This is a genomic window from Saccharopolyspora thermophila, from assembly GCF_014646075.1.
GTDB classification, from domain to species: domain Bacteria; phylum Actinomycetota; class Actinomycetes; order Mycobacteriales; family Pseudonocardiaceae; genus Saccharopolyspora; species Saccharopolyspora thermophila.
Map to the genome: position 1 here is coordinate 1 of NZ_BMMT01000011.1, position 54,365 is coordinate 54,365.

Here is a 54,365-nt window from a genome sequence, read left to right on the forward strand (position 1 = left end):
GCTTGAACAGGGTGAACAGGCCCCGGATGCACAGGATCAGGCCAAGGCCGATACCGATGGCCCATCCGGGGTTGACCAGCAGCCACACCAACGCCAAGGCGGCTGTGGTGGCCACCAGGATGAGCAGCAGGGTGAGGATCGTTCTGCCGGTGATCTCGAAGTGGAAGTGCTGCACTGTGTCGGTTTCCTTTCTCTAGAGCGGGTATCCGCGTCTGCGCATGGCCTCGTTCCTGATCGCGTCGATCTCGGCGAGGATGCGGGGGCCGTCGGTGATCAGGCGCTCGAACTGCTCGCGGGTCAGCGTCATCGAGTAGGTGGTCTCGCCGTGCGGTCTGGGCACGGTGACGGTCAGCTCCGCTCCCCACCGCCGCGGGGTGACGTCGAGCAGTTCGCATCCCTAGCCGCTGTAGAAGTAGTGCGTGTCGTCCATGAGGGGGTCCCTTTCAAGCCGTGACGGCCGTGCGGGTGGTGTGTTGGCGGGTGGCGTGCTTGTCGGCGTACATGCGGTCATCGGCCGAGGCCAGCAGGGCGGACAGCTGGGCCTTGGCGGCTGGAGCGGTCATCACGCCCAGCGAGATCCCCACGTCGACCGGCTGCCCATCGACCTCGGTGATCGCGGCGACGGCGGCTTGGAACTCCCGCACACGGTGTTCGGCCTGCTCCGGGGTGCTGATGCTGGGCAAGAGCACGGCGAACTCATCACCGTGCAACCGGACCGGGAGCTCACCGCGCTGGGCGGTGTCTCGCAGCACACGGGCAACCGTGATGAGGACCTGGTCGCCGAAGCGGTGCCCGTGGGTGTCGTTGATCGCCTTGAAGCCGTTCATGTCGCCGATCGCGATACCGACCCGTCCGCGGCCCCGGCGCATCGCCCGGTGGAACGCCGCCGCGAGTGCCGCCCGGTTGCCGAGTCCGGTCAAAGAGTCGGTGCGGGTCTGCCGGACCAGCCGGTAGGCGTACGTTGCGGCCGCGACACTCGTGGCACTGGTGACACCCAGCGCGATCTTTGCCAACATGGGTCGTGCCTCCTTGTCGAGGTAAGGCCCGCCCGGGATGCTCTTGCCGGAGTCCGGGCGGGCCGCTTTGATCAGGGAAAACAGGGGATCAAGCGATCTCTTCGTCGTCCTCGTCGCCCTCGAAGTGCTCGATCACGTCGACCTCGTCGGTCTGGTCCTGGTCGGTGTCGTAGTCATCGACCTCGAGCGCTTCGAAATCAATGGCGTAGACGTCGGCCGGCTCCTCCCGCTCCTGCCCCTCGGCCGGGGCGGTGACGTCGCGGCGCAGCTCGGTGACCGTGCCCACCGAGGTGCAGAACTCCACCAACTCGGCGATGTCCTCATCACGGCTGTAGGGGGCACGCACCCGCAGCGGCTCGCGGCGGCCGTCACGCTTGGCGTAGGCGACACCGGCCAGGATCTCCGGGATCTTGTCGGCCAGCGCGCCCATGTCCCGCATGCCCTCGCCCAGGCACATGTCCACATACGACGCCGAGTCCAGCCGCAGCGCGATCTTGGTCGGGAACAGCCCCCGCATCGGCACGTTGTCCTTGGTCGGCTCCTGCGTGGCGGCGATGATGCGCCCGCCGACCGAGCGGTACTGCGTCAACGCCTTGGACATCAGCGGCGCGAACGCGACCGTGATCCACCGTGAGGCGAAGGCCGTCATCGCCGCCAGCTCATCGCAGATCAGCAGCTCCAACGGCGTCTCGCGCGACGGGGTGAACGTGCGCACCCCAGCCCGGCCTAGCTCCAACTTCCGCTCGTCCAGCGTCTTGACGTAGGTCTGCATCAGCGCCAGGCCGTCGGCGTCGGTGTCGGCGAAGGCGTGATACATCGCCCGGCCCATGCCGAACTCCTGGCCGCCCTTGGGGTCGATCACCCACAGCCGCACCAGCCCGGCACGGATCAACGGAGCCAGCGACCGCAGCAACGCCCACATGTAGGAGCCCTTGCCCGCGCCGGTCGCGCCACCCAGCAGCACGTGCAGGTCCCGCTGCAACAAGTTCAGGGTGAAGTCCCGGCCGTACTCGTCCATGCCCACGGGCAGCCGTCGCAGGTCCACCGCACTGGTCGACTCCGCCAGCGGCGGAAGCGGGATGATCATCTCGTCGAACGGCTCGCGCCGCTGGAAGTCCAGCGCGAGCTTGCCCGGCTTGACCAGCCGCACGTTGGTCGAGCGAGCCCGGAACGCGTTCGCCAGCCGCTCGATGGCCTGCTCGAAATCCTCCGGTGCCTGGCCCTTGGCCATCCGCACCGACACCGTGTCCCACGACCACGTGCACCTCACCCCGGTCACCCGCGGCACCAAGGTCTCGCCCTTGTGATCGGTGGTGGTCAGGTTGCAGGCGGTCATGATCCGCAGCCACGGCCGCTGGTAGGTCCACCAGCGTCTCCACCACGCCCGCAACAGGCGACCGGCGAACCGGTCGAAGGTCGGCTTGTCCAGCAGCCGCCACGACACCCCGGCCAGCACCGCGATCCCCACCGCCCACAGCATCGTGTGCAGACCGAACCAGAACACCGCCGCCGACCCCACCAGCGCCGAGCTTGAGGTCCGGGGATGGCCGGCCACCTGCCGCAGCCCCCACCGGATCGGGGACGTGTTCTCCGCGCCCACCACCGTGGTTCGCATTGCCGTTCACCTCTCCTACGAGCACAACGAAACCGGGGCACCCAACCCCGCTTTCCCGCAGGAATTGAGTGCCCCGGCCGAGCCGTTGCCGGAAATCAGCTCCGGCGCTGCGTCATCGTCAACTTCGCGACCACGTCGCCCACCGCATTGCGCACCCGGTTCAACGGAGCCCCCAGTCCCTTGGGGACCCCGAACCTCTTCAGATCCTCGGCCAACGCCAGCATCGCCGCGTCAATCTTGCGGGCACGGTTGTGCACGTCATCGTCGAACGCCATCACTACCTCACGTATCCCTTCGCCACGTTCGGACCGCCCTTCGCCGCAATCCCGTCCCGGACACCGGTCAAGGCATTGCAGGCCGCGTCCGCCAGCTCCGTGATCTCCCGAAAATCGCTGTCCTGCACCACCTTGCTCTCCAAGGAGTGCACCCCCAGCAGCTCGACGTACAACGCGTCGAGGTGCTGACCGATCCGCTTCAACCGCGCCACAGCAGGGGTGTTCCTGCGCACCCCCACCGGCAACCTCACCTCAGCCACACCAGATCTCCCTTCCCGTACTTCTCCGCCGACCTCAGCCGAACGTCACCGCGCTGTCGAAGAAATCGGTGTCGATCCGGATGCACCCCGAACCGTGGAAACCGCAATCCATCACCGATCACCAGCCTCTCCAGAAGCACCGAAATCGCAGTACATGTCCTGCGAATGCCTGTACCGCCGCGGCCCCTTGATGTGGCACGCCGGGCAGTACCGCAGACCCACAGACACCATTCGCAAAACCGTCCTTCCTCGTTGAAGACCATCAAGACCCCCGGCACACGCCGGAATTCGCAGTCCGGGGGTCAACATGGCCTCCCCGACGCGTTCTCAACGCGCCGAAAAAGGCATAGCTCGGCCCACTATGGAATAGTCAAAGAACACGCGGCCTAAATACGACCAGAAAAGGAATCAGTCAGAGAAGGAAAGGGCGGATCAGGCCAGCTTGACGCCGGTCGCCTTCCACGCCAGGCCCGACATCGTGCGGCCGTTCAGCTCCGTCTCCCAGTGCGAGACACGCGGGTTGATCAGCTCCACGATCGAGCCGTCAGAGATCTCCTCGGTCGGCTCGGTCTCCAGCGTCACCTTGATCTCCGCACCCTTGCCCGCCGGACGACCGTCCGCGGTCTTGCGGGGCTTGGCGTGCACCGAGATCACGTACTGCGGCGCACCCTGCCAGTCGGTCACCGTCTCGACCTCACCCGTCGCGTCGTTGCGGCGCGTCTTCAGCTCAGGCTCCTCCAACACCATCAGTCGGTAGCCCTCCAGCAGCACCGGGATGTTCCGCAGCATCGTCGCCTCCGTAGGTCGGTTTTCCAGATGGCCAGCTTGGCTAGCCATGCTCAGATTAGATCAGCTTGGCTAGTCATGTCAACAGGTTGGCCAACATGGCTAGCCAGATTGCCTATTGGTGCGTTAACCTGGGCAAATGACGGAACTGGACCCCGATGACCCGCGCCCCCCGTACCAGCAGGTGGCCAACTCTCTCCGTGCGTCGATCCTCACGAAGAAGCTCATGCCGGGCGACAAGCTCGCATCTCAGGCCGAGCTCGCGAAGCGCTACGGGGTCGCTCGCATGACCATCCAGCAGGCGTTGCGCATCCTCCGCGACGAAGGCCTGATTGTCTCCCGCCAGGGCAGTGGCGTGTTCGTACGCGAGCGGACGGAACGCCCTGTTGGTTTGCGGCCTCACCTCGAGCGTGCGTTCGAGCAGGCCGAAGTGACGATCGACTTCGCGGGTTTCTCCGGCGAGACCCTCCACGGCGCATTGACCGAACCGCTCGACAAGATCCGCAGCGGACACGCGCGTCCCGACTCGATCCGGGTACGCCTACTCGTGCCTGACACTGAGATGCCATGGACCCTGCCGGCGCGTGTTGAGGACATGCAGGACAGCCCAGCCTTCCGGAAGCGGGCGAGTGGGATCATGCAGCGCCACACGCTCGCGATCGTGGATGCCGTCAACGAGCTGGGACGCCTCGGCCTTGTGCCTGACTCCAAGGCTGAACTTCGCGTATGTCCTGCGGTTCCGCTGTTCAAGCTGTACCTGATCAACAGGTCTGAAGCGTTCTTCGGGTACTACCCGGTGCGCGAGCACGTTGTGCAGCTCGACGGGGAAGACACGCCCATCTGGGACCTCATGGGCAAGGACGCGACCTTGTTCCACCACGCTGCTGAGCCTCACGACGAGTCGTTGAGTGCCTTGTTCATCGAGCAATCGCAGATGTGGTTCGACAGCATCTGGACGACCGTTGCCAGGGAAGTGCGTCGATGACGACGCCACGGCAGATCGTCGCCAGCAGTAGCGCTGTGCTGCTGGACTTCGACGGGCCTGTGTGCGCTGTCTTCGGTGGTTTCCCGGACCACCAGGTCGCTGCAGAACTCCGGACGATGCTCGACGGAGTGTTGCCGGAGGCGATCGATCGGAGTCGTGACCCGTTCGACGTCCTGAAGTACGCAGTCACCACGGGCAGTCAACCGAACGCGGTCGAGCGGCGGCTCACGGAACTGGAGACTCGGGCTGTGACCCTGGCACCCGCGACAACAGGTGCCGCCGAAGTCCTCGACGTCCTCGCTCGCCAGGGGATCCCGGTTGTCATCGTGTCGAACAACTCCGTGGCTGCCGTTGAGGCATACCTCCGAGAGAACGGTTTGGCGGACAAGGTCGCGGGAGTGTCTGCGCGCGAAAGCGCCGACGTGGAAAGGCTCAAGCCACAGCCCTACCTCCTGTTGCAGGCGGCCGAGTTCCTTGGAGTCCCGCCAGGAGAGTGCGTGATGATCGGCGACTCCGTCACTGACATCGATGCTGCGCGACAGGCCGGCGCCAAGGGCATCGGCTACGCGAACAAGCAGGGGAAACGAGTGCGGCTGATGAGGCACCAGCCAGCAGCGATCATCGAACGGATGTCTGAGTTGGTCTGACCGCCTCGAGATTTCTGAGCGGTGCTACGGGGCTCATGCGCCGAGCGCCGCTCTTCTTCGATCTTGATGATGGACAAGCTCCGCTGCTGTGTGGCGGAGTCATAGGTGTTCCAGCATGAGACGGCGCTGCCAATCACACCGGCAGCGCCGTCCCGCGTTAGGCCTCACTCCGAGACGTCGATGACCACCTTGTCCGGACCTGCACGAAGAGCAGAAGCCAGAGCGACCAGTTGCTCGGCCAACTGCCTGCGCTGCTCCGCGGAGTAGCGACCGCCTCCCAGCTCGAACGCAGCTTCATCCAGCGCCCATTGCACCGCGCGTGCCTGCGCAGCAAGCCCGCTCGTTGCATCGGCCGACCCGATCGAGCACAAGGTATCGACCGCCTGAGCCGCCAGCTCGGCATCGGTCGCCATCCCTCTCCCTTCAACAAGGTAATCGAGGTAATCAGGGTATTTCCGCTCGTTCCAGGTAAGCAAGGCGGCACCATCCGATCGAGGCACCGACGATGAGCGCGTGACCGACGAGGACTCGCCGCTGATCTCCAGCACTGAGCTGGCCAAGAAGCTGGGCTTGGCAAGGCGGACGATCTCGCACTACGCGAAGCAAGGGCTGATCACCCCCGCCTTGATCACGCCTGGTGGGCAGTACCGGTGGCGGTACGAGGACGTCGTTGCTGAGATGCGGGCGCTGGCCGAGAAGCGTCGCCAAGAAGAGCAGTCCTGATCCGATTTCGGCCGGTCGTGGCCTTAGCCCGCGTGTGTCTAAAGTTTCTCTACTTCATTAAAGTTTCTCTACTTCATCAAGGGCGGCCCCTTCGGGGCCGCCTGCCTGCTGTATGCGAGCCCAGCTGACGGCCGCCGCCCCGCGGTATGCGAGCCCGGTCCAGCCGACCGCGAGCCGGGCTGCGGCTGGCGCCGGTCCCGGCCGACGGTCGGCGGACCGGCCGCGAGCGGTGGGGCGGCGGCCGCAGCCGGGCGCAAGCGGAAGGCAGGCGGCCCCTTCGGGGCCGCACGTGGAGACGTGGAGTTCGAACGTCCCGCTGCACACGTGGTCGCCTGGGCGAGCCGTTCAAGGACGGTGCTGGGCACGCTGGCAGGGTGGTCGCCTTGCCGCTCCAGCCGGGTACCGAACCTCCCGTTCCGGACGTGGACGCCTGGCCGTGGTCCCGTTCCCCGCTTTACCCCCACAAAACGACGGCGAATGACCGCAAGAAACGAAGCTCGCTCGACGTTTGCGATCGGAATCCTTGCAGGTAGTCGCAGATGTCGTGCTGTGACGGCAGGCGATCACAAGCGTGGTCCCAGAATCCGCGGGTTCAGGGTTCGATCCCCTGGCGCCCCACCAAAACCCCAGGTCAGACGGCCTGGGGTTTTTGTCGCGAGGACCTGGTTGCCACAAAGTTGCCAACTTCTGCCCCACTCGTCGCAAGCCACGAACTCCAGGGCCTCCGGGGCCCCGGCCGAAAGCGGCGGTCGGCGGCGCCGCGTACTGGATCAGGACCGCAGCGAGGCAGAATGCAGCCGGACGTGTTCGACGCGACGGGAAGGGTTGCCGATGCCCAGCGGTGACGACATGGACCGGGCAATCCGAGCGCTGGAGACCGGTGCCGCGCTGCCAGCGGACTCCGCCGGCCTGCTGGCCGACCTCCTGGAGGCCCACACCACCGTCGAAGTCGGCTCGAACCCGCCGAAGGGCTGGCTGATCACCGACATGGCCAGCCTCGACGTCGCCCGCTGCATCCTCGGCGAATCCGGCTCAGCCCTCGAAGACCTGAAGAAGGCCGTCGCCGCCCTGCGGGAGGGCCAGGCGTTCCCGCAGGAGTCCTCACCGGTGCTGGCGGCCCTGCTTAACAAGCACCGCCAGTTGGAGTGGCCCGCCGAGCCCTCCGAGGGCTGGCTCGCGGTCCGGGACGCCGCACACGCGGTAGCCGCCGCCGTCGTGCGCGGCATGATGTAGCCGCCTGGCCGGCGCCGACCGCGACAGGGGCGCCCGGACCGGCTGTCTCACGAGGTGCCAAGGGCGAGGACGGCGCTGAGGGCTGCGGCACCGTCCAGGAGGGCTCTGGAGCGGGCCGTGATGGTGGCGTCTCTGGCGGCCAGGGCGGAGGTGACGTCGTCCAGGCGGCCGGCGCGGCGCAGCTCCGGCATGAGGGCGCGGAGGGGCTCGATGCGGTAACCGGCCTTGCGCAGTTGGTGGACGATTCGTGCGTCGCGGACCTGGTCCGGTGTGTACCGCCGCGTTCCCCGGGCGGGGTCGCGGTCGGGGACGACAAGCTCCTCGGCATCCCAGTGCCGCAACGTCGATGGGCGCACACCGAGGGCTGCGGCGAGCTCCGAGACGCTCATCGCGTCCGATGCGCGCACGTCCTCGATCGGTTCGGCGGAGATCGCGTGGGCGGCCTCCTTGGCCCGCGCCAGTTCCGCGCGCTCTGCGTCGAGGCAGGCGTGCGCCGCGTCCAGGAGGGCCAGCACCTTCGAGATGGGGCACTCGTGGGCCGCTCGAACGATCTTCTTGGCCTCCGCCGGGCCCACGCCTGCCGCGAGGGCCCGGTATGCCAGAGCAGACTTCAGGTGGATCTCGCCGTAGACCCGGTAGCCCGCCGCCGTGCGCGCCGCCGGTGGCAGCACACCCTCGCGCTCGAGGTTGCGCACCTGCTGGACGGAGTACCCGGCACGCCGCGCGACATCGACCGTGCGCATGTCCTGCGATTCGCGACCTGGCACACCGAAACCCCTCGTCCTCGGGATCGAAGTCTTCACACGCACTTTAATGTGACGCTGCACCCATGACCATGGACGAGATCATCAACTTCGTGGCCGGGCTCGACGGCGTCCGCACCCTCCGGCCGGAACCCGGCGACGGCACACCGGAGATCAGCTGGGGGGACGCGTTCTTCTACTACTCGCCGGACGGCGTCGTTGCGACCAACACCCAGCCCTTCGCGACGATCGTGACCAAGAACTATCCCGGCGACGAGGCATCGCGCCTGGACCGGCCGGGCACCTTCCGCGTGAACATCGCCGCCGGAAAGGACGAGTTCATCCGGTGGACCGGTCACGCGCCGCGCGAACCAGCCACTGCCGAGATCGACCCCGGCACCCCCGACACCGTGATCGCACACCCCGTCTACGGCACCCTCGGCTGGCTCGCGGTGGTGAACCCGGGCCCGCGGACCGCAGCCGCGGTCCGGGAGTTGCTGAGCACCGCCCACCGCCTCGCGCGCTCCCGCCGCGAGCGACGCGCCGAACGAGGACGCTGACCGCCCGGAGATCCCTTCCTCAGCTGGTCGCCCTGGATTGGCGGTCAGCCGGGACCGGACTCCCGGGCCGAATGCGACATCATCTCGGGAATAGTGCGCTGCGGTTCCTTATACCCGTCATTTGATGAACGCAATTTCTCGCCGTCGAAAGCACTCCGCAGGTTGGACCGCTTGATACCTTCGACGTAAAACCGTGACCACAATTTTACCGATGGGTTCCGGCTTTCTACGCTGGAGTGCGTCGCCGTGATTTCTCCGCGTCGGTGACCCGAATTCGTTTTCGAACATCCGGCGGTGTGCCCACCGCGTCGGAAAGGGGAAGCCAATGACCGCGACCGTCGACAAGACGAAGCGCATTCCGGCCCAGCAGCGGGCCGGCGACTCGGCCAGCGACGTCATCGCGCTGTACCAGAAGTGGTACAACGCGCTGACCAGCCAGCTCAACCTCGATCCGCGCCGGTTCGTGCTGATGCAGCCGGGGGTCGCGCTGCCGAGCACGAGCGCTGAGTTGTGGCAGTACTTCAACGTCATCCCGCCCGCGTCCGTGGTCGAGGAAAGCCCCGGGCACATGAGCATGTCTGGCTACAACCAGTTCCTGGACAACTACCGGCAGGTGGTGAACGCCCTGCTCCCGCAGGCGAACATCAATCTGCAGGAGGTCCTGGGCGACTGGTACTCGGGCTGGATGGACTACAAAGCGGCCAATCCCAAACCCGCGAACGTGGCGTGGGCCGACTACTTCTACGAATGGGCGATCGGAAATGCGCCCAACGTCGCCGCCCGCGGGCGCAGTGCCTTCCTCCGGCTGCAGAACGACATGGTGGTCAAAGCCCAGGGTGACGCTTTCGACGCGTCATTCCTCACCCACGGCGTCCCCCAGTTCAGCCTCACCATCGACGCCGTCAAGTCGCAGATCCGCGGCGGGCAGTCGGCCGCCGTCGTGTTCGACAGCGACAAGGTGCAGCGCGAGAACGCGCAGAACTGGGCCGAGATGCGGGTCCAGACCGAAGCGCTGTGGTTCTTCGAGGCGGCCAGGGCCGACGCCTCCTGGCAGCAGTTGAGCGCGAAGGCCAGCTCGGCGGGCATCAGCGTCGACATCAAGTTCGCCAACGTGATCACCGCCCCGGCGATGCCGGGCGGCTGGTACCACTCCTCGGTGCTGGGCCTGGCCTTCACTCACCCGAAGGACAACCGGGTCTGGGACAGCAACGGTGAGGTGAGCTGGGACAGCACCTTCGGCGAAACCGGCAACATGCAGCGGTTCCTCGCCTCGGTTGTGGTGGTGGACGGCATCCAGATGACCGTTCGGACCAAGGCGACGTTCTCCACGGAGGAACAGCAGAAGATGCGCGCCGAGTTCCACGGCGGGATCTGGCCCTTCGTCGGGATCGACGCCGCCGCGGGGCACAACGGCGACATCAAGTTCGACGACGACGGCAGCCTCGTCGTGACCTCCGCCCAGAACGTCGGCAATCCGCAGATCCTCGGCGGCAACATCGTCTCCGCCGAGGAGATGCTCGCCAGGTGACCGCAGCACCATCGTCCGGGCACGCCTGGTGCCTCTCCTGTTGGGGACGCGCCGGGCGGGCCCGCGTTCGGGGCGGGCCGTGCCGGAATCCGTCGAGGCGTGGCAGGCCGTCGCGGACGTCGTGATCCCGGGGATGCTGGAGCGCTCAGGCGCTCGCGCGGACCCGGACCATGGGCAGGCGCTCGGCGACGTCCTCACCCAGCGGCTCCGCGGACGCCAGTTCCGGGATGTCCAGGATCCTGCCGAGGGCTGCGGCGGCTCTCGGGCGCTCCCCGCGGTATGCCTCCAGGCGGGCCCGGGTCTCCGCGGCCGACAGCACCTCGGCGCGCGCCGGGGCGGCGCGGACGTGCCCCGTCCAGACACGCACCGACGGGTTCGCGCGGATGTTACGGAACCACTCGGAACGCGGGCCATAGCCGGACACCAGCAGCAGCGCGCCCGGTTCGCGGTCCAGCACCTCGAGCGCCGCGTACCGGCGTTTCCCGGTCTTCCTGCCGCGGTGCTCCAGCACCATGATCCGGGAACCAACCAGCCAGCCGAAACCGTGCCGGTACAGCGGGATCGGGGCGCGGGCTAGCCAGCGCGGGATGTGTCGCACCATGACCACTTCCCTCCTGGTCCCTTCCTACCACCGACCGATGGGGCGCTCCCTCAGTGGCCTTGTTCCACATCGAAAAAGACAATACTGACCGCCCGGTAATGTCGATCCGGTGAAGGTGTCCAGGCGGGATCTGCTGTGGTGGCTGCTGCTGTCCCTCCCGGTGCTGGCGGCAAACCAGGTGTCGGCGACCACGCCGTTGCGCACCTGGGAGATCGTGCTCGGCGTCGCCGTGGTCGCGGCCACCGCGGTGCTGCGGCGCCGGCGCCCGCTCGTCACCGTCATCGTCGCGCTCGGCGTCTGGGACCTGGCGCTCATCACCCGACCCGACGCGACGTCCGTCGGCGCGGTCGCCTTCGTCGCACTCCTCGCCGCCACCGGCTACAACGCGGGATTCCGGATCCACCGCCAGCGTGACGCGCTGTTCCGGTTCGCGCTGGCCAGCGCGCTGCTGTCGCTGCTCGTGCTGCTGTTCGCCCACGACGTCGGCGCGTGGCTGGTGTCGGTGATCGGCGCGGTGCTGTTCACCCTGTGCCCGTGGGTGCTGGGCCGCCACCACCAGAAGTACCGGGCGCTGGTGCGCGCCGGCTGGGAGCGCGCGGAACAGCTGGAACGGCAGCAGCAGCTCATCGACGAGCAAGCGCGTCTGCAGGAACGCACCCGCATCGCCCGGGACATGCACGACCTCCTCGGGCACCAGCTCAGCCTGGTGGCACTGCGGATCGGCGCGCTGGAAGTCGCGCCCTCGCTCGACGCCGCGCACCGCGAGGCAGCCGGTCAGGCACGCGCCTCGGTGACTGCCGCCGCGGAGCGGCTGCGCGAGGTCATCGAGGTGCTGCGCGACGACAGCGCCATCGCGCCCGGCAGCGTCGCGGAGCTCGTGCGGAACGCCCGCCGCTCCGGAATGCCGGTGGCACTGGCCGAAACCGGCGAGGTCGCGGAGTCGTCGATGCGTTCGCGCGCGGTGTGCCGGATCGTGCAGGAAGCGCTCACCAACGCGGCGAAGCACGCCCCGGGCACCGCCGTCACCGTCGAGGTCGACCATCGTGAGGACGAGAGCGCGGTCCGCGTGGCCAATGCCCTGCCCGATGAGCCGCCGAACGCGCCCGGCAACGGCTCCGGGCTCGTCGCGCTGGCCGAGCGGGTGCGACTCGCGGGCGGCACGTTCCAGGCCGGACCGGAGGGCGGCCGGTTCGTCGTCGACGCGCGGATTCCGCAGGTCGCGCAGGCCATCCCGGCGGTGTCGGAGTCGGCCGCGCACCTCGCCAGGGCCGAGCAGCAGGTCCGCGGCAGCCGCAACATCGCCATCGCGGTGGCCGCCGCGAGCGCCGTCGGCCTGGGACTGCTGTCGGCGTCGATCATCGTCTTCGACACCATCACGTCCGTGATCACGCCGGCTGACTACGAGCGCATCCAGGTGGGGCGACCGCGCTCGGCGATCGAACCGCACCTGCCGTCCCGCACACGCATGGACGACCCGCCCGAGGACGACCTGACCAGGCCCGCCGACGCGAGGTGCGAGTACTACAGCACGCACCACAACCCCTTCGGGGAGCGGCGCGGCGACCTGTACCGGCTGTGTTTCCGGCAGAACGTGCTGGTGAGCAAGGACTATCTGCGACGGTGGTAGGTGTGGACGTGCGCGTGGTGCTGGCCGACGACGAACCGGTGATCCGGGCGGGGGTGCGGGCCATCCTGGCCGCCGATCGCGGCATCGAGGTCGTCGGGGAGGCCGCCGACGGGCGCGCCGCGGTGGAGCTGGTACGCCGGCACCGGCCCGCGGTGGCACTGCTGGACATCCGCATGCCCGGCCTGGACGGGCTGGGCGCCGCGGACGAAATCCGCCGCGTGGCACCGGGAACCGCCGTGCTCATCATGACGACGTTCGACGAGGACGCCTACGTCACGCGCGCCCTGCACGGCGGGGCCAGCGGATTCCTGCTCAAGACCGGGGACCCGCGCGAACTGATCCTCGGTGTCCGCGCGGCGGCCGATGGCGGGGCGTACCTCTCGCCGCCGGTGGCGCAGCGCGTGCTCAAGCAGCTCGGCGGGCAGCGCCGCCAGATCGCGGCGCAGCAGCGGATCGAGGTGCTCAGCGACCGGGAACGCGAGGTGCTCGCGCTGGTGGGTGCCGGGATGTCCAACGCGGAGATCGCCCGCACCCTGCACGTCGTCGAGGGCACGGTGAAGGCGTATGTGAGCGCGATCCTGAACCGCCTCGGCGTGAAGAACCGGGTGCAGGCGGCGATCCTCGCCCACGAAGCGGGCCTCGTCACCCGCTGACCGTCTGCGAGACCGCGGTTCCCGGCCGGGGCGTCAGGCGTGCTGGGCCGCTGCGGGAGCTTTCGCCCTGACCAGGGCAGCTGCGAACACCATGCCCACCGCTGCCGTCACGGAGCCCAGGAGGAGGCCCGTGATGACGTCGTGCGGGTAGTGCACGCCCAGGAAAACCCGCAGGAACGCCTCCAGCGGGGCCAGCACGAGCACCACCACCGCGAGCCGCCGCCAGGCCACGGCGAGCGCGACCGCGACGGCCGCCGCGATGGTCGAGTGGTTGCTGGGGAACGACCAGTCGCCCGGCTCCGGGCATTCGGCGACGGAGGCTGCGGCACCGCGCACCGCGCGGCAGGGACGTTCCTGCTCGACCAGCGACTTCGTGGTTTCGCTGAGCACGTAGGCCACCACGGTGACCACCGGGGCCGCCCACGCCAGGACCCGCGCCCGCAGGTCGGCCCGCCGGATCCGCCACAGGTTCGCCACCACGAGCGCGCCGAGCACCAGCAGGACCGCGTCGGTGGCGACCACCGCAACCGCCTGCACCCATTCGGGTGACTCCGCGGCGAGTCCGGTCACCGCCCGGTACCAGTCGATGCTGACGTCCGGCACGTCCTCGATCTCGTTGCTGGTCAAGGACAAACTCATTCGCTCCTCCGTCTCCCGGCATCAGGTGCGGTCGACGGTAGGAGACCGAAGATCACCCAGCAGTGGTCTTTCGCCAGCAGCCGTCCTTACTTTCGTCGGATTCCGGGCACATCACCCGGCGGGTCTTTCAGGCGAACTTGGCTGACCGGCCTCGCACAGCGTCGGGTGCCCTCGGCGGTCAGCGTTGGGGGAGGCGGTACGCCCAGTTCCACACCGTTTCCAGCGGCCCGCGTTCGAAGCGGCGCAGCCACCACGTGGACAGCGTCATGAACGTCGCGCAGATCGCCGCCCAGGCCGTCAGCACCCACCACGGCCTGGCCCAGTCGAAGCGGGTCGCCAGGCCGAATCCCCAGCCATAGCACAGGATCGTGGCCATCAGGTTCTGAAACACGTAGCATGACAGGGCCGTCCGCCCCACCGATGTCAGGCCACGCTGCAGGAGACCGGGGGTGCCGCGCATCGAGCGGAGCACCGTCGGGATCAGCCCGAGCAGACCGAGCGCGATGAACGGCGGCAGGATGTAGCGGTCGACCATGAACCAGGCGGGACCCGCGTAGGCGGTGCACAGGTTCAGCGGCACGCCGATGCCGAACCCGAAGGCCATCAGCCAGTTCCGCAGCCGCTGGCCCTCGGGCGCGAACACGCCCGCCCGCTGCAGGCGCGCACCGATCAGAAACAGCGCGATCGACATCGGAATGATGTAGATCGCTTCTGCCCGGTAGTCCTCCCAGTGCGCCAGGCGCTCCGCGACCTGCTCCAGCCAGGTGCCGCTGGCGAACACGTCCGTCGGCGTGCCGTTCAGCGACCACTGCCCGGCCAGCAGCCCCAACGTGGCGAAGCTGATGAAGGAGACGTGCAGCGTGACCATCGCGATGATCCAGATCCTGATGGTCCGCTGGCTGCGGCCGATCAGGTACGCCACCAGCATCGAGGTGACCGCGTAGCTCATGAGCACGTCGAACTCGAAGATCAGCACGTAGTGCAGCAGCCCCTCGACGAACAGCAGCGCGGCCCGCCACAGGTACCAGCCGGGCCAGCGGCCGCCGCGGCGGAGCGCGGACCGGTACTGCAGCTCGAGCCCGATGCCGAACAGCAGCGTGAGCAGCGCCAGGAACTTGCCGTTGGCCAGAAACCGCAGACCGGCCTCCACGGTGGCGGCGAGCGTCCCGGTCTGCACGGCGCTCAGCAGTCCGGCTGGTCCCTGCGGATCGGTGAAGATCCAGATGTTGGTGCCCAGCGTGCCTAGGATGGCGACGCCGCGGACCACGTCGATCGCGGTGATGCGACTGGAGGTGGGCGCCTGTTGTAGGTCGGTCATGGAGTTCCCAGGTGTAAAACGTGCCTCCGCGAACACGGAGGGTTACGATGCAAGTGCATGGTAAACCGCTCGCGAACCGGTTCGCAATGCAGTTGCATTGGAAAGGTGGACGGGTGCCGAAGCAGGTCGATCACGAAGCCCGGCGCAACCAGATCGCCGAGGCCCTGATGCGACTGGCCAGCAAGGGTGGCCTGGAGGCGGTGAACCTCCGCGACGTGGCGGCGGAGGCGGGCGTGTCGATGGGCGCGGTCCAGCACTACTTCAGGTCGAAGGACCAGATGCTCACCTACGCCATGGAGCACGCGAACAACCGGGCGGCGGCCCGCATCCGGCAGCGCCTGCAGAGCGAACCGGACCGGCCGAGCGTCCGCGTGATCCTCAGAACGCTGATGGTGGAAATGCTGGCGCTGTCGGACGACAGCCGCACGGAGTTCCTGACGGCGGTGGCGTTCTTCTTGCGAGCCCTCAACTCACCGGACCTGGCAGCCGACTACCGCAAGTCCTGGCCGCAGCTGGAGCAGTGGGTGGCCGACGAGCTCCGCAGGGCCCAGGAGTCCGGGGACCTCCCCCCGGACCGGGACGTCGAGAAGGAAGCAGCAGCCCTCCTCCTCATCCCGGACGGCCTCTCGGTGGGTCTCCTCCTGGGGCACCGAACCGGAGAACAAGCCCTGGAGGCGATCGACTATCACCTCGACCGCCTCTTCGGAAAGTCCACGAAGGACTGAAGACGCACGAGCCCCGGCCTTTGGACGCTCACCAGGCCGGGTATCGGCGGAGCCACTCCTGGTCGGTCGGTTCGGTGGTGCGCTCAACGAGTACGTCCCGGACGAGGACGTCGATGGTCTCGGTGAACGGGACTGCGGCTTGCAGGTCGGGCGGGATTGTCCGCACGCCGCATTCCGCGCCGATCAGCATGCCGGTGATCGCCCCCACGGCGGGCCTGTGCGCGGAGTAGTTCATGGCCAGTAGGAGGGCTTCGCGCACGTAGTCACTGGCCATGGCGCAGTAAAGGGCGAGTCCCAGGGCCTCGGCACCGTCGTCGCCGCCGTTGCCGAAGGGCGGTCGGATGCGTTCGCGGTCGGTGGGTGTCCAGTGGTTTCGGATCATGGCCAGGGCCAGCTCGATCTTGCGGAGCATCCGCTTGTTCCCGCGCCAGCCCTCCAGCTGTTCGCGGGCGGCGGTCAGGCAGTCGTAGAACGGCACATCACGAATCTGTTGGTGCAGGATCACCGCGAGCGTGCCCGCGGCCAGATAGTCGTCCGCGCTGCTGTGGGTCAGGACCGCGGTCATTACCGCGGCTTCGAACGCCGCGGCGGGTTCTGCGACGGATATGGCCACCGCAGCGGCTCGAGCCACCACGTCACTGCCGCGGGCGCGGCCGCACATGTCGTTGAGCGAGGCTCGTCGGCCGGTGCGTGCGAACTCCTCCAGCGTGGCGACCGTGCCTGGGTTCGGTGCGCCGTCGCGGTACAGGCCCTCGATGCCGACCAGCCATCCATCCGGTTCGGGCCCGGACGCGTAAGGCCCGCCGCAGTCCTGCCAGCGGCGCCGCTGCCCGTCGCTGGCGGGCTGCGTGTACAGCCACCGCTGGTAGGCGTGCTGCATCGCCGAGGGCGCGGTGCCGAATTCCTTTTTCGTACGGAAGGCGAGGTATGACCGGATCACCCCTTCGAGGGTGAACGCCAACTGCTGGCCCACGGCGGACGGCCCGAACGTCGAGCCCTCGGGCAGCACGTACTCGGTGAGCGCCTTGTCACCGCGCAGGTTCAGGTCAGGCGACCAGGGCAGTTCCACGGTCGCCCCGGAGTCGACGGCGCGGCCGAACGCGTCACCGATCACCGCCCCGAACAACGCGCCCTGGGTTCGTTCGAATGTATCGGGTTCGGGCAGGTGACGACCGCGATCGGGGTCGCGCCCGTCAATCTCCCGGACGCGGCGGTCGAAATCCATGATCGCGCCCAACGGCGCCTCGATGTCGACGTGGTGCAGGTTGTAGTCACTGCCCGCGCGCCGCCCCTGCGACCGGAATTTCGCCAGCTTCTTGCTGCGGTCGACCCAGTCATCGTGCCACCGCCCGACCTTGCCGCTGCGCCGGGAACGCTGGTCCTTCGGCCAGCCCTTCGGCGCGACCCGCTCATCCCTCATAGCCTCTTGACTCCGTTCCATCTAACGGTCGTGCCGGTCCGTTCATCCGTACCGAGGAGGACGTTCTTGCCGAGCCACTGGAGGTCACGAGATTCCCTTGACTCCAGGTCTTTCGGCCGGCCCAGTTCGCTGATCTCCCGCGGAGTGGGGAACCGATCGCTGCCTTCGAAAAACCGAGCCTCGACGTCGCGAGCATCCTTCAGCGTCTGCTCCCAGGTGATGATCTCCCGTCGAAGTGTGTCGGCATCGACACCGGGCTGGTGGAGACCTTGCCGGAGACCGTTCAACTCGTCTTCGGCGCGGGCGATTTCGTTCCGCAGCCGCGGCAGGATGTCCGAGACGGCCTCCGACTGGCTCGCGAACTCGTAGCCCTGCCGTGCCCAGGCATAACTACCGACGTCGATGTTGGCCAGAAGTTTGATCTCATTGACGCCGGATGCTCGATACCAGTTTTCCAGGGTTCCGTTGAACTCCTTCGCGAAGCCAGCGCCCTGGAACTCCGGATTCAGCTCCAGGCGGTTGTGATGTGCCGTGATCCCGTCGTCGTGCCGTTCGAAGATGCGGTGAATCTCGCCGATATTCCTACCGCTGCTGTCGGTGATGTCGGCGAACACCTGGTACTTGTTGTCGAAGCCGAAGATGTCCTTCACCGAGACGTTGAGGTTGAGATCGCCGTATTGGCCGTCGAGGGCGTCCCTGAACGCCGCCAGCGCCCGGTCGGCGTCGAAGTGGCCGCCCGGTTCGGGGAAGAGTTCGTCCAGCCTCGGCCGGTCATCATCACCGGGGCTGGATGGCTCCGCATCGCGTTCGTCAGGATTTTTCGGGTCCTCGTCGTGGTCGGGCTCGGACGGAGCGTCCTGGTCGGGGCGCGGCGTGTCGTGCTCGTCGTCATGGTGTCCCGGCTCGTGCGTTCCGGGCCCCTGATGGGTGTGGTCAGGGCTTGTCGGGGTGTGGTCGCCGTGGCCGTCAGCACCGCCTCGATGGTGCGGATCTTTCCACGTGCCTTGATCGGATTCGCTTCTGGACGCCTGCGCCGAATGGTCCCGGGCCGGCCGGGGGGTGTCGTCGGCATGGGACGCGGTGTGTTGGGTGTCGTGGTGGCTCCAGTCGCTTCCCCTGGGGCCGAACCGGTGGTTGTCGGGTGGGGCGTGCGGTCCCGACGCGTCGGGCTGGTGTGCCGGGCGGGTGTACGGCTCGTGGTGGGCACCGCGTGAGCTGTCCGGCGTTGTGTGGTTCGGGACGCTGTGGTCGGTGTGGTTCCAGCCCCTCGGATCGCCCGATGTGGGCGGCGCGCCTTGCGTGTTGGCGTGGTTCGGGGATGGGGCCGACTGGCCAGCGTGGGTGCTGGTGGTCAGTGGCGGTTGGTGGGCCGGAACGTTGTGCGGTTGCGCTGCGGGCGGCGGGCTCGGCTGCGGGGTTGGCGCGTCGTAGTCCGGGGTCCAGTCCCAGTCTTCGGCTTTGCGCTTGTCCGGGGTGACGACTTCCTTCACGCCCTCGAAGACCTTGTGCGCCATCGAACCCGCTCGGCCGACAGCGCTGCCTCCGCCGGTGGCGAGACCGGTGGCGACCTCGGGAGCCAGTTTGCCGAGGGTGGCGAACGGGTCCTTGGTGAAGCTGTCGATGCCCGCGCCGACCATGGCTTTGGTGGTGCCGATCGGGTCGCTGACGAATGTCTTGGCCGCCGCGATGGTGGTTGACGCCAGCTCACCGATGTTCTTCGCGTACTGGGTGGGGTGGGTCAGGTTGTACGGGTCGAACGGGCTGATGGCTCGGAGCTGCTGGATCATTTCCAGGCTGCCTTCCAAGCTGCCCTGCCAGAACTCGCCGAACGCCTCGGCGGTGTTCTGCCACACGTCTTCCACGCCGCTGGCCAGCATGGTCAGCAGGCCGGGTGTCGGCGGTGCCTTCTCGGCTGCTTTGAGCAGGATGCTCGCGGCTTTCGCCGCGGCTTGCTCAACCTGCTCCTTGGCCGCGTCGAGGGTGGCCTGGGCCTGGTTGCGAGCGGCGGCTGCCGGGTCCTGGAACGGGGTCGAGGCCCCCGATTTCTCGTGTTGGGCCTGGGCCTGTTCGGTCTGCTTCTCGGCTCTGGCGAGGTCCGCGCAGGCTTTTTCGGCCTGCTGCTGGGCCCATGCCAGCACGTCGCGGTACTGGCCCAGGGCTTCGGCGGCTTCGGTGAAGGCGTCGGCGGCGCGGAACCACTTCGGTGGTTCCTGCCGGTAGTAGTCGGCGAAGGCGTCCGCGGTCGCGCCGCTCCAACCGCCGGTGTTGATCTTCTGGAAGCCCTGGGCGGCGTTCTCGAACGCCGCGCCGAGCTTGGCCATCGTGGTGCGGGTCTCATCGATGGCGGCCAGGTCGCCGGGGACCTCTTCCTTGGGGTCAGGCGCCATCAGCCCTGCACCTTCGTGTCGGCCCCGGCCTCGTTCAGCAGGTGGGAGATGGCATATTGCGTGGGACCCTCGGGGGTCATGTCGACCAGGTACTGCTCAAAGGACTTCTGCGGTGCCGCGTCGAGATCGGCTGTGGGGTTGTCCACACCCGCCGCGAGGATCTTCTTGAAGGCGCTGACGGCCGCCTCTTCGGCCTTCTGGTAGCCGGTGCGGGTGTCCAACAGCGCCGAGGCCACCGCGTCACCCTCTTCCACCAGGTACTTGACCCCGTAGACCCATTTGCCGCAGAACTTCTTCAGCGCCTCGGCCAGCACCGGTGAACCGGCCTCGTCGGCGCTGAGCGTCATCCAGTCCACGCCGTATCCGTCGTTGGCCATCTTCCGCGCTGGCCACGGCAGTTCGGCCTCCAGGGCGGCGATGGCGTCGTTGACGCCTTTCGACGCCTGCTCCAGCGCCGCCAGGTCGACGTGGAATCCGTTGTGGTCACCCACCTAGAGCCTTCCTCCCCAAGCACGCATGACGGGTCGGTCGTAGGGCGAGACCTCGGCCACCGGGCGGGCCGGGTGGTCGCTGTCGATCGCGGTCGGTGCGATGCCGCTCAGTGCGGGCAGGGCCACGGTGTGTTCCTGCGCCGGATCCAGCAGCAGGCTGGTGCCGCGGGGCATGCCGAGCAGGTAGGTGTCCAGCAGGCGGGCGCCGGTCAGCTGCAGGTACTCGACCTCGCCCGTCTCGCCGCGGCGCGACCGGTAGTCGGCCAGGAACCGCAGGTCGGAGAACACCGGCAGCCACGGCACACCGTCCACCTGCACCACCGGCACGGTCGGCGGTTCGGTCGTGCACTCCAGGTACACGCCCGCGCTGCGGAACGTCGCGACCAGATCCTCCGGGCGTTCCAGCGTGCGGCGGAACCGCAACGCCTCCCGGACGATCGGTGGCTCATCCCACACGGGCTGCATGACTCCCCCAGGTGTTCATGCGATCACAGCAGGTGGAGACGTTAGCCGATCCGCAGTCGCGGACAGGGGCGATGACACGTGGTGTGGACCATAGAAGGCATTGGGCCATCCGGCGGTACGTGATCAGACCTCGACCTCGGCGTGGCCCAGGCCGCCCAGTTCGACCTCCGCCACGCCGCCGGTGGTCTCCGCCAGCCACGTCTCGAAGGCCGCCACCTCCTGATCTGGGACGGCCACGTGGAAGCGGACCGACTCCGCGTACTCGGTGTCGGTCACCTGGTAGCCGGCCGAACGCAGCTCGTTGTCCAGTCTGCCGGCCAGCAGATAGTCCACTGTGGTCATCACGGTCCGCACCGGGCGGCGCTCGACCAGGCCGACGTGCTCCAGCGCCGCGGACACCGCTCCGCTGTAGGCGCGCACCAGCCCGCCGGCGCCGAGCAGAACCCCGCCGAAGTACCTGGTCACCACCGTCACCACGTTGGTGACCTCGTTGCGGCGCAGCACCTCCAGCATCGGGATGCCCGCGGTGCCCGCCGGCTCCCCGTCATCGCTGGACTTCTGGATCTCCCCGTTGTCACCGAGGACGAACGCCGAGCAGTGGTGCCGCGCATCGTGGTGCAGCCGCCGGCGCCGCTGGATGAACTCCCGCGCCTCGTCCTCGTTGGTCACCCGGGCCAGCGCGCACAGGAAGCGGGACTTCTTCACCTCCAGCTCGTGCTCGCCCGACTGCTTGATCGTGCGCATCCGACCCCCTCGTGCCCGTGACGCCCGCCACTGCCGTGCTGCTCCTCCCAATCCTCCCATCGCGGCGGGTCAGCGAGGTGGTGCGGGCACAACCCGGAGGCGATTTCCGTTGTCGGGGCGCGGGCACGTAACGTCCCCCTCATGGAGCAGTCACCGAGTCCGTTCGAACCAGGTGTGCGGGTCCGCGCCACGTTCGGCCGGTTCCGCGATCAGGTCGGCACGGTGGTGGAGACCGCCACCGCTCTGCCCGAGGTCTTCGACGGCCCCGTGCTGTGGGTGCGCTTCGACGGCGACGAGGAACCGGGCCTGGTGGCCGGACAGTTCCTCGAGGCCGCCTGACGAGCTCAGCCCCAGACCTCGGCCGCGGTCTCCACGACGAGCCGCAGCTTGGCCACCTGCTCCTCGTGGGTGAGGGCGTTGCCGTCCTTGGTGGAGGCGAAACCGCACTGCGGCGACAGGCACAGCTGGTCCAGGTCGACGTACCTGCTGGCCTCGTCGATCCGGCGCTTGAGCTCGTCCTTCGACTCCAGCTCGCCGCGCTTGGTGGTGACCAGGCCGAGCACCACGGCCTTGCCCTTCGGCACGAACCGCAGCGGCGCGAAGGAACCGGACCGCTCGTCGTCGAACTCCAGGAAGAACCCGTCCACCTCCAGCTCGTTGAACAGCGCCTCGGCGACGAAGTCGTAGCCGCCCTCGGCCACCCACGACGAGCGGAAGTTGCCCCGGCACAGGTGCGTGGTCACCGACAGCGTGTCCGGACGGTCCCGCAGCGAGTCGTTGATCAGGCGGATGGTCTGCAGGTGGGCGTGCTCGGCGTCGTCACCGCGCGCGGCCAGCTGCGCCCGCTGCTTCGGGTCGTTCAGGAAGGCCAGGCTGGTGTCGTCCAGCTGGAGGTAGTGGCAGCCCAGGTCGGCCAGCGCGCGCACCTCCGCGCGGTACGCCGCGGCCAGATCGGCGCGGAACTCCGCCAGGTCCGGGTAGGCGGTCTGGTCGATCGCGGCCCGGCCGCAGCGGTGGTACAGCATGCCCGGCGACGGGATGGTCAGCTTCGGCGTGGCGGTGGTCACCCGCTCGGCCAGCGCGGTGAAGGCGTCGGCGAAGATCGGGTGGCGCAACCCGATCTTGCCGTCGACCCGCAGGGCGGGGGTGACGAACTCGAGGTCGCCCTGCTCGTTGTGGAACCGCACCGTGAGGTCGGCGTTTTCGACCTTGGTCACGCCGTCGAGCTGGTAGAGGAAGTCCATGTGCCAGGAGCTGCGGCGGAACTCCCCGTCGGTGGCGCTGGCCAGACCCACCTCCTCCTGCATGGCCACGACCTCGGTGATCGCCTCGTCCTCGATGCGGCGCAGTTCGGCGTCGTCGATGCGGCCCGCGGCGTGCTCGTCGCGGGCGTCCAGGAGGTGCTGCGGGCGCAGCAGGCTGCCGACGTGGTCGGCGCGGAACGGCGGTGACACGCGTGGACTCATGGTCGCAACATAGTTTGCGATTGCGATGATTCCCAGTCATCCGTTCACCCATCGTGGCGGTTCCGAACGGCGGCGTGCTCACCGCGTGTGACCAAGGACAAATCCGAACATCCGGTCGAGTGGATAAAATTGCGCGGGAGAAGGGGCGTCGGGGTTGACGGATGGAGACGATGCGGGTTCTCGTGATCGGAGCTGGAATCGGGGGACTCGCCATCGCCAACGGGCTGGTCGACAAGGGCCACCAGGTCCAGGTCTACGAGCACGCGGACGCGTTGCGCACCACCGGCGCCGGTATCACGGTGTGGAGCAACGGCACCGCCGCGCTGCGCGAACTCGGTATCGACATCGAACCGTCCGGTCGGCAGCTGCGCAGCCTGCGCGCTCTCACCGACACCGGCCGCCTGCTGTGGGAAGCCGATCTCGGTGAGGTCACCGAGCGCCTCGGAGCACCGACCGTGCAGATCCCGCGCCGCACCCTGATCGCCGAGCTGGCCGCCGCGCTGCCCGCCGACGTGCTGCACTTCGGCCGCCAGTGCGTCGGCGTCACCGAGCACCCCGACCACGTCGTCGCGGAGTTCGCCGACGGCAGCTCCACGACCGGCGACCTGGTGATCGGCGCCGACGGCCAGCGGTCGGTGGTGCGTCGCGACGTGGTGGGCGGGCGTCCGGCCAGGCCGACCGGCTGGGCCAGCTGGCAGGGCCTGACGATGAGCGACCTACCTGTCGCGCAGGGCCACCAGACGCTCAACATCGCTGGCCGCGCCGCGCACTGCGGGTTGATCCCAACCGGCGGCGGGCTGCTGCACTGGTGGTTCGACCTGCCGTGGAAGGCGGGTGACCCGGTGCTGTCGGTCGCGGAGCTGCGGCGGGTGTTCCGCGGGTGGCCGGAGCCGGTGGAGGCGCTGCTGGCCTCGGTCACCGACGACGACCTCGGCTTCTTCCCGCACATCCGGCACAGGGTGCCGCGGGTGTGGGGCGGCCCGCGCAGCACGCTGCTGGGCGACGCGGTGCATGCGATGCCGCCCGCGGTGGCGCAGGCCGCCAACCAGACGCTGGAGGACGCCTGGCTGCTCACCCAGTACCTGTCCGATGTGGACGGAAATCCGGAGCCGCTGCTGCGGGCCTATGAGCGGGAACGCCGCCCCCGCGCCCTCAAGGTGTCGCGCACGGCGGCGCTGACCTCGGCGCAGCGCAGCACCCCGTTGCAGCGCCTGGCGAAGTTCCCCCGCTGGCTGGCGACCCGCAGCCAGGTGATGTCGCTGCGCTCCGGCAGCAATGTCCTGCGCTGCCTCACCACCTCGCGCCCCACGGTCGGCGTCACCTGACCCACCACGTCGAACCCCGCCGCGGCCGTTGGTGTCCGGCTTGTCCGACAGGCGAACCCGCCCGCCGGGAGTGCGGCGGGGGCCATCGTCGCGTACCCCCGGCATGGGCGATTTCCTGGGGGTTCCCCCCAGATTCAGTTATTTCGCGGCGGGCAAGGTTGGGATGGATGCTTCGAGGGCCTTTTGGGCGAGGCCGCAGGGATCGGTCTTGTTGTCGTCGCTGGTGAAGGCATAAAGCATTTCCCGTTCCGAAACCGCCGCGAACACGACGCAGTAACCGTCCTTCGCCGGGTCGCCCTGGTTCGCCCGCACCGCCGGATGCCCAGCAATGGTCAACTCTTGGTAGTCGCTGAACGCCGACTTGTTGTCGTAGTACTCCTGGATCGACCGATCCTTGATCCGTCCGAGAGAAACCGAGGTGTGCCCGTCCCGGCTGCGCCAGGCGCACGATTCTGGTGCGTCCGCTGAAATTTTCGGGCCGTCGTTGACCTTGCCTGTTGGCTCGAGTCCCAGCGACGTCGCGGCATCAGCGGGCAGCAAGGCGCACAGCTCGACAGCGAAGGGAGACCTGGGGTCGCTGATCTCGGGGCCTGTCTGCGCCTGTGTCGGCCCGGAACTCTGCGGCGATTCGTCACCGGTCGGACCGCCACCCGTGCACGCGGCCAATGTGCCGGTCAACACGACCCCGGCAGCGAGCACTCCGCTTCGTTTGAGCACGTTCGTCCTCACCATCACGCCTCGATCATGCCTCGTGTCGTACCCGACTCACGCTCGCACCTGCCGCGTCGTCGTTCCGCCGGTACTCATCCAGGGTTGCCTTGTACGCGTTGATCTTCTCGGTCAGTTTCGCAGAGAGCTCTCGGGTGGCTATGCGCAAGGACCCATGATCCCCGGTCGCGCGGTCCTTGATCGCCTTTCGTGCCTTGTTGGTGTACGCGTCGTTGGCAGTGAGCTCCCCAGGCGTAACCGTCACAGCCTGCTCCATGAGGGCGTCGACGTTGTCACGGATCTCCTCGAGCTTCTTGATGGCACTCTCCAGTGCGTCAGGATCGATGCCGTACCCGGTCATGCTGCGTTCCCCCTCGTCGTGACACGTCTGATTGCTGATCCATTATTCGTGATCACCAAGTGCGATCAGGGGACAATGGGCTCAGCTGCCACTATGGCGACGATCACTCTCTCGATGTGGGTAAGCGCTCCGCCGTTCACCTGGATGTCGCAGCGTGTAGCCGTTCGTCCCGAAGAATCTCCTGCCCGAGGAGAAAGTGGGAAGGGCGTGGCTGGTCCGAGCTGAAAGACCAAAAGAGAGCGGAACTCAAGCGCCGCCTGGCGCTGGCACCGCCACCGAACGAACTGCCGGGCATGCGGGCCCGTCCGGTGGCGCGGTAGGGGCCAGGGCGACCCTGGCCCCTACCCGATCGGGATCAGGCGCCGAACACGTCCGGGTCCGGACCGACGCGCACGCCGGTCTCCAGCGCGGTGATCGCCGCCACGTCGTCGTCGGCCAGTTCGAAGTCGAAGATGTCGATGTTCTCCTGGATCCGCGACGGCGTGACCGACTTCGGGATGGTCACGTTGCCGAGCTGGATGTGCCAGCGCAGCACGATCTGCGCCGGAGACTTGCCGTACTTCTCGGCCAGCGCGGTCAGCGCGGCGTCGTTGAGCAGCCCGTTGTTGCGGCCCAGCGGGCTCCACGCCTCGGTCGCGATGCCGTGCTCGGTGTGGAAGGCGCGCAGTTCCGCCTGCGGCAGGTTCGGGTGCAGCTCGATCTGGTTCACCGCGGGCACCACGTCGGTCTCCTCGAACAACCGGCGCAGGTGCGGGATCTTGAAGTTGGACACCCCGATGGCCTTGGCCCGACCGTCGGCGTGCAGCTTCTCGAGCGCCTTCCAGGTCTCGACGTAGCGGTCCTTCGCCGGGACCGGCCAGTGGATCAGGTAGAGGTCCACGTAGTCCAGGCCCAGCTTGGTCAGGCTCTCGTCGAAGGCCCGCAGGGTGCTGTCGTAGCCCTGATCGTCGTTCCACAGCTTGGTGGTGACGAACAGGTCCTCGCGCTTGATGCCCGACTCGGCGATGGCCTTGCCCACGCCTTCCTCGTTGCCGTACGCCGCCGCGGTGTCGATGCTGCGGTACCCCGCCTGCAGCGCCGCCAGGACCGGCTCGACGACCTCCTCGGCCGGGACCTGGAAGACGCCGTAGCCGAGCTGCGGCATCGTCGCGCCGGTGTTCAGCGTGATGTTCGGGACCTGTGTCATGTGGGTGTTTTCCTCCGCCAATGTCGGATTCGGTGTCGACCCGGCAACGGGCCTACACCGGGATAACCGATTCAGCTAATGCTTCATTCCGGCCGGGGCCGGTAGCGTGCACCGCCGGCCCCGACCGTAGGCGCCCGAACACGCCGCGGCTAGCTGATCTCGGCGGTCTCCGTCGGCTGCGCCGCGCGGTGAAAGGCCACCACCGCGGCCCGCCGCGGGCGGCGGTCCAGCCAGCCGGACAGCAGCGCGAAGCCCAGGCCCACGGCCGCCAGCAGCGCGCCCACCCAGCTCGGTGCGGTGAGGCCGAACCCGGCGGCGATGACCAGGCCGCCGAGGTAGGCGCCCAGCGAGTTGGCGATGTTGAACGTCGACTGGATGCTCGCCGACCCCAGCGCCGGGGCATCCTTCGCCTGGTCCAGGATGCGCGCCTGGATGCTCGGGATGGCCGCGAAGCCGGTCGCGCCGATCAGGAAGACGGTGATCGGCGCCAGCACGAGGCTGTGCGCGGTGACCACGAACAGCAGCAGGCTGGCGGCGAGCGCGGTCAGGAACACGTACAGGGTCCGCATCGGGGCCCGGTCGGCCAGCCGGCCGCCGACCGCGGTGCCGACGGTCATCCCGACGCCGAACAGTGCCAGCAGCACGGTGACCGCGGTCGGCGAGTAGCCGGTGACGTCGGTCAGCACCGGCTTGATGTAGCTGTAGAAGGAGAAGGTGGCGGCGAAGCCGAACACCACGACCGCGAAGGCCAGCCAGACCTGCGGGCGGCGGAACGCCCGCAGTTCGCCGCGCAGGCTCACGTTGGTGGGCTTGGGCTGGCTGGGCACCAGTGCCGCGACGGCGGCCAGCGCGACGACGCCGATCACCGCGACCAGGCCGAACGCCGAGCGCCAGCCCAGCGCCTGGCCCAGCAGCGTGCCGACCGGCACGCCGATGATGTTGGCCACGGTCAGCCCGATGAACATCATCGCGATGGCCTGCGCCCGCTTGTCGGCGGCCACCAGGCTCGCGGCGACCACGGCGCCCGCGCCGAAGAACGCGCCGTGCGGCAGCCCGGAGACGAACCGGGCGGCGAGCAGCAGCTCGTGCGTCGGGGCGAACGCCGAGCACAGGTTCCCGACGGTGAACAGCACCAGCATGCTCAGCAGCATGGTCTTGCGGCGGGTCCGCAGGCCCAGGATGGTCAGCAGCGGGGCACCGATCACCACGCCGAGCGCATACAACGAGATGTAGCCACCGGCGTCCGGGATGGACGCGTGCAGGTCGGCGGCCACGTCGGGCAGCAGCCCCATCATCACGAACTCGGTTGTGCCGATGCCGAAAGCTGCGATGGCCAGTGCCAGCAGTGCGATGGGCAAAGAGGTCTCCCTGACTGTGCGTGCCGTGTGGTTTCGGTCGTCGATCCCGAACCCGGGCGCGCGGCGGTGCGCAGCTGATCGGCGGTGTTCGGGAGGAACGATGCAGGAAGGCGGCGTGCGGTGGCGCTCCCCGGACGGTTCCAACAGTAGTCCACGATCAGGGTGTTCCCGAAACGGTTATGAACCGCGCCACTCCCGGATCGTCCGTTCGTCCCGGCAGAGCGGCGAAATCGTCCGTCCACTGTGGAAGATCAATGGTGCGGTGCGCACAGCCGTGGTCCGCTGCCGTTGTGCGGTCTGACGAAGCGGTCCGGGTTCAGCGGATGATGCGGTAGCCGGGGTGGACGCCCGGGGTGAGGTCGTGGCTTTCCGCCACCCGGGTCAGCAGGGCGCGGAGTTGGGCGTGCTCGTCGGGGGTCAGGGCGCGGCAGAAGTCCGCCTCGTGCTCGGCCGCCACCGAGCGGATCTCGGCCATCAGTTCCGTGCCCTCCTCGGTGAGGGTCAGCTCGTACACGCGGCGGTCGCGGGTGCTGCGGGTCCGCGTGACCAGGCTGCGGCCCTCCAGCTCGTCGACGAACGCGACGACCTTGCTCGGCAGCATCCCCAGGCGCTCGGCCAGGTTCTGCTGGCTCAGGCCGGGTTGCCCGGCGATCATCCGCAGCACGCCCACCTGGGGCGGGGTCAGGTCCAGGGCGCTGACGCGTTCGGCGAACTTCATCGCGGCGTGGGTACCGAGCTGCGTGAGCAGGAACGCGGCGCCGACCGGGGGGAGCTCTGCTGGCACGGGCATACTCTACCAATTAGAAATGATTCATGGTATGAATGATTCATGACGCAAGCTATTTCCCCTCCGAGACCCACCCGGCCCGCCCGGCGGGGATTCCCGCCCGCGGTGCGCAAGCTCGTGCTGACGGTGCACGTGATCGCGTCGGTGGCCTGGATCGGCGGCAGCGCGTGTCTCCTGGTGCTCGGCCTGACGGGCCTGCTCGCCGACGACCCGCAGGTGCAGCGGGCCGCCTACATCGCCGACGGCGCCCTCGGCGCCTGGGTGGCCCGGCCGGTGAGCATCCTCGCCCTCGTCTCCGGCGTGCTGATCTCGGTCGGCACCAAGTGGGGCCTGTTCCGCTACTGGTGGGTGTTGATCAGCCTCGTCGCGACCGCCGCCATGACCGCAGCGGTCACCTTCCAGCTCGCCCCGCGGCTCATCCGTGCGGGCGAGAGCGCCCTGGCCGCGCCCCCGGGCGCCGACGTGGTCGCGGCAGTGGGCCCCGACGCGGCGTCCCTGGTGGTCGCCCCGAGCGTGGCGCTGGTCGCGCTCAGCATCGTCACGGCCCTCAACGTCTACAAGCCGTGGGGCCGGGTCCGGCGGTCATGACCTGCGGCGCAGCTCCGCGTGCGCTTCCAGCTCCAGCCGCCGCACCATGTGCGGGTAGTGCAGTTCGAACGCCGGGCGGATCGAGCGCACCCGGGGCAGCGCGGTGAAGTTGTGCCGCGGCGGCGGGCAGGACGTGGCCCACTCCAGCGAGTTCCCGTGCCCCCACGGGTCGTCCACGTTGGCCACCACACCGGACCGGTAGCTGGTGACCACGTTGTACAGGAACGGCAGCATCGACGCGCCGAGCACGAACGCACCGATGGTGGACACGATGTTCAGTGTGGTGAATCCATCGGAGGCCAGGTAGTCGGCGTAGCGGCGCGGCATCCCCTCGGCCCCCAGCCAGTGCTGCACCAAAAACGTCAGGTGGAAGCCGACGAAGGTCAGCCAGAAGTGCGCCTTGCCCAGCGTCTCGTCCAACATCCGGCCGGTGATCTTCGGGAACCAGAAGTACACCCCGCCGAACACCGCGAACACGATGGTGCCGAACAGCACGTAGTGGAAGTGCGCCACCACGAAGTACGTGTCCGTGATGTGGAAATCCAGTGGCGGTGACGCCAGCAGGACCCCGGTCAGGCCGCCCAGCAGGAACGTCACCATGAACCCCACCGCGAACAGCATCGGGCTCTCGAAGGTCAGCTGGCCCCGCCACATCGTGCCGATCCAGTTGAAGAACTTGATCCCGGTCGGCACCGCGATCAGGAAGGTGGCGAAGGAGAAGAACGGCAGCAGCACCGCGCCGGTGGCGAACATGTGGTGCGCCCACACGAGCATCGACAAACCCATGATCAGCAGGGTCGCGAACACCAGCCCCGTGTAGCCGAACAGCGGTTTGCGGCTGAACACGGGGATGATCTCGGTGACGATGCCGAAGAACGGCAGCGCCACGATGTAGACCTCCGGATGCCCGAAGAACCAGAACAGGTGTTGGTAGAGGATCGCGCCGCCGTTGGCCGGGTCGAACGCGTGCCCGCCGAGGTGCCGGTCGATCAGCAGCGCGAACAGCGCCGCGGCCAGGATCGGGAACGCCATCAGCACCAGCAGGCTGGTGGCCAGGATGTTCCAGCAGAAGATCGGCATCCGCCACATCGTCATGCCGGGGCAGCGCAGGCACACCAGCGTGGTGATCATGTTGACGGCGCCGAGAATGGTGCCCAGGCCGCTGACGATGAGCCCGGCCGCCCACAGGTCGCCTCCGGGTCCGGCGCTGAACTGCTCGCGGGACAGCGGTGGGTACGCGGTCCAGCCGAAGTCGGCGGCGCCGTTGGGCAGCACGAAGCCGCTGAGCACGATCAGCCCGCCGAACAAGAACAGCCAGAACGAGAACGCGTTCAGCCGGGGGAACGCGACGTCCGGCGACCCGATCTGCAGCGGCAGCACCACGTTGGCGAAGCCGAAGATGATCGGCGTGGCGAACAGCAGTAGCATGATCGTGCCGTGCATGGTGAACAGCTGGTTGTACTGCTCCTGGGACAGAAACTGCAGGCCCGGCGCGGCCAGCTCACCGCGGATCAGCAGGGCCAACGCCCCGCCGACGATGAAGAAGAAGAACGAGGCGATCAGGTAGAGAATCCCGATCTCCTTGTGGTCGGTGGTGCGCAGCCACGGCACCAGCCGCTGCCCCTTCGGCCGGTGTGTGGCGGTGAAGGCGCTGGTGGGAACCGGCGCTGGTCTGGTTCGGATGGCCATGCTCGCCTCCTACGGCGCCCCTGCTGGCCGTACGGCATACAGTCTTGTCCCGCCGCGGGGCAGCCGCAATCGACCACCGTCACCACCTGCGAAAACAGCTTTCTGTCGAACCGGGTGTGCGGATACCCGGTGGGCGCCGCGGGTCAGGACGTGGTGGCCTGGGCGAGGGCACCGTGGGCCATGCGGTGCAGGAGGTCCGCCATCGCGTCGGTGTCGATGTGCGTGCTGTGCGGGGTTGAGTTGATCAGGCCGAACACCGCGTGCGCGGCGGCCCGGGCGGTCGGGCGTGACAGGTCCGTGCGCAGCTGGCACAGCACGTCCACCCACACCTCGACGTAGCTGCGCTGCAACTCGCGCACCTTGTGCCGGTCGGTCTCGGTGAGGCTGTCCAGATCCCGCATGTGCACGGTGATCAGCGCCGGGTTGGTCAGGGCGAACTCCACGTGCCAGCGCACCAGCCGGTTCAGCGCGTCCCGCGGGTCACTGGCCGCGGCGACCCGGTCCTGCCCGCCGACGAGCAGCCGGTCGCTGATGCCGGTGAGCAGCTCGGCGAGCATCGCGTCCTTGCTGCGGAAGTGCCGGTACACGGCGGGGCCGGAGATACCGACAGCGGCGCCGATGTCGTCGATGCCGACGCCGTGGAAGCCGTAGCGCGCGAACTTCTCCGCCGCGGCGTTGAGGATCTGCTCGCGGCGGGTCAGCTTGCCGGGTTCGGTGGACATCGGGATCGATACTAGACGAGTCGCGTTAGGCGCCGTTAACATCCGTGGTGTTAACGATGACTAACTTCCTCGGAGGGTGTGCACCCATGGATGCGCCCGTCCTGCGCACAGCCGTGGACCCGGGCTCCGCGGACTTCGCCCGCTGCGCCGAGCAGCACGCGAAGCTCGTCGACGACCTCAACGCCCAACTCGCCCGTGTCCGGCGCGGCGGTCCGGAGAAGGCCCGCGCCCGGCACGTCGAGCGCGGCAAGCTGCTGCCCCGCGACCGGGTGGACGCGCTGCTCGACCGGGGTTCACCGTTCCTGGAGCTCTCCCCGCTGGCGGCGCACGGCCTCTACGACGACGAGGCGCCTGCGGCGGGCATCATCACCGGCGTCGGCCGCGTCTCCGGCCGCGAGTGCGTGATCGTCGCCAACGACGCCACCGTCAAGGGCGGCACCTACTACCCGATGACGGTCAAGAAGCACCTCCGGGCGCAGGAGGTGGCGCTGCACAACAACCTGCCGTGCCTGTACCTGGTCGACTCCGGCGGTGCGTTCCTGCCCCGGCAGGACGAGGTGTTCCCGGACCGCGAGCACTTCGGCCGCATCTTCTACAACCAGGCCACCATGTCCGCCCGGGGCATCCCGCAGATCGCCGCGGTGCTCGGCTCCTGCACCGCGGGCGGCGCCTACGTCCCGGCGATGAGCGACGAGGCGGTGATCGTCCGCAACCAGGGCACCATCTTCCTGGGTGGCCCGCCGCTGGTGAAAGCGGCCACCGGCGCCGTGGTCAGCGCCGAGGAGCTCGGCGGCGGCGAACTGCACTCCCGCACCTCCGGTGTCACCGACCACCTCGCCGCCGACGACGCGGACGCGCTGCGCATCGTGCGCTCCATCGTCAGCACGCTCGGCCCCCGCCCGCCCCGGCCGTGGGAGGTCGCGCCGGTCGAGGAACCCGTGGTCGACCCCGACGAGCTCTACGGCGCGGTCCCCACCGACTCACGCACCCCGTACGACGTGCGCGAGGTGATCGCCCGGATCGTCGACGGCAGCCGGTTCGCCGAGTTCAAGCACGACTACGGCACGACGCTGGTCACCGGCTTCGCCCGCATCCACGGGCACCCGGTGGGGATCGTGGCCAACAACGGGATCCTGTTCGGCGAGTCGGCGCTCAAGGGCGCGCACTTCATCCAGCTGTGCGACAAGCGCTCCGTCCCGCTGGTGTTCCTGCAGAACATCTCCGGGTTCATGGTCGGCAAGGAGTACGAGGCCGGCGGCATCGCCAAGCACGGCGCGAAGATGGTCACCGCCGTGGCCTGCGCCCGGGTCCCGAAGTTCACCGTGGTCATCGGCGGATCGTTCGGCGCGGGCAACTACTCGATGTGCGGTCGGGCGTACTCGCCGCGGTTTCTGTGGATGTGGCCGAACGCCCGGATCTCGGTGATGGGCGGCGAGCAGGCCGCGTCCGTGCTGGCCACGGTGCGCCGCGACCAGATCGAGGCCCGCGGCGAGCAGTGGCCGGCCGAGGACGAGGAGGCGTTCAAGCAGCCGATCCGCGACCAGTACGAGCGCCAGGGCCACCCGTACTACGCCACGGCCCGGCTGTGGGACGACGGCGTCATCGACCCGAAGCAGACCCGCACGGTGCTCGGCCTGGCGCTGTCGGCAGCAGCCAACGCACCCCTGGAACGGATCTCCTACGGCGTCTTCCGGATGTGATCAGGGATGAACAACGTGCAGCACTTCGACACGGTGCTCGTGGCGAACCGGGGCGAGATCGCGGTACGGGTGATCCGGACGCTGCGGCGGATGGGTATCCGCTCCGTCGCCGTGTTCAGCGACGCCGACCGCGGCGCGCGGCACGTCGTCGAGGCCGACACCGCCGTTCACATCGGACCGAGCGCGGCGGTGGAGAGCTACCTCGACGGCAAGCGCATCCTCGACGCCGCGCACCGCACCGGGGCACGGGCGATCCACCCCGGCTACGGCTTCCTGGCCGAGAACGCCGTGTTCGCCGAGGACTGCGCGCAGGCGGGCGTGGTGTTCATCGGACCGGCGGCGAGCGCGATCGAGTCGATGGGCGACAAGATCCGGGCCAAACAGACCGTCTCCGCCGCCGGGGTGCCGGTGGTGCCCGGCCGCAGCGACCCCGGCATGACCGACGAGGAACTGCACCGGGCCGCGCTGGAGGTCGGCTTCCCGGTGCTGATCAAGCCCTCGGCGGGCGGCGGGGGCAAGGGCATGCGGCTGGTGCACGACGAGTCCGCCCTGACCGACCAGATCGCCGCCGCGCGCCGCGAGGCGCGGTCCGCCTTCGGCGACGACACGTTGTTCGTCGAGCGGTTCGTCACCCGACCCCGGCACATCGAGGTGCAGGTGCTCGCCGACGCGCACGGCAACGTGGTGCACCTGGGCGAACGCGAGTGCAGCCTGCAGCGGCGGCACCAGAAGATCATCGAGGAGGCCCCGTCACCGCTGCTGGACGCGCAGACCAGGGCCCGCATCGGCAGCGCCGCGGTGGAGGCCGCCCGCGCGGTCGGCTACACGGGCGCGGGCACCGTCGAGTTCATCGTCTCCGCCGACCGCCCCGACGAGTTCTTCTTCATGGAGATGAACACCCGGCTGCAGGTGGAACATCCGGTCACGGAGCTGGTCGTCACGGTCGACGGGCAGCGCGGCGTGGACCTTGTCGAGCAGCAGGTCCGGGTGGCGGCGGGCGAGCCGCTGCCGTGGCGGCAGGAGGACCTGGCCCTCGACGGCCACGCGGTGGAGGCCCGCGTCTACGCCGAGGACCCCGCCCGCAACTTCCTGCCGACCGGGGGTGCCGTGCTGGCCGTGCATGAGCCGACCGGTCCCGGGGTGCGGGTGGATTCGGGGGTGCGCGCGGGCGTGCGCGTGGGCTCGGACTATGACCCGATGCTGGCCAAGGTCATCACCTGGGCCCCGGACCGGGCAGGCGCGGTGCACCGCCTGGCCGCGGCCTTGGCCGACACGGCCGTGCTCGGCCTGCAGACCAACGTCGCGTTCCTGCGCGCCCTGCTGCGGCACGACGACGTGCTCGCCGGTCGCCTGGACACCGGGCTCGTGGAGCGCGAGCTGGATGCGCTGGTCGCGGACAGCAATACCACCCCCGAGGAGGTCTACGTCGCCGCCGCGCTGGAGCGGCTGCTCGCCGCCGAGCCGAACGGGCCGGTCGTCGACCCCTGGGACGTCCCGAGCGGGTGGCGGCTCGGCGAGCACGCATGGAGCACGTGGCGCTTCGCCGGTGCCGACGGCGAGGTGCACGTGCGCGTGCGCGGACGTGCCCGCGACGCGGAGGTGTCCGTCGGAACCCCGACCGGCGGCACCGACGAGACCCACCGGGCCGCCGCCGAGATGCACGGGGACGTGCTCACCCTCACCTACCGCGACCACACCCACCACTACCGGTGCGCGCACGTCGACGGCACCACGTGGCTGGCCGCCGAAGGGCGCACCTGGGCCCTCGCCGAACACCAGCTGCTGGCCGACCGGGGTGCCGCAGCCGGCCGCTCCGACGGTCTCGTGACCAGCCCCATGCCGGGAACGGTGCTGGTCAGCGACGTGGTCGCGGGTCAGGAAGTCCAGCTTGGACAACGCCTGTTCGTCATCGAGGCAATGAAGATGGAACACACCGTCACCGCGCCGATCGCCGGTGTCGTGACCGAAGTGCACGCGAGGCGGGGGCAGTCGGTCGGGCTCGACCAGCCGCTGGCCGTCCTCGTCGCGCGGGAGGAGGACTAGCGATGGTGGACCACCGGCTCAGCGAGGAGTACGAGGCCCTGCGGGAGAGCGTGCAGACCTTCGCCCGCAAGGAGGTCGCCCCGGTCATCGGCGAGTACTACGAACGCGAGGAGTTCCCGTACCCGCTGGTCGAGGCGATGGGGCGGATGGGCCTGTTCGGGTTGCCGATCCCCGAGGAGTACGGCGGCATGGGCGGCGACTACTTCGCGCTCTGCCTGGCCCTGGAGGAACTGGCGCGGGTCGACTCCTCCGTCGCGATCACCCTGGAGGCCGGGGTGTCGCTGGGCATCATGCCGATCTACCGGTTCGGTACCGACGAGCAGCGCCGCACCTGGCTGCCCAGGCTGGCCCGTGGCGAGGTACTCGGCGCGTTCGGGCTGACCGAGCCGGGCGGCGGGTCGGACGCCGGTGCCACCCGCACCACGGCGGTGCTCGACGGCGACGAGTGGGTCATCAACGGCTCCAAGGCGTTCATCACCAACTCCGGCACCGACATCACCGGCTTCGTCACGGTCACCGCCGTCACCGGTCAGCGCCCGGACGGCAGCAAGGAGATCTCGGCGATCATCGTGCCCGCCGGGACCCCCGGCTTCACGGTCGCCAAGAAGTACTCGAAGGTCGGCTGGAGCGCCTCGGACACCCACGAGCTGTCGTTCGACAACTGCCGGGTGCCCGCCGCCAACCTCCTGGGCGAGCGCGGTCGCGGGTACGCGCAGTTCCTGGCCACCCTCACCGAGGGCCGGGTGGCGATCGCCGCGCTCGGCGTCGGCCTGGCACAGGGCTGCGTCGACGAGTGCCTGCGCTACGTCGGGGAGCGCGAGGCGTTCGGCCGCACGATCGGCGAGTACCAGGCGATCCAGTTCAAGCTGGCCGACATGGAGCTGCGGGCGCACACGGCGCGGCTGGCCTACTACGACGCCGCGTCCCGGATGCTGCGCGGTGAGCCGTACAAGAAGGAGGCGGCGATCGCGAAGCTGGTGTCGTCGAACGCGGCGATGGACAACGCGCGCGACGCGACGCAGATCTTCGGCGGTTACGGCTTCATGAACGAAACGCCGGTGGGCCGCTTCTACCGGGACGCCAAGATCCTGGAGATCGGCGAGGGCACCAGCGAGGTTCAGCGGATGCTGATCGCGCGGGAGCTCGGCCTCAGGGCGTAGCGGCCATCGGATGCGTGCGGCCGGTGCAGGCGGGGGCCTGCACCGGCCGTGAGCTGGTGGTCGGGGGTTTCGTTCGGGGGACGGGGGTGGTCAGTGCCGGAACCGCTCGTGCGGCACGGTGATCTCTTCGGTCTGCTCGACGTCGGACAGCGGCGCGGCGTGGTGTGCGCCATGGTGCCCGGCGACCGGCGCGACCTGCTGCGTGTCCTGATCGGGCCACACCGGGTTGTCGGGTTCCTGGGCGGCCACCGGCTCCGCTGGCATCGGTTCCTCGGCGAGGTGCTGAAGTACCCAGTCGCGGGCCAGCGCGGCCGGGGACGTGCCCTGCTTGAAGGCGAGCTCCCGCAGCCGCTCGTTGGCCATCAGCGGCAACCGCAGCTGGTAGACCTGTGACGCGCCGAAGCGGCGCCCCGACCCGGTGGATTCGACGTTCTCCTCCGGGGCCAGCGCCGCCAGGTACGAATCGAGCTCATGATCCGGTTCGGCCGGCTCGGCGGGCTTCTGCCGCCGTCCAGTCTTCAGTCGTCCTAGAGCCACGCCGCACACGATAACGGTCAGGTGACGACCAACGCCCACCTGTGACCCCAATCACCGCCGACCGCCTCGGCTGGATCAGCCGAACGGCCGGGTCGGGCTGGCCCCGGCACCGGACCGGCACCGCCACGCTCGACGACCGGTGGACCGCTCCGTAACAGCGGAGGGCCCCCGCGCCAGGGGGAGAAACGCGGGGGCCGGAGGGGATCTCCACAGGTGCTGACCGGGGGTGTGTCAGCGCCCCGATTGTGGCACGCGCCTCGGCGCTTGGGGAGCCTTCCGCGCGATTCGTGCGTCCGGCAGGGCGCGCGGCGGGCCCGGTCAGCAGTCCTGCGGGGTTGTTCTGCGTGGTCGGGCTCAGTTCGGGCTGGTCCAGGCGGTGACGGCGTACCCGGCCTCGGCGATCGCGGCGGTGACCGCGTCCCGGCTGAGCTCCTGCTCGCTGGCCACCGAGACCTGACCGGTCTCGACGGTGACCTGGACGTCGGTGACGCCCGGAATCTCCGAAAGCTCCTCGGTGACCGAGCGTGCGCAGTGGCCGCAGGTCATACCACTGACCGTGAACGTCTGAACGCTCATACTCACTCCTCTCCGGCAGGGGCTGCCGCGAACGGGTGCGGGGGTGCTCGGACCACTGTCTCGCACGTCCAGAGTGGACGGTCACGGAGGGGGAGGTTTCGGCGGCTCCGGGGTGGGAAATCCGAAGTGGATCGACGCCGCGATGATGGTTACTCTGCGTCGAACAGAAATCACTCTGTGGGGGGCTGTGGGTGTTGACAACCTGTGGATAACCTGCGGCCGGAACCCGAGGCCGGGGAGGCGTCATGTACGGGTCGCTGGACGTACGAAAGTTCTTGTGGCAACAGGAAGACGGGCACGGGCGGCAGTCGTCCGCGGTGCCCGCGCCGCGCGCCGGCGAGCCCTCGCGGATCTCGGCGGAGCAGGTGCACCGGGCGAGGATGGCGGTCGCGCGCGGCGCGGAGAGCGCCGAGGACTGCAAACTGCTGCTCGACATGCTCGGACTCACCCCCGATGAGGACGGTCAGCCACCGGTGACCCGGTGATTGGCGGCGCGGAGCGAGGCGCACCCGCGGGCCGCTCGACCGCCGGGTCCGCGACTGGGCACGGCGGTCGATCTGCCGGTAACTTCCGGTGGTGTAGATGATCAGCCGTTCGTGGGCCGCATCGCTCGGGCGAGCGGATCGCGGGCGGCCTGTCACCCGCCGGAGTCGCGACATGCCCCAGCAGCGCCGGGCCAAGATCACCCGCCGCACCATCCTCGCCGCCGCCGCTGAGGAATTCGACGCGGTCGGCTACGAGGCCACCACGCTGAGCACGGTCCTGCGCCGCAGCGGCATCACCAAGGGCGCGTTCTACTTCCACTTCTCCTCGAAGGAGGCGGTGGCCGAAGCGCTGGTCAGGCAGTATGAGCAGGCCCGGGACGAGATGTGGCGGCGCTGGACCGGCCGGGGACTGGACCCGCTGTCCACCGCGGTCGGGCTGACCCGCGAGGCCGCCCGTCGGCTGGAGCACGACGTCACGCTGCGGGCCGGACTGCTGCTGGCCTGTCGCCACATCTGCACCGACGTCGGCGACGGCTGGGAGGAGATGCTCGACGAGCTGCTGCGCCGGTCGGCGGAGCAGGGGCAGTTGCGCAGCGGAGTCGACCCGGGCGAGGCGGCCCGGGTCCTGTTCTCGGCGCTGGTCGGCACGCACACGATCGGCATGAACGCGGCTGGGATGCCGGAGCGGGTCGAGGCGGTCTGGCGGGTCGTCCTCGGCGGGGTGGCGCGCGAGGACTGGCTGCTCGCCTCCGGATGAGCCGATCTTGAGGCGCGGATCACATTTTTCGGCTGCTGTCCGCTTTGTCGTTTTCTCTCCGCTGTTCGGGTGCTTCCGGGGCTCGGGGCAGCAGCCCCCGGGGGTGGCGGCCGGTGGTGCGCGGTAGGTGAAATCTGCTGGTCAGGCGGCTAGCATGGAGCCTGCGCGCGCTCCGCTGCGGCGGGGTGCGGGGGTGGCGTTCGGCCTAAGCGACCCCCGGTTTGGGGCGGCCTGAGGGCATGTCGTAAGGTTTAGTCACTGCCAACGGGGCGCCCCTCGAAAGGGAAAGCCGGTTGGGAGCAAGGCCGGGTCGGTTGCGAATCGGCCAAGCCCCCATCGTCTAGCGGCCTAGGACGCCGCCCTTTCAAGGCGGTAGCGCGGGTTCGAATCCCGTTGGGGGTACGGACAACTGAAGATCGACAAGCGAGGCCCAGTGGCGCAGTTGGTTAGCGCGCCGCCCTGTCACGGCGGAGGTCGCGGGTTCGAGTCCCGTCTGGGTCGCCAAGGCGATCGGCATTGCGCCGGACGCTAACGGCCAGGTAGCTCAGTTGGTACGAGCGTCCGCCTGAAAAGCGGAAGGTCGGCGGTTCGACCCCGCCCCTGGCCACCGCTACGGACCTGGGAGAACGGCCCCCGCCAAGATTGGCGGGGGCGTTTTCGTCTCAGTTGTCGTCTCAGTTGGTGCCCCAGAGGTACCTGGTGGTCCACGCGGAGCGACTGGGCATGGCCTGGCCGGACTTGGTCCGACCTGACGCCGACCGGACCCGTACCTCGAAGGCCGAGAGCCACCGAACGATCGGCATCCAAACCGTCGCCCGCAGAGCTCGGTGAGTACCGCGACGAGAGAACGGTGCCACGGCCAAGCCCGACAAAGTGAACAAGACTCACGTCCAGCGTTGCTGGGCGCCCAAATTTGGGCAACTTTGGAAACCCCGGCAACCTCGGGGTACATCGAGGCAACGTGGTCTGCACATTCGTGCAGAGTCTTGTTCGTATGCAGATTGGTGCCTGTTGATATCCCTAGGATGACCAACCTGAGGCGATCGTGCCTGATCGGAGGTTGGAAATGGCTCGTAGGATGCTGGCCGGTGCCGCGTTGGCCGCGTGCCTGCTGTCGGTGGGGGCGCCCGCCGCCATGGCGGCCGGATCGCAACATCAAGAGAACGGCCGCGGGACCGTAGTGATGTCGAGCGGTTGCCCCTATGACTGGGCCACGGGGCGCGGGTGCATTGGCCGTATCGGCAAGGTCGGAGGTCGGTAATGGCTCGTAGGATGCTGGCCAGTGCCGCGTTGGCCACGTGTCTGCTGTCATTGGGGGCGCCTGTCGCCATGGCGGCGGGATGGAGATACGTCGAGTCCGGCTCCCTGGAAGTAGTGCAGGCCGAATGCAACGCCGGCAAGGCGTGGGGCGCGTGGAACGAGTGCGATATCCGCCCGCGCCGCGACGGAGGGTATGACCTTTTCGTGAGGTGACCTCGAGCCGGTCCGCCAGGCCCTCGCCGCCGCTTCGGAAACCTGTGAAGTCCCCGTCGAGATCGACGGGGACTTTTTCGTGCCGGTGGGACGTTCTTCCGGCAGGCGCGTCAGCGGAGGCGCTTCCGGCGCTCGGGCCGTGCGGGGGCGTCGTGGCGGGGTTCGATCGCCGATGCCAGGAGCCACGCCGTCATCAGGACTCCTTCGCTGTCGTCGCCGCGGCGGATGCGGAAGTGGACCTGGGCGAGCCAGCGCCCCGTGGTGTCACGGCGCCACGCGGACAGCTCGCCCGGTACCACCGCCTGCAGGTCCCAGCCGACCCGGTGCATCCGGTCCGGGCGTTCGGCGAGTGGGTACACCTTCGCGAGGTCCACCCAGACTGGTAGCGCCCGCCGCAGGGTGCGGTCGTCGTGCGCGGGCGGGCGCGGTTCGCCGCCGGGCTTGTCCCCGAACATATGTTCTAGTATCGGCCTGCACGGGCGGTGATCGCACCCGCCCACATCCGTCATGACCTGCGCGGACCCGGGACTGTCGGATGGTCCGGGTAGCTTCACCGACAAGCGGATGCGCACCGGAAGGTCTTGAGGATGAGCTCGATCCGACCGCGTACCTGCGGGCCGCCGAGTCCGCCGCCGGACTGCTGCGTGACCCGGCGGTCGCGGACGCGTGGGACCAGCCCAGCGCGCTGCCGGAGTTCAGCGTTCGGGGTCTGTCCGGGCACCTGGCGGCCCAGGTGTTCGCGACTCGGCGGGTGTTGGGCGAGGACGGCGTGGACGACGCTCCGCTGGACCTGCTCGGCTACTACGCGCACAGCGAGTGGATCGGCGCGGACGTCAACGACGAGATCAACGTCCGGATGCGGGAGCGGGGCGAGGACATCGCCGCCGAGGGCGCGGCCGCGTTGGCGGCCCAGGTCGACGCGGCGGTCGAGGACCTGCGCACCACCGTGCCCGAGGTGGAGGCGGAGCGCGTCGTGCGGTTCTCCGGTCGGGCGCTGCGCTTCGACGACTTCCTGATCACCAGGATGATGGAGATCGCGGTGCATTCCGACGACCTGGCGGTGAGCGTGGGTGTCGACACGCCGGCACTTCCCCCGGAGGTCGTCGACCCGGTGCTGTCCCTGCTCTCCCGCTTGGCGGTCCGCCGCCACGGCCAGGCGGCGGTGCTCCGCGCGCTGAGCCGCGCCGAACGAGCCCCGGAAACGATCGCGGCCATCTGAGAGATCTGCGGACAAGAGACGCCCCCGCGCTCAACCGGCCTGGGGGTTACCGGGAGTGCGGGGGCGTCGAGGTCCACCCCTGGGGGTCAGGTGGACGGCGTCCATGCTACTTCGTGGTAGTCGAGATGTCTCTAGGGGCAGAGATCTTTTTTCTCCTGAATCGTGGTGTATCCGAGGAAGAACTGGGTGGTCGGCCCGATGGTCAGCGCGTAGAGGACCGTGCCGGCGCCGACGGTGCCGCCGAGCAGCCATCCGGTGGCGAGCACGCAGACCTCGATGGTGGTCCGGACCACCCGCACTGACCAGCCGGTTCGGGCGTGCAGACCGGTCATCAGACCGTCCCGTGGGCCCGGTCCGAGACGCGCTCCGACGTACACCGCGGTGGCGATGCCGTTGAGCACGACGGCGCAGGCCATCAGCGCGAGCTGCCCGGCGAGCGCGTGGATCGGCGGGGTCAGCCGGAGTGTGATGTCCACCGCAACGGCGATGACGATCACGTTGGCAACCGTGCCGATGCCGGGGCGCTGCCGCAGCGGCAACCAGGCGACCAGCACCGCGACGCCGGTCAGCGCGGTGATCGCGCCGAAGCTCCACCCGAGCCGGTGGGTCAGCCCTTCGTGGAGCACGTCCCACGGGTCGAGCCCGAGTTGGGCGCGGACCAGGAATCCCATGCTCGCGCCGAAGAGCGCCAGGCCGCCGAACAGTTGCGTGAACCGGCGCAGGGGTCGGGTGCGGACTGGCAGCGGGGAAAGGTCCACTTGTGCTGATGCTGACGACATGCACCGGTTCTACGCAAGAATTGGCTCTCATGACGAGGTCCAATCTGACTATATTGGACTTATGTCGTGGCCTCGGCGTCTCTCCGGTCGCAAGCTGGTCGACCTGCTCGGTTCGTGGCACGGCGCGGCCCGGCCTTCTTCCCAACACCTCGCCGAGGCGCTGCGTCGGCTGACCTTGGACGGCCGGCTGCCACCGGGCACCCGGCTGCCCGCGGAGCGGGACCTGGCGGAGGCGCTCGGCGTGAGCCGGACCCTGGTGGCGCGCACCCTGGACCTGCTCCGGGAGTGGGGTTTCGTGGCCAGCCGCCGCGGCGCCGGTTCCTGGGTGAGGTTGCCGGACGGCAACCGTGACACCGACTCCCACGGCGGCTGGTTCCCGAGCGCGGACTCCGACCTGCTGAACCTGGAGCAGGCCACGCCGACCGCGCCGCCGGAGCTGCGCGCGGCGGTGGACCGCGCTTGCCTGCGGTTGCCCGAGCAGATGTCGGGCCACGGGTACCAGCCGCTCGGCCTGCTGGCGCTGCGCGAGCGGATCGCCGAGCGCTACACCCGCCGGGGCCTGCCCACCGGACCGGAGCAGATCCTCGTCACCAACGGCGCGCAGCACGCGTTCGCCCTGGTTCTGTGGATGCTGGTGGCACCGGGCGAACGAGTGCTGGTCGAGCACCCCACGTACCCGAACGCGTTGGAGGCGATCCGGAGGCTGAACGCGACCCCGGTGGCGGTGCCGATGCTGCCGGACGGCTGGGACCTGGAGCTGGTGACCGCGAACCTGCGCCAGGCGGCGCCGCGGCTGGCCTACCTGATCCCGGACTTCCATAACCCGACCGGTGTCCGGCTGGACGCCGAGGGCCGGGCCCGGCTCGCGCGGGCGCTGGCCCGAACCTGCACGACCGCGGTCATCGACGAGACGCTGGTCGAGCTCGACCTCACCGGTGAGCAGGCGCCGCCGCCGATGGCCGCGTTCACCGACCGGGCGATCCTCGTGGGTTCGGCGAGCAAGTCGTTCTGGGGCGGTCTGCGGTTGGGCTGGCTCCGCGCGTCCGAGGACTTCGTGCAGCGGATCATGATCGGCCGCGCCGCGACCGACCTGGGTAGCCCGGTGCTGGAGCAGCTGGTGCTGGCGGAGTTGTTGCGCGATGCCGACGAAGTGCTGGCGCGGCGGCGGGCCGAGGCGATCGAGCGCCGCGGCGCACTTGTCGAGGCGCTGCGCGAACGCCTGCCCCACTGGACGTTCCGGTTGCCGGACGGAGGGTTGTCGCTGTGGTGTGACGTGGGCGCGCCGGTGAGCAGCCGGCTGTCGATCGTTGCCGAGCAGCACGGCGTGCGGGTGGCGCCCGGGGCGCGCTTCTCCGTGCATGGATCGCTGGAGCGGTGGATGCGCATTCCGTACACGTTGCCGGGTGATCAGTTGGTGGCGGCGATCGCCCGCCTCGCCGCGGCCGCGACGGCGGTCCGGGAGAGCCCTGGTGCCACGGCGCTGACTGCTCCGATCGTCTGATTCCCGCTCGTGGTGGGACGCCCGTCGGCACGGCCCCTCGTCGTGCCGACGGGCGTCCGCTGGGGACCCCGGTGCCGCAGGGGCATTGCGGCACCGGGGCCGGGGCCCGGCCTGGGTGGCGCGGCGATGACGATGCCGACGAGCAGGCCGGTGATGCCCCGATTCCGACCCGGCCGGGCGCAGGCGGCCGACTCGGAGCCTCGATGGGTGCGGGTGGAAATGCGTGCTGCCATCAGGGTTACCGCAACAGCGGTCCGGCGCAGCGTCAGTCGGGCGATGCCGATGGTTCGGGCGACAGCACGTCGGTGGACGTGCGGGTCTTCGGCCAGGCCGTCCAGGTGCCGGGCGGTGCGGCAAGTTCGGCCGCGACCGGCATGGTCGCCTGCACATCCCGCAGTCCGCTGGCACCGGCCTGGACGGCTGCCGTCACCGTCGTGGTGGGCGGTTGCGGTGCGGGCTCCGCGTCGTTCAGCGGAGCAATCTGCGGCGTGGCGGCCGCGTCCGGCGCGCGGGGTTGCGGGATCTCGTGGGTGGCCGCGCGCGGAACCGCCACCCGTTTGTTCGGCAGCGGCGCGGTGTGTGCGACGCGCGGTGGCGCGGCGGAGTGCGGTGGTGGCACCGGCGCGGGTGTCGGTGGCGTCGCCGGTGTGCTCGGCGCGTTGCCGTCGACGGCCTCGGCTTCGGCGGGTTCCCCGTCCGGCTCCGGGGTTTCGGCGCGGACCGGTTCGACCGCGACCGGCCGGTCCGGTGCGGATGGTTGCACCTGGACGGGTTCGGGGCGGTCCACCGCGATTCGCGGCAACTCCACCTCGATTTGGGGCTTGTCGATCTCGGGGAGGTCGATCGCGGTGGCGACGGCGCTGCTGCCGAACCACCCACCCAGGCAGGCGCCACCGACGAAGGCGACCCGGACCGCAAGCGCGCGCAACCGCGACCAGGGGCTGCGCGGTGCGCAGGTTCCCGCCACGGTCATCACCGCCCTGTCGGTCGGACGCGCCCGGTTCGGCGCGTCGGGATGATCGACGCTTCCCTGTCGCATTCAACCACCCGCAGTGGTGGTTTCGGGCCACCGACCGCTGCGGGGGCGGCAACCGGTGCTGCATTCTCCACGCAATCGGGCGACCGGGGACGGCGTCGGGTGTCTCGGTCGGGTGAGCCGCTGGCGTGTCCGCTGTGGACGGATCGGCTGCCGGGCACAGTGTCTGCTGTGGATCACGGTACTGATTTCTGGTTGAGCATCGGCGAGCTTCAGCGGGCGTGGGCCGCGTACGGGCACGATCTGCTGCTGCACGATCCCGGCGGGCGCGGCGAGTGCCTGGTGCGGCGCGGTGAGCTGGTCGCGCCGGCGGCGGCCCTGGACCCCGTCCTGGAGCGGTACCGCCGGTGGGTCGACGACGTGCGGCACGACGACGAGTCCCTGCTGGCCAGGGTGCGGCTGCGGGGGCCCGAGCGGGACCGCTGCGTGGAGCTGGCGCGGGAGGCCGGTGTTTCGGCCAACCACGTGCACTTCGGCTCACCGGTCATGTACGGCACGCCGGTGATGTTCGGAACGGGGGCCGATCCGCAGGACGCCCCGCCGGTCCCGGAACCGCCGCGGCAGCAGTGGGATCCGCCGGTGGTGGTGGGCGTGCTGGACACCGGGTGCGATCCGCACCCCTGGTTCCGCGACCGGTCGTGGTTCGAGGCGGTGCCGGAGGTGCTTGACGCCGACGGCGACTCCGGGCAGGACCGGCAGGCCGGGCACGGCACGTTCGTCAGCGGTGTGGTGCTGCAACACGCACCCGGAGCGGTGATCCGGACGCAGCGGGCGCTGTCGTCCCTGGGGTTCACCGACGACTACACGGTGGTGGCGGGGCTTCGCGCGTTGCGGCGCGCAGCGACGGCGCGGGGCGAGCGGATCGACGTCCTCGTCCTGACGGCCGGGTGCTACACGACCGACGACGAGTGCCCGCCGTTGCTGCGGGAGGAGCTCGCGGCCTGGCCGGACGTGGTGGTCGTGGCAGCCGCGGGCAACCACGGTTCGGCCAGGCCGTTCTGGCCGGCCGCGCTGCCCGGGGTCGTCGCGGTCGCGGCGACCGGCGAGGACGGTTCGGCCGCGAAGTTCTCCAACACCGGGCCGTGGGTCGACGCCGCTGCACCGGGAGTGGGCGTGACCAGCAGTTACGTGCGGTTGGAGCCGGGCGGGGGCCGCAGCTTCGGATACGCGCGCTGGAGCGGCACGTCCTTCGCCGCGCCGCGGGTCGCCGCCGCCGCGGCGAGCGCGCGCGGCGAGGGCCGCAGCCCGGACGAGGCGCGTGATCTCGTGCGGCGGCACTACCCGTTCGAGGGGTAATTGCGGTGAGGTGAATCTGTCGGCACCCCTCGCGCCTCTTATTACGCGACGAGATCGAGGGACGGGGAGGTGCTGGTCGTGCACGAGGTCGGGGACGCCGCGGCGGGTGCGGGGCTGCTCAACCGCGCGGCGTCCGGTGATCAGCAGGCGTGGCGGGAGCTGGTGGACCGCCACGCGCAGGTGGTCTGGGGCGTGGCGCGGGCGTTCACCACGAACCCGGCGGACGCGGAGGATATTTACCAGGCGACCTGGTTGTTGCTGGCGGAGAACCTGGACCGGCTCCGCGAGCCCGAGGCGCTGTCGGGCTGGTTGGTCACCACGGCGCGGCGGGAGTCGATGCGGTTGAGCCGGGCACGGCGGCGCGAGTCGCCGGTGGGGCTGGACTCGGGGGATTTCGCCCGGCCCGACCATGCCGAGGACCCGGCGCACAAGGTGCTGCGGGCGATGGCGGGTTCCCGGTTGGCGCAGTCGTTCGCGCAGCTGCCGCAGCGCTGCCAGCAGTTGCTGCGGGTCCTGGCGGTCACCCCGGAGGCCAGCTACGCGCAGGTCAGCGAGGCGCTGGGGATGCCGCGCGGCACCATCGGCCCGAAGAAGAGCCGCTGCCTGGCGGAGCTGCGGAGGCGGATGCTGGCCGCCGACCTGCCGGAGGAGGTGGCGGGATGAGCCGGGACCTGCCGACCGAGCTGCGGAACCTGCGTGCGCTGTTCCAGTCCTTCGACCCGGTTCCGCCGCACCTCGCCGAGTCCGCGTATGCGGCCGTGGGGCGGCGTTCGCCGGCTGGTTCCGCGGCGCTGGAGCTGGTCGGCGACTCCGCGGAGTCGTTGGCCAGGGTGCGCGCTCCGGGACCCGAGCCGCGGGTGCTGACGTTCGCGATGCCGGGGCGGGTGCTGGAGCTCGACCTGGTGCCGACCGTCGAGGGCTGGTACCGGGCGTCGGGGATGGTGCTCAACCGCGCCGGTCAGGCCCCACCGGAGGGTGACGTCGTGCTGCGTCACCCGGCGGGGGAGTGCGTGGGCCCGCTGGACGAGCACGGCGCGTTCCAGGTCGTGGACGTGCCGCGGGGGCCGCTGAGCGTGGTGTTCCGGCCGGTGCGGTCGGCGCCCGCCATCGCGGATTGGCTGGTCTGTTGAGCGCGGGCACGGTGGTGGCACCACCGGATCCGATCGGGTCGGCGCTGTGGTGGCGGGACAACGTCAGCGCGGCACCGGAAGCCGCCTGGCAGAAGGCCGAGGAGTGGTTGTCCCGCAGCGGGGACGCGGAACTGCGGGTCCTGGCGCGGCACATCGCAGCGCTCGCCGCGGTGGAACGGGGACGGGTGCGGGCAGCGCGGCACCACGCGCGGCTCGGGTTGGCTGCGGCGCGTCGCGCCGGGCAGGCGGAACGGGCCGCGCAACTGCGGCTGACCCTGGCATGGATCGAGTTGGAGTGCGGTGCGGTCGCCGAGAGCTGGGCGCAGCTCGTGGCGGCCGAGCCGGACCTGGCGGAGGCGGACCGCGCGCGAGTGGCCTGCCTGCGGGGGCTCCTGCACTGCCAGGGCGACCGGTACCGCGAGGCGCTGGTCGAGCTGACCACGGCGCTGCGCAGCCTGTCCGCGGAGGACGACCGGCGGTGGATGGCGAACGCGCTGCTCGGGCGCGGGCTGGCGGCGCTGTACACGAACCGGCTGGCCGAAGCGGAGCAGGACCTGGCCGAGGCCGAGCGGTTGTTTGTGGCGGATGGTCGGACCGCACGTGCCGCGGGGTGTCGGCACAACCGGGGGTGCGTGGCGTTCCGGGCCGGGGACCTGCCTCGCGCGCTGCGGCTCTTCGAGGAGGCCGTGGCCGCCGGGCTGGACGTCGACGCCAACCCGGAGGCGCTGGTCGACCGGGCGGAAGCCCTGGCCGCTGCGGGGTTGACCGGCGAAGCTCGCACCGCGATGGAGCGGGCGGCATCGCTGCTGGCGACTCGCGGGCGAACGGGACGGCTGGCCGAAACGAGGCTGGCGCTGGCCGGTTGCGCGTTGCGGGATGGCGATGTGGCGGTGGCTGCCGAAGCGGCGAGCAGCGCTCGGCGGTTGTTCCGCGCGCAGCGGCGGCCGGCGTGGGCGGCGCTGGCGGCGGCCATCGCGTGGCAGGCGAAGCTGCGCGGCGGCCAGTGCTCGCGGTATGCGTTGGGTGCGGCGCGGCGGGCCGCTGCGGCGTGTGCCGAGTTCGGCTGGGCGGGGCCTGCGGCTGAGCTTCGGGTCACCGTGGGGCGCAGCGCCGCGCGGGCGGGGATGCGTGCGCTGTCCCGCAAGCTGTTCCGGCTGGCCGCTGCCCTGCGGGACGACGCGGCGGCTGCGCCTCAGCAACGTGCGCTGGGGTGGCTGGCGGAGGCGTTGCTGGCCGAGCAGGACGGCGACCCGGACCGGCTGTTCGAGGCCTGCCGCGGTGGGCTGCGGGAGCTGGACAGCCACGCGGCCGGCCTGGCCGCGTTCGAGTTGCGGGTCAACGCCTTCAGCCTGGCGGGCGAGCTGGGCGAGACCGCCGTGGGGGCTGCGCTGCGCATCGGTGATCCGAGCCTGGTGCTGCGCTGGACCGAGCGGTCGCGGGCCAGCGCGCTGCACCGCCGCGCGCTGCGACCGCCGAACGATCAGCGGCTGAACTCGGCGCTCGTCCAGCTCCGTGCGGCGGTGCGGGAGACGCAACGCCTCCGCAACCCGAAGCGGGCGCTGCGGGTCGTTGCGGATCTGGAGGAGCAGGTGCGGCATCGCGCGATGCTCGTCGAGGGACAAACGAGTCGACTGCGGACCCCGTGCGGCATGGACGAGCTGATCGCCGAACTCGGCGATGCGGTGCTGCTCAACCTCTTCTCGCACGGCGGGCGGCTGTTCGCGGTGTCTGTTGTGGACTCCCAGGTGCGGTTGCACGTGCTCGGCCCGGAGTTGAACGCCGCCACCCACGCCGCCCGGATCCGGCACCTGCTCGCCCGGCAGGCGAGGGGTACCGCACCACGCGCGGCGCCCATGTTCGAGCACGGTGCGCGCCGCGCGGCCGAGGAGTTGCAGGCGCAGCTGCTCTCCCCGGTGCTGCCGGCTCTGGAGCAGGGCCGCCCGCTGGTGGTGATCCCGACCGGTCGCCTGCACGTGCTGCCCTGGGCGGCACTTCCGGCTTGTCGTGGGCGAAGCGTCACCGCGAGCCCCTCGCTGCGCTGCTGGATGCGCGGGGCGGTCGATGCCCGAGCTGCGGACCCGGCTGGTGCACCGGTGTGGATCGGCGGCCCGGGTCTGGCGCATGCGGACCGGGAGGTGCGCGCGCTGCACGCCGCCGGCGGCGGGCGGCTGCTGGTCGGCGCGAACGCGACCGCGGAGCGCGTGCTGGCCACTGTGGACGGAGCTGGGGTCGTGCACATCGCCGCGCACGGCAGGTTCCGCGACGACCAGCCCCTGCTGTCGTGCGTGGACCTCGCGGACGGTCCGCTCTACGCGTACGACCTGGACCAGCTGCACCGCGGCCCGACCACTGTGGTGCTCTCCGCCTGCGACGTGGGCCGGTCCGTGATCAGCAGGGGCGACCAGCTCACCGGGCTGGCGGTCACGCTGCTGGGCCGGGGCACGGCGACGGTGATCGCGAGCGTCGTCCCGGTGCCCGACGAGCGCACGGTGGACGTGATGATGTCGCTGCACCGGTCGCTGCGCGAGGGCGCGGCCCCGGCCGCCGCGCTCGCGTCGGCCCAGGCCGAGCACGGTGAAGCCGGCTTCGTCTGCCTCGGCTACGGGGGTGCTCCGATGCGGTAACTCACCTCGGTCACCGGGGCTGCGGCGCAGTCGCTGTTCGCGTTCGGCCTGGGCCGGGCTCCTCGACGGTGTGGCCCGGCTCGTCGAGTGCCCGTTGCCGTGGCCGGTCAGCGGAGCTTGTGCAGGCGGCGGACCGCTTCGTCCAGGACCTCGTCCTTCTTGCAGAACGCGAAGCGGACCAGGTGCCTGGCGTCGTCCGGGTTGTCGCAGAACACCTGCACCGGGATCGCGGCGAGGCCGATGCGTTCCGGTAGTGAGCGGCACAGCTGGGCGCCGTCGTCGAAACCGAGCGGGCGGACGTCGGCGCAGATGAAGTAGGTTCCCTCGCTGGTCAGCACGTCGAAGCCCGCTTCGGCGAGCCCCTCGGCCAGTCGGTCCCGCTTGCGCTGGAGGTCCTTGCGCAACTGCTCGACCCAGCCGAGCTCGTTGCGGAGGGCGTGCGCGACCGCGGGCTGGAACGGGGCACCGCCGACGAAGGTCATGAACTGCTTGGCGGCCCGCACCGCCGCGACCAGCTCGGCCGGTCCGCACACCCAGCCGATCTTCCAGCCGGTGGCGCTGAAGCTCTTGCCGACACTGGAGATGGACAGGGTGCGCTCGGCCATGCCGGGCAGCGTGGCCAGCGGGTGGTGCTCGCGACCGTCGAAGATCAGGTGCTCGTAGACCTCGTCGGTCACGGCGATCACGTCGTTGTCGCGGCACACCTCGGCGATGGCGGCCAGCTCGCCGTCGGTGAACACCGTCCCGGTCGGGTTGTGCGGCGAGTTCAGCACCAGCAGCCGGGTCTGGGGGCCGACCGCGGCCCGCAGCGCCTCAATGTCGAGCTCGAAGCGGTGGTCGGGGCCCTGCCGCAGCGCGACGGTGCGGCGCACCCCACCAGCCATCGCGACGGCCACCGGGTAGGAGTCGTAGTACGGCTCGATCAGCACGACCTCGTCACCCGGTTCGACGAGCGCCAGCATGCTGGCGGTCAGCGCCTCGGTGGCGCCGACAGTGACCAGCACCTCGCTCTCCGGGTCGTGTTCGATGCCGTAGCGCGCTCGGCGGTGTTCGGAGATCGCCGCCCGCAGGTCGGGCTCGCCGGCCCCCGGCGGGTACTGGTTGACGCCGTTGGCGATGGCTTCCTGCGCGACCCGCAGCATGCCTTCGGGGCCGTCGGTGTCCGGGAAACCCTGGCCCAGGTTGATCGCTCCGGTCCGGCGGGCGAGCTCGGTGATCTCGGCGAAGATCGTGGACGTGAACGGCCGCAGGCGGGTCGCGAGAGCAGGAGTACGCACGTCTCGGCAGGGTAGTCGAAACCGGCGCGAAAACGCGTGCGGGATCGTGCGGGTCCGCACGGTGCGGGCGCCGAGCCGGGGCGAGCACTGCCGCGCCGCTGCCACAATCGTGCTGTGCAGCAGACATCGGTTCCCGACAGCGAGAAGCGCCGCGGCCTGCGGCGGATGAAGGCGGTGGCCGGTGGGTTCCTGCTGGCCGCGACGCTGATCTACGTGGTTGCCCGCTGGCAGGAGAACGCCGGCGCCGCCGCCTGGGTGGGGTACGTGCGGGCCGCGGCGGAGGCGGGCATGGTCGGCGCGCTGGCGGACTGGTTCGCGGTCACCGCGCTGTTCCGGCGCCCGCTGGGCCTGCCGATCCCACACACCGCGATCATCCCCACCCGCAAGGACATGATCGGCCGCAGCCTCGGCGACTTCGTCGGCACCAACTTCCTGGCCGAACACGTGGTGCAGGACAAGCTGCGCCGCGCCGAGGTCAGCCGCCGCCTGGGCGCGTGGCTCGACGACGCCGACCACGCCGAGCGCGTCACCTCGGAGCTGGCGACCGCGGTGCGCGGGGCCGTGCAGGTGCTGCGCGACGAGGACGTGCAGGCGGTGCTGGAGCAGGCCGTGGTGCGCAAGGTGCTGTCCCAGCCGTGGGGTCCGCCGCTGGGCCGGATCCTCGCGCAGGTCTTCGCCGACGGCTCGCACCACAAGCTCGTCGACCTGGTCTGCGACCGCGCCTACGACTGGGTGCGGGACAACCACGAGACCGTGCTGCGGGTGGTCAGCCAGCGAGCGCCGTCGTGGTCCCCGAAATTCTTCGACGCCATCGTGGCCGACAAGATCTACGCCGAGGTGCTGTCGTTCGCGTGGGCGGTCAAGACCGAACCGGAGCACCAGATGCGCAAGGCGGTGGACCGGTTCCTGGTCGAGTTCGCCCACGACCTGCAGCACGACCCGAAAACGATGGCCAAGGCCGAGCAGATCCAGCAGCAGGTGCTGGAGCACCCGGAGGTGCAGAACCTGGTCTCCTCGGCGTGGGGCACGGCCAAGAAGATGCTGCTGGACGCCGCCGAGGACCCGTCGAGCGAGCTGCGGGTGCGGGTCCGCGACGGGCTGCGCTCGCTGGGCCGCCGGCTGGTCGACGACGGTGAGCTGCAGTCCAAGGTGGACGGCTGGCTGGAGGGCGCCGTCGTCCACGTGGTGTCCAACTACCGCACCGAGTTGACCACGCTGATCACCGACACGGTGGAACGCTGGGACGCGCAGGAGACGTCCCGCAAGATCGAGCTGCAGGTGGGGCGGGACCTGCAGTTCATCCGCATCAACGGCACCGTCGTCGGCGCCCTGGCCGGGCTGCTGATCCACACCCTGTCGCAGCTGCTGCTCTGACCCGGGTGTCACCCACGCGGTTTCTGCGTGCACCAGGTGCGGCGTTCCCTAGGTCGTGTGGCGTTCCCGCCAGGAGCGGGCTTTCTCACGGTTGCCGCAGACGCGCATCGAGCACCACGTTCGGGACCGGTTGCGCGAGCGGTCGTAGAAGGCCCACAGGCAGTCGTCGGCAGGGCAGATCTTGATCCGGTCCCAGTGCCCGGTGTGCACCAGTCGGGCCGCGGCAACCAGCACGCTGCCCAGCGCGTCGGTGCCGGTCAGCGTGGGTACGCCTGCGCGCAGGCTGACCTGCACGGGCCAGGACGTGTCGAGGATCCGCGGGCGGGCGCCGTAGGACACCGCGGTGCGCATGGTGTCGCGGATCTCGCGCGCCGCGTCGATCCCCGGCGCTTCGCCCATGCCCCGGTCGGTGCACCACTGCTGCCACTGGCCGGGATCGTCCAGGAAATCAATGCCTTTCTCGGCGTCGCAGGTGTTGAGGAAGGCCAGGACCAGCTCGATGTCGTGGTCGAAATCGAGATCGGCTGGGGAAGACGGGCGGGCCACCTCCGGCGCGACAGCTCTGCTGTTCACGAACACCATCGTAAGCCCGTTGGGGGTTGCGCAGCCCTGTTGTCACCGTCATGCCGCTTCACTGGTTAGTAACTGTCGAACTTGTTTGGCTGGTTAGAAGTGAACCCGATGCCTGGTGGGTCGGGTCTGCGCCGACCCGGACGGGCGCCCTTCTGCCTGTGTGCCTCGGGCGGGTGAGGGTGCAAGCAGAGTGCTTGCAGTAGTTAGCACTCGTGGGTACCGTGGGTACTGACCGGAGAGGTGCCTGCCGATGGAACGCGTGGACAAAGCCGTCAACAAGGCCGTCAGCGACCTCGGCAGCTACATCCGGGCGCAACGCAACAACGCTCAGATCTCGTTGCGGCAGCTGGCGAAGCTCGCCGGTGTGTCCAACCCGTACCTGAGCCAGGTGGAGCGCGGCCTGCGCAAGCCCAGCGCGGAGATCCTCCAGCAGATCGCCAAGGCGCTGCGGATCTCCGCCGAGGCGCTGTACGTGCAGGCCGGGATCCTGGAACGCCGCGAGGGCGGGCCGGTGGTGGACGCCATCCTCGCCGACTCCGACCTCAGCGAGCGGCAGAAACAAGTGCTTCTGGACATCTACGCCTCGTTCCGGCGCGAGAACGCGACCGGCGAGGACGCCCAGCAACCCGAGGAGTGAGCGATGCCAGCCTTCCCCAAGACCGAGGACGTGAACAAGGTCCGCGAGCAGGCCGCCCAGACCTTCGCCGAGGCCGTCGAGCAGGCCCGCACGCCGCTGCTGGCCGCACTGGGCGCCGGTGATCTCGCCGCCCAGGCCCTGCTGGACGCGGTCAACAAGGTCCGCACCCAGCTCAACGAGCGCTCGGTGCCCGCCGACCTCACCGAGCTGCGCGACCGGCTCGACCCGGCGGAGCTGCGCAAGCGCTTTGACGCCTACGGCCAGAGCGCCCGGCAGTTCTACGACTACCTGGCCGAGCGCGGCGAGCAGACCCTGCACCGTCTGCAGGAGAAGCCACAGGTCAAGAAGGTCTGGGACCAGGTCGGCAGCGCGCAGGGCAAGGTCGAGGAGACGGTGGACGAGGTCCGCGACCTGGCCGACGACGTGCTCGGCAAGGTGCGCCGCCCGTTCGCCGGCACCGCCGAGGAGCCGGCCGCGAAGCCCGCCGCGAAGCCCAGGCCCGCGGCGAAGACCAGCACCCGGCGCACGACCGCGAAGCCGACCGCGGCGAGGAAGCC

57 protein-coding genes and 3 tRNA genes (1 of these 60 running past the window's edge) are annotated in these 54,365 nt (G+C 69.7%); 29 read left to right on the forward strand and 31 right to left on the reverse strand.

Features of this window, described 5'->3' with window-relative positions; genetic code table 11:
• Window positions 1-193: 193 nt before the first annotated feature.
• From IEY17_RS15760 to IEY17_RS15785, 6 genes are all read right to left on the reverse strand, one after another.
• Window positions 194-340 carry a hypothetical protein gene (locus IEY17_RS15760; protein ID WP_188988413.1) on the reverse strand — a complete coding sequence of 49 codons (147 nt, stop codon included), beginning with the start codon at window positions 338-340 and terminating at the stop codon, window positions 194-196.
• Between the two features lie 103 nt (window positions 341-443).
• A complete protein-coding gene (locus IEY17_RS15765) occupies window positions 444-1,016 on the reverse strand; it encodes a GGDEF domain-containing protein (RefSeq protein WP_188988415.1) in 573 nt (190 codons plus the stop codon).
• A gap of 88 nt (window positions 1,017-1,104) precedes the next feature.
• Window positions 1,105-2,631: a type IV secretory system conjugative DNA transfer family protein gene (locus IEY17_RS15770; RefSeq protein WP_188988417.1), complete on the reverse strand. Its 1,527-nt coding sequence runs from the start codon at window positions 2,629-2,631 to the stop codon at window positions 1,105-1,107.
• Window positions 2,632-2,726: 95 nt separating this feature from the next.
• The gene (locus IEY17_RS15775; protein ID WP_188988420.1) at window positions 2,727-2,906 is read right to left on the reverse strand and encodes a hypothetical protein; all 180 of its coding nucleotides are present in this window, start codon (window positions 2,904-2,906) and stop codon (window positions 2,727-2,729) included.
• A 2-nt stretch (window positions 2,907-2,908) separates the two neighbouring features.
• Complete coding sequence (locus tag IEY17_RS15780; RefSeq protein WP_229680210.1) at window positions 2,909-3,166, reverse strand: hypothetical protein; 258 nt, start codon at window positions 3,164-3,166, stop codon at window positions 2,909-2,911.
• A 432-nt stretch (window positions 3,167-3,598) separates the two neighbouring features.
• Window positions 3,599-3,955 carry a hypothetical protein gene (locus tag IEY17_RS15785; RefSeq protein ID WP_188988422.1) on the reverse strand — a complete coding sequence of 119 codons (357 nt, stop codon included), beginning with the start codon at window positions 3,953-3,955 and terminating at the stop codon, window positions 3,599-3,601.
• Window positions 3,956-4,091: 136 nt separating this feature from the next.
• On the opposite strand from IEY17_RS15785, the gene IEY17_RS15790 reads away from it, so the two are divergent.
• Together IEY17_RS15790 and IEY17_RS15795 are read left to right on the forward strand one after the other, a co-directional pair.
• Window positions 4,092-4,937: a GntR family transcriptional regulator gene (locus IEY17_RS15790; protein WP_188988424.1), complete on the forward strand. Its 846-nt coding sequence runs from the start codon at window positions 4,092-4,094 to the stop codon at window positions 4,935-4,937.
• Entirely contained in the window at window positions 4,934-5,584 is a 651-nt protein-coding gene (locus IEY17_RS15795; RefSeq protein WP_188988426.1) for an HAD family hydrolase, read from the forward strand. The genes IEY17_RS15790 and IEY17_RS15795 overlap by 4 nt, the downstream gene beginning before the upstream one ends.
• 164 nt (window positions 5,585-5,748) lie before the next feature.
• On the opposite strand, the gene IEY17_RS15800 is transcribed toward IEY17_RS15795, so the two are convergent.
• Window positions 5,749-6,060, reverse strand: a complete 312-nt coding sequence (locus IEY17_RS15800; RefSeq protein WP_188988428.1) for a hypothetical protein — start codon at window positions 6,058-6,060, stop codon at window positions 5,749-5,751.
• Window positions 6,061-6,097: 37 nt separating this feature from the next.
• Between IEY17_RS15800 and IEY17_RS15805 the strand changes: the two genes are divergently transcribed.
• The gene (locus IEY17_RS15805) at window positions 6,098-6,307 is read left to right on the forward strand and encodes a MerR family DNA-binding transcriptional regulator (protein WP_188988430.1); all 210 of its coding nucleotides are present in this window, start codon (window positions 6,098-6,100) and stop codon (window positions 6,305-6,307) included.
• An 831-nt stretch (window positions 6,308-7,138) separates the two neighbouring features.
• A complete protein-coding gene (locus IEY17_RS15810; protein ID WP_188988432.1) occupies window positions 7,139-7,540 on the forward strand; it encodes a hypothetical protein in 402 nt (133 codons plus the stop codon).
• 47 nt (window positions 7,541-7,587) lie between these two features.
• Here IEY17_RS15810 and IEY17_RS15815 read toward each other — a convergent pair whose 3' ends face one another.
• Entirely contained in the window at window positions 7,588-8,283 is a 696-nt protein-coding gene (locus IEY17_RS15815) for a MerR family transcriptional regulator (RefSeq protein ID WP_188988434.1), read from the reverse strand.
• An 86-nt stretch (window positions 8,284-8,369) separates the two neighbouring features.
• Here IEY17_RS15815 and IEY17_RS15820 point away from each other — a divergent pair, with 86 nt between their 5' ends.
• The gene (locus IEY17_RS15820) at window positions 8,370-8,843 is read left to right on the forward strand and encodes a DUF6194 family protein (RefSeq protein ID WP_188988436.1); all 474 of its coding nucleotides are present in this window, start codon (window positions 8,370-8,372) and stop codon (window positions 8,841-8,843) included.
• Between the two features lie 325 nt (window positions 8,844-9,168).
• Entirely contained in the window at window positions 9,169-10,371 is a 1,203-nt protein-coding gene (locus IEY17_RS15825) for a hypothetical protein (protein ID WP_188988438.1), read from the forward strand.
• Between the two features lie 145 nt (window positions 10,372-10,516).
• On the opposite strand, the gene IEY17_RS15830 is transcribed toward IEY17_RS15825, so the two are convergent.
• Window positions 10,517-10,972 carry a nitroreductase family deazaflavin-dependent oxidoreductase gene (locus IEY17_RS15830; protein WP_188988440.1) on the reverse strand — a complete coding sequence of 152 codons (456 nt, stop codon included), beginning with the start codon at window positions 10,970-10,972 and terminating at the stop codon, window positions 10,517-10,519.
• Window positions 10,973-11,081: 109 nt separating this feature from the next.
• Between IEY17_RS15830 and IEY17_RS15835 the strand changes: the two genes are divergently transcribed.
• Both IEY17_RS15835 and IEY17_RS15840 read left to right on the forward strand, forming a co-directional pair.
• The gene (locus IEY17_RS15835; RefSeq protein ID WP_188988442.1) at window positions 11,082-12,599 is read left to right on the forward strand and encodes a sensor histidine kinase; all 1,518 of its coding nucleotides are present in this window, start codon (window positions 11,082-11,084) and stop codon (window positions 12,597-12,599) included.
• A complete protein-coding gene (locus tag IEY17_RS15840; RefSeq protein ID WP_308424000.1) occupies window positions 12,593-13,252 on the forward strand; it encodes a response regulator in 660 nt (219 codons plus the stop codon). The genes IEY17_RS15835 and IEY17_RS15840 overlap by 7 nt, the downstream gene beginning before the upstream one ends.
• 33 nt (window positions 13,253-13,285) lie before the next feature.
• Here IEY17_RS15840 and IEY17_RS15845 read toward each other — a convergent pair whose 3' ends face one another.
• Window positions 13,286-13,891: a phosphatase PAP2 family protein gene (locus IEY17_RS15845; RefSeq protein ID WP_188988444.1), complete on the reverse strand. Its 606-nt coding sequence runs from the start codon at window positions 13,889-13,891 to the stop codon at window positions 13,286-13,288.
• A 178-nt stretch (window positions 13,892-14,069) separates the two neighbouring features.
• Complete coding sequence (locus IEY17_RS15850) at window positions 14,070-15,209, reverse strand: DUF418 domain-containing protein (RefSeq protein ID WP_188988446.1); 1,140 nt, start codon at window positions 15,207-15,209, stop codon at window positions 14,070-14,072.
• A gap of 113 nt (window positions 15,210-15,322) precedes the next feature.
• Between IEY17_RS15850 and IEY17_RS15855 the strand changes: the two genes are divergently transcribed.
• Window positions 15,323-15,934, forward strand: a complete 612-nt coding sequence (locus tag IEY17_RS15855; RefSeq protein ID WP_188988448.1) for a TetR/AcrR family transcriptional regulator — start codon at window positions 15,323-15,325, stop codon at window positions 15,932-15,934.
• 28 nt (window positions 15,935-15,962) lie between these two features.
• Here IEY17_RS15855 and IEY17_RS15860 read toward each other — a convergent pair whose 3' ends face one another.
• The 5 genes from IEY17_RS15860 to IEY17_RS15880 form a co-directional block, all read right to left on the reverse strand.
• Complete coding sequence (locus tag IEY17_RS15860; RefSeq protein WP_188988449.1) at window positions 15,963-17,354, reverse strand: ADP-ribosylglycohydrolase family protein; 1,392 nt, start codon at window positions 17,352-17,354, stop codon at window positions 15,963-15,965.
• Window positions 17,351-19,741, reverse strand: coding sequence for a putative T7SS-secreted protein (locus IEY17_RS15865; protein WP_373289891.1), 2,391 nt, complete (start codon window positions 19,739-19,741; stop codon window positions 17,351-17,353). The genes IEY17_RS15860 and IEY17_RS15865 overlap by 4 nt, the downstream gene beginning before the upstream one ends.
• On the reverse strand, window positions 19,741-20,232 hold the full coding sequence (locus IEY17_RS15870) for a hypothetical protein (RefSeq protein WP_188988453.1): 492 nt from the start codon (window positions 20,230-20,232) through the stop codon (window positions 19,741-19,743). Before IEY17_RS15870 ends, IEY17_RS15865 begins: the two co-directional genes overlap by 1 nt.
• Window positions 20,233-20,697, reverse strand: a complete 465-nt coding sequence (locus tag IEY17_RS15875) for an SseB family protein (protein WP_188988455.1) — start codon at window positions 20,695-20,697, stop codon at window positions 20,233-20,235.
• 123 nt (window positions 20,698-20,820) lie between these two features.
• On the reverse strand, window positions 20,821-21,441 hold the full coding sequence (locus IEY17_RS15880) for a YigZ family protein (protein ID WP_188988458.1): 621 nt from the start codon (window positions 21,439-21,441) through the stop codon (window positions 20,821-20,823).
• 141 nt (window positions 21,442-21,582) lie between these two features.
• Between IEY17_RS15880 and IEY17_RS15885 the strand changes: the two genes are divergently transcribed.
• Entirely contained in the window at window positions 21,583-21,780 is a 198-nt protein-coding gene (locus IEY17_RS15885; protein WP_188988460.1) for a hypothetical protein, read from the forward strand.
• A 5-nt stretch (window positions 21,781-21,785) separates the two neighbouring features.
• Here IEY17_RS15885 and IEY17_RS15890 read toward each other — a convergent pair whose 3' ends face one another.
• On the reverse strand, window positions 21,786-22,907 hold the full coding sequence (locus tag IEY17_RS15890; protein WP_188988462.1) for a 5-methyltetrahydropteroyltriglutamate--homocysteine S-methyltransferase: 1,122 nt from the start codon (window positions 22,905-22,907) through the stop codon (window positions 21,786-21,788).
• A gap of 182 nt (window positions 22,908-23,089) precedes the next feature.
• Here IEY17_RS15890 and IEY17_RS15895 point away from each other — a divergent pair, with 182 nt between their 5' ends.
• Window positions 23,090-24,232: an FAD-dependent oxidoreductase gene (locus tag IEY17_RS15895; RefSeq protein ID WP_229680211.1), complete on the forward strand. Its 1,143-nt coding sequence runs from the start codon at window positions 23,090-23,092 to the stop codon at window positions 24,230-24,232.
• A gap of 138 nt (window positions 24,233-24,370) precedes the next feature.
• Here the strand turns inward: IEY17_RS15895 and IEY17_RS15900 are convergent, their stop codons facing one another.
• From IEY17_RS15900 to IEY17_RS15920, 5 genes are all read right to left on the reverse strand, one after another.
• A complete protein-coding gene (locus IEY17_RS15900) occupies window positions 24,371-24,964 on the reverse strand; it encodes a DUF3558 domain-containing protein (RefSeq protein WP_229680230.1) in 594 nt (197 codons plus the stop codon).
• A gap of 10 nt (window positions 24,965-24,974) precedes the next feature.
• Window positions 24,975-25,301 carry a hypothetical protein gene (locus tag IEY17_RS15905; RefSeq protein ID WP_188988468.1) on the reverse strand — a complete coding sequence of 109 codons (327 nt, stop codon included), beginning with the start codon at window positions 25,299-25,301 and terminating at the stop codon, window positions 24,975-24,977.
• 355 nt (window positions 25,302-25,656) lie between these two features.
• Window positions 25,657-26,487 (reverse strand): aldo/keto reductase, encoded by an 831-nt coding sequence (locus IEY17_RS15910; RefSeq protein WP_188988470.1) that lies wholly within the window; start codon window positions 26,485-26,487, stop codon window positions 25,657-25,659.
• Between the two features lie 149 nt (window positions 26,488-26,636).
• A complete protein-coding gene (locus IEY17_RS15915) occupies window positions 26,637-27,845 on the reverse strand; it encodes an MFS transporter (protein WP_188988472.1) in 1,209 nt (402 codons plus the stop codon).
• 316 nt (window positions 27,846-28,161) lie between these two features.
• Entirely contained in the window at window positions 28,162-28,629 is a 468-nt protein-coding gene (locus IEY17_RS15920; RefSeq protein WP_229680212.1) for a MarR family winged helix-turn-helix transcriptional regulator, read from the reverse strand.
• A 108-nt stretch (window positions 28,630-28,737) separates the two neighbouring features.
• Here IEY17_RS15920 and IEY17_RS15925 point away from each other — a divergent pair, with 108 nt between their 5' ends.
• Window positions 28,738-29,220 (forward strand): hypothetical protein, encoded by a 483-nt coding sequence (locus tag IEY17_RS15925; RefSeq protein ID WP_188988476.1) that lies wholly within the window; start codon window positions 28,738-28,740, stop codon window positions 29,218-29,220.
• Here IEY17_RS15925 and ctaD read toward each other — a convergent pair.
• Together ctaD and IEY17_RS15935 are read right to left on the reverse strand one after the other, a co-directional pair.
• A complete protein-coding gene (ctaD, locus tag IEY17_RS15930; RefSeq protein WP_188988478.1) occupies window positions 29,215-30,909 on the reverse strand; it encodes an aa3-type cytochrome oxidase subunit I in 1,695 nt (564 codons plus the stop codon). The genes IEY17_RS15925 and ctaD overlap by 6 nt on opposite strands.
• Window positions 30,910-31,052: 143 nt before the next feature.
• Window positions 31,053-31,631 carry an SACE_7040 family transcriptional regulator gene (locus tag IEY17_RS15935; protein ID WP_188988480.1) on the reverse strand — a complete coding sequence of 193 codons (579 nt, stop codon included), beginning with the start codon at window positions 31,629-31,631 and terminating at the stop codon, window positions 31,053-31,055.
• Window positions 31,632-31,717: 86 nt separating this feature from the next.
• On the opposite strand from IEY17_RS15935, the gene IEY17_RS15940 reads away from it, so the two are divergent.
• The 3 genes from IEY17_RS15940 to IEY17_RS15950 are packed head-to-tail and all read left to right on the forward strand — an operon-like array spanning window position 31,718 to window position 36,534.
• Complete coding sequence (locus tag IEY17_RS15940) at window positions 31,718-33,331, forward strand: carboxyl transferase domain-containing protein (protein WP_188988482.1); 1,614 nt, start codon at window positions 31,718-31,720, stop codon at window positions 33,329-33,331.
• A 6-nt stretch (window positions 33,332-33,337) separates the two neighbouring features.
• Window positions 33,338-35,374: an acetyl/propionyl/methylcrotonyl-CoA carboxylase subunit alpha gene (locus IEY17_RS15945; protein ID WP_188988484.1), complete on the forward strand. Its 2,037-nt coding sequence runs from the start codon at window positions 33,338-33,340 to the stop codon at window positions 35,372-35,374.
• 2 nt (window positions 35,375-35,376) lie between these two features.
• A complete protein-coding gene (locus tag IEY17_RS15950; protein ID WP_188988486.1) occupies window positions 35,377-36,534 on the forward strand; it encodes an acyl-CoA dehydrogenase family protein in 1,158 nt (385 codons plus the stop codon).
• Window positions 36,535-36,624: 90 nt separating this feature from the next.
• On the opposite strand, the gene IEY17_RS15955 is transcribed toward IEY17_RS15950, so the two are convergent.
• Together IEY17_RS15955 and IEY17_RS15960 are read right to left on the reverse strand one after the other, a co-directional pair.
• Complete coding sequence (locus IEY17_RS15955; protein WP_188988488.1) at window positions 36,625-37,071, reverse strand: hypothetical protein; 447 nt, start codon at window positions 37,069-37,071, stop codon at window positions 36,625-36,627.
• A 354-nt stretch (window positions 37,072-37,425) separates the two neighbouring features.
• Window positions 37,426-37,647 carry a heavy-metal-associated domain-containing protein gene (locus IEY17_RS15960; protein WP_188988490.1) on the reverse strand — a complete coding sequence of 74 codons (222 nt, stop codon included), beginning with the start codon at window positions 37,645-37,647 and terminating at the stop codon, window positions 37,426-37,428.
• Between the two features lie 245 nt (window positions 37,648-37,892).
• Between IEY17_RS15960 and IEY17_RS15965 the strand changes: the two genes are divergently transcribed.
• The 5 genes from IEY17_RS15965 (at window position 37,893) to IEY17_RS15985 (ending at window position 39,496) form a co-directional block, all read left to right on the forward strand.
• Window positions 37,893-38,132 carry a hypothetical protein gene (locus tag IEY17_RS15965; protein WP_188988492.1) on the forward strand — a complete coding sequence of 80 codons (240 nt, stop codon included), beginning with the start codon at window positions 37,893-37,895 and terminating at the stop codon, window positions 38,130-38,132.
• A gap of 172 nt (window positions 38,133-38,304) precedes the next feature.
• Entirely contained in the window at window positions 38,305-38,889 is a 585-nt protein-coding gene (locus IEY17_RS15970; protein ID WP_188988494.1) for a ScbR family autoregulator-binding transcription factor, read from the forward strand.
• Window positions 38,890-39,218: 329 nt separating this feature from the next.
• Window positions 39,219-39,291: transfer RNA gene (locus IEY17_RS15975), tRNA-Glu, on the forward strand.
• A gap of 25 nt (window positions 39,292-39,316) precedes the next feature.
• A tRNA-Asp gene (locus IEY17_RS15980) sits at window positions 39,317-39,393 on the forward strand.
• 29 nt (window positions 39,394-39,422) lie between these two features.
• Window positions 39,423-39,496, forward strand: a tRNA-Phe gene (locus IEY17_RS15985).
• A gap of 976 nt (window positions 39,497-40,472) precedes the next feature.
• Here the strand turns inward: IEY17_RS15985 and IEY17_RS15990 are convergent.
• Window positions 40,473-40,817 (reverse strand): hypothetical protein, encoded by a 345-nt coding sequence (locus tag IEY17_RS15990; RefSeq protein WP_188988496.1) that lies wholly within the window; start codon window positions 40,815-40,817, stop codon window positions 40,473-40,475.
• 80 nt (window positions 40,818-40,897) lie between these two features.
• Here IEY17_RS15990 and IEY17_RS15995 point away from each other — a divergent pair, with 80 nt between their 5' ends.
• Window positions 40,898-41,581: a maleylpyruvate isomerase N-terminal domain-containing protein gene (locus IEY17_RS15995; RefSeq protein WP_188988498.1), complete on the forward strand. Its 684-nt coding sequence runs from the start codon at window positions 40,898-40,900 to the stop codon at window positions 41,579-41,581.
• A 131-nt stretch (window positions 41,582-41,712) separates the two neighbouring features.
• On the opposite strand, the gene yczE is transcribed toward IEY17_RS15995, so the two are convergent.
• The gene (gene yczE / locus IEY17_RS16000) at window positions 41,713-42,339 is read right to left on the reverse strand and encodes a membrane protein YczE (protein ID WP_229680213.1); all 627 of its coding nucleotides are present in this window, start codon (window positions 42,337-42,339) and stop codon (window positions 41,713-41,715) included.
• 82 nt (window positions 42,340-42,421) lie between these two features.
• Between yczE and yczR the strand changes: the two genes are divergently transcribed.
• Window positions 42,422-43,861, forward strand: coding sequence for a MocR-like transcription factor YczR (yczR, locus tag IEY17_RS16005; RefSeq protein WP_188988502.1), 1,440 nt, complete (start codon window positions 42,422-42,424; stop codon window positions 43,859-43,861).
• A gap of 265 nt (window positions 43,862-44,126) precedes the next feature.
• Here the strand turns inward: yczR and IEY17_RS16010 are convergent, their stop codons facing one another.
• Window positions 44,127-44,900, reverse strand: coding sequence for a hypothetical protein (locus IEY17_RS16010; protein WP_188988504.1), 774 nt, complete (start codon window positions 44,898-44,900; stop codon window positions 44,127-44,129).
• Between the two features lie 168 nt (window positions 44,901-45,068).
• Here IEY17_RS16010 and IEY17_RS16015 point away from each other — a divergent pair, with 168 nt between their 5' ends.
• From IEY17_RS16015 to IEY17_RS16030, 4 genes are all read left to right on the forward strand, one after another.
• Window positions 45,069-46,193 (forward strand): S8 family peptidase, encoded by a 1,125-nt coding sequence (locus IEY17_RS16015; protein WP_229680214.1) that lies wholly within the window; start codon window positions 45,069-45,071, stop codon window positions 46,191-46,193.
• Between the two features lie 78 nt (window positions 46,194-46,271).
• Entirely contained in the window at window positions 46,272-46,856 is a 585-nt protein-coding gene (locus IEY17_RS16020) for an RNA polymerase sigma factor (protein WP_188988506.1), read from the forward strand.
• Window positions 46,853-47,323, forward strand: a complete 471-nt coding sequence (locus IEY17_RS16025) for a hypothetical protein (protein ID WP_188988508.1) — start codon at window positions 46,853-46,855, stop codon at window positions 47,321-47,323. Before IEY17_RS16020 ends, IEY17_RS16025 begins: the two co-directional genes overlap by 4 nt.
• Window positions 47,320-49,947 (forward strand): CHAT domain-containing protein, encoded by a 2,628-nt coding sequence (locus IEY17_RS16030; RefSeq protein WP_229680215.1) that lies wholly within the window; start codon window positions 47,320-47,322, stop codon window positions 49,945-49,947. Before IEY17_RS16025 ends, IEY17_RS16030 begins: the two co-directional genes overlap by 4 nt.
• A gap of 107 nt (window positions 49,948-50,054) precedes the next feature.
• Here the strand turns inward: IEY17_RS16030 and IEY17_RS16035 are convergent, their stop codons facing one another.
• On the reverse strand, window positions 50,055-51,224 hold the full coding sequence (locus tag IEY17_RS16035; RefSeq protein ID WP_188988510.1) for a pyridoxal phosphate-dependent aminotransferase: 1,170 nt from the start codon (window positions 51,222-51,224) through the stop codon (window positions 50,055-50,057).
• A gap of 165 nt (window positions 51,225-51,389) precedes the next feature.
• On the opposite strand from IEY17_RS16035, the gene IEY17_RS16040 reads away from it, so the two are divergent.
• The gene (locus IEY17_RS16040; protein WP_188988751.1) at window positions 51,390-52,598 is read left to right on the forward strand and encodes a DUF445 domain-containing protein; all 1,209 of its coding nucleotides are present in this window, start codon (window positions 51,390-51,392) and stop codon (window positions 52,596-52,598) included.
• A gap of 48 nt (window positions 52,599-52,646) precedes the next feature.
• Here the strand turns inward: IEY17_RS16040 and IEY17_RS16045 are convergent, their stop codons facing one another.
• The gene (locus tag IEY17_RS16045; protein WP_188988512.1) at window positions 52,647-53,180 is read right to left on the reverse strand and encodes a CGNR zinc finger domain-containing protein; all 534 of its coding nucleotides are present in this window, start codon (window positions 53,178-53,180) and stop codon (window positions 52,647-52,649) included.
• A gap of 241 nt (window positions 53,181-53,421) precedes the next feature.
• On the opposite strand from IEY17_RS16045, the gene IEY17_RS16050 reads away from it, so the two are divergent.
• Together IEY17_RS16050 and IEY17_RS16055 are read left to right on the forward strand one after the other, a co-directional pair.
• Window positions 53,422-53,808 (forward strand): helix-turn-helix domain-containing protein, encoded by a 387-nt coding sequence (locus IEY17_RS16050; protein ID WP_188988514.1) that lies wholly within the window; start codon window positions 53,422-53,424, stop codon window positions 53,806-53,808.
• Between the two features lie 3 nt (window positions 53,809-53,811).
• Window positions 53,812-54,365 carry the 5' portion of a hypothetical protein gene (locus IEY17_RS16055; RefSeq protein WP_188988516.1) on the forward strand. It continues 25 nt past the right edge of the window, so the window shows 554 of its 579 coding nt (coding positions 1-554); it begins with the start codon at window positions 53,812-53,814; its stop codon lies beyond the right edge, outside the window.

Bases quoted from the DNA above. Each gene is read 5' to 3' on its own strand.
- IEY17_RS15875 (WP_188988455.1), bottom strand. From the start codon at position 20,697: ATGCAGCCCGTGTGGGATGAGCCACCGATCGTCCGGGAGGCGTTGCGG.
- IEY17_RS15880 (WP_188988458.1), bottom strand. From the start codon at position 21,441: ATGCGCACGATCAAGCAGTCGGGCGAGCACGAGCTGGAGGTGAAGAAG.
- IEY17_RS15825 (WP_188988438.1), top strand. From the start codon at position 9,169: ATGACCGCGACCGTCGACAAGACGAAGCGCATTCCGGCCCAGCAGCGG.
- yczR (WP_188988502.1), top strand. From the start codon at position 42,422: ATGTCGTGGCCTCGGCGTCTCTCCGGTCGCAAGCTGGTCGACCTGCTC.
- IEY17_RS15790 (WP_188988424.1), top strand. From the start codon at position 4,092: ATGACGGAACTGGACCCCGATGACCCGCGCCCCCCGTACCAGCAGGTG.
- IEY17_RS15950 (WP_188988486.1), top strand. From the start codon at position 35,377: ATGGTGGACCACCGGCTCAGCGAGGAGTACGAGGCCCTGCGGGAGAGC.
- IEY17_RS15850 (WP_188988446.1), bottom strand. From the start codon at position 15,209: ATGACCGACCTACAACAGGCGCCCACCTCCAGTCGCATCACCGCGATC.
- IEY17_RS15860 (WP_188988449.1), bottom strand. From the start codon at position 17,354: ATGAGGGATGAGCGGGTCGCGCCGAAGGGCTGGCCGAAGGACCAGCGT.
- IEY17_RS15795 (WP_188988426.1), top strand. From the start codon at position 4,934: ATGACGACGCCACGGCAGATCGTCGCCAGCAGTAGCGCTGTGCTGCTG.
- IEY17_RS15845 (WP_188988444.1), bottom strand. From the start codon at position 13,891: ATGAGTTTGTCCTTGACCAGCAACGAGATCGAGGACGTGCCGGACGTC.
- IEY17_RS15765 (WP_188988415.1), bottom strand. From the start codon at position 1,016: ATGTTGGCAAAGATCGCGCTGGGTGTCACCAGTGCCACGAGTGTCGCG.
- IEY17_RS15815 (WP_188988434.1), bottom strand. From the start codon at position 8,283: ATGCGCACGGTCGATGTCGCGCGGCGTGCCGGGTACTCCGTCCAGCAG.
- IEY17_RS15965 (WP_188988492.1), top strand. From the start codon at position 37,893: ATGTACGGGTCGCTGGACGTACGAAAGTTCTTGTGGCAACAGGAAGAC.
- IEY17_RS16050 (WP_188988514.1), top strand. From the start codon at position 53,422: ATGGAACGCGTGGACAAAGCCGTCAACAAGGCCGTCAGCGACCTCGGC.
- IEY17_RS15830 (WP_188988440.1), bottom strand. From the start codon at position 10,972: ATGGTGCGACACATCCCGCGCTGGCTAGCCCGCGCCCCGATCCCGCTG.
- IEY17_RS15990 (WP_188988496.1), bottom strand. From the start codon at position 40,817: ATGTTCGGGGACAAGCCCGGCGGCGAACCGCGCCCGCCCGCGCACGAC.
- IEY17_RS16025 (WP_188988508.1), top strand. From the start codon at position 46,853: ATGAGCCGGGACCTGCCGACCGAGCTGCGGAACCTGCGTGCGCTGTTC.
- IEY17_RS15820 (WP_188988436.1), top strand. From the start codon at position 8,370: ATGACCATGGACGAGATCATCAACTTCGTGGCCGGGCTCGACGGCGTC.
- IEY17_RS15810 (WP_188988432.1), top strand. From the start codon at position 7,139: ATGCCCAGCGGTGACGACATGGACCGGGCAATCCGAGCGCTGGAGACC.
- IEY17_RS16040 (WP_188988751.1), top strand. From the start codon at position 51,390: ATGAAGGCGGTGGCCGGTGGGTTCCTGCTGGCCGCGACGCTGATCTAC.
- IEY17_RS15885 (WP_188988460.1), top strand. From the start codon at position 21,583: ATGGAGCAGTCACCGAGTCCGTTCGAACCAGGTGTGCGGGTCCGCGCC.
- IEY17_RS15785 (WP_188988422.1), bottom strand. From the start codon at position 3,955: ATGCTGCGGAACATCCCGGTGCTGCTGGAGGGCTACCGACTGATGGTG.
- IEY17_RS15945 (WP_188988484.1), top strand. From the start codon at position 33,338: ATGAACAACGTGCAGCACTTCGACACGGTGCTCGTGGCGAACCGGGGC.
- ctaD (WP_188988478.1), bottom strand. From the start codon at position 30,909: ATGGCCATCCGAACCAGACCAGCGCCGGTTCCCACCAGCGCCTTCACC.
- IEY17_RS15995 (WP_188988498.1), top strand. From the start codon at position 40,898: ATGGTCCGGGTAGCTTCACCGACAAGCGGATGCGCACCGGAAGGTCTT.
- IEY17_RS15775 (WP_188988420.1), bottom strand. From the start codon at position 2,906: ATGGCGTTCGACGATGACGTGCACAACCGTGCCCGCAAGATTGACGCG.
- IEY17_RS15910 (WP_188988470.1), bottom strand. From the start codon at position 26,487: ATGACACAGGTCCCGAACATCACGCTGAACACCGGCGCGACGATGCCG.
- IEY17_RS15905 (WP_188988468.1), bottom strand. From the start codon at position 25,301: ATGACCGGGTACGGCATCGATCCTGACGCACTGGAGAGTGCCATCAAG.
- IEY17_RS15900 (WP_229680230.1), bottom strand. From the start codon at position 24,964: ATGGTGAGGACGAACGTGCTCAAACGAAGCGGAGTGCTCGCTGCCGGG.
- IEY17_RS15890 (WP_188988462.1), bottom strand. From the start codon at position 22,907: ATGAGTCCACGCGTGTCACCGCCGTTCCGCGCCGACCACGTCGGCAGC.
- IEY17_RS15770 (WP_188988417.1), bottom strand. From the start codon at position 2,631: ATGCGAACCACGGTGGTGGGCGCGGAGAACACGTCCCCGATCCGGTGG.
- IEY17_RS16045 (WP_188988512.1), bottom strand. From the start codon at position 53,180: ATGGTGTTCGTGAACAGCAGAGCTGTCGCGCCGGAGGTGGCCCGCCCG.
- IEY17_RS15970 (WP_188988494.1), top strand. From the start codon at position 38,305: ATGCCCCAGCAGCGCCGGGCCAAGATCACCCGCCGCACCATCCTCGCC.
- IEY17_RS15940 (WP_188988482.1), top strand. From the start codon at position 31,718: ATGGATGCGCCCGTCCTGCGCACAGCCGTGGACCCGGGCTCCGCGGAC.
- IEY17_RS15865 (WP_373289891.1), bottom strand. From the start codon at position 19,741: ATGGCGCCTGACCCCAAGGAAGAGGTCCCCGGCGACCTGGCCGCCATC.
- IEY17_RS15935 (WP_188988480.1), bottom strand. From the start codon at position 31,631: ATGTCCACCGAACCCGGCAAGCTGACCCGCCGCGAGCAGATCCTCAAC.
- IEY17_RS16010 (WP_188988504.1), bottom strand. From the start codon at position 44,900: ATGCGACAGGGAAGCGTCGATCATCCCGACGCGCCGAACCGGGCGCGT.
- IEY17_RS15960 (WP_188988490.1), bottom strand. From the start codon at position 37,647: ATGAGCGTTCAGACGTTCACGGTCAGTGGTATGACCTGCGGCCACTGC.